We start from the raw sequence: 44,902 nt of genomic DNA on the forward strand, positions 1-44,902 counted from the left end.
TAATAAAGCGAACTCGTTTTTACTTCTTCTATATATTATCTAGTTTTGAGAGAACGAACTTCTTTCAATTAAATAGTCTGGCAATAATGGCGAGAAGGTCACACCCGTTCCCATATCGAACACGGAAGTTAAGCTTCTCAGCGCCGATGGTAGTTGGGACTTTGTCCCTGTGAGAGTAGGACGTTGCCAGGCTTTATATGGAGGATTAGCTCAGCTGGGAGAGCATCTGCCTTACAAGCAGAGGGTCGGCGGTTCGATCCCGTCATCCTCCACCATATACCTTGCCGGTGTAGCTCAATTGGTAGAGCACGACCGAATAAGCTTCCTGAATGAACTTCAGCATACTGACCGAGCTGCTACTTGAATAATCTTTCTGAGGTCAGGATGACGTTAACAAGACAGCGTATATGAATTTAATATTTTCCAAACTTTACGCCGGGGTAGCTCAATTGGTAGAGCAACTGACTTGTAATCAGTAGGTTGGGGGTTCAAGTCCTCTCGCCGGCACCATGCTTCTTACTTCTTCGAGTTACATCTGAGGATGCATACGCGAAATCCCGAAGGGAATTTAAGCATATTAAACTAGTTATTTTTTACTAAACTGAAAATGCGGGTGTGGCGGAATTGGCAGACGCACCAGACTTAGGATCTGGCGCCGCAAGGCGTGGGGGTTCGACTCCCTTCACCCGCACCAAGTTTTTTTACGAAGTAAAATAACTTATCATATATATGCGGAAGTAGTTCAGTGGTAGAACACCACCTTGCCAAGGTGGGGGTCGCGGGTTCGAATCCCGTCTTCCGCTCTCTTTTGCCGGGGTGGCGGAACTGGCAGACGCACAGGACTTAAAATCCTGCGGTAGGTGACTACCGTACCGGTTCGATTCCGGTCCTCGGCATCAAAGTTTTTTTGCGAAAGCAAAATAACTTTCATATTTCGGGAAGTAGCTCAGCTTGGTAGAGCACTTGGTTTGGGACCAAGGGGTCGCAGGTTCGAATCCTGTCTTCCCGACCATGAAGTTCTTATAGAAAATGGGGTCTTAGCTCAGCTGGGAGAGCGCCTGCTTTGCACGCAGGAGGTCAGGGGTTCGATCCCCCTAGACTCCACCAATTACTTCTTAAAATAATATAATGGCGGTGTAGCTCAGCTGGCTAGAGCGTACGGTTCATACCCGTAAGGTCGGGGGTTCGATCCCCTCCGCCGCTACCATTAGTATAAATATGGTTTACTAAAAATGGAGGAATACCCAAGTCCGGCTGAAGGGATCGGTCTTGAAAACCGACAGGCGGGTTAAACCGCGCGGGGGTTCGAATCCCTCTTCCTCCGCCATTTTTATATTCATTGGAGGGGTAGCGAAGTGGCTAAACGCGGCGGACTGTAAATCCGCTCCCTCAGGGTTCGGCGGTTCGAAACCGTCCCCCTCCACCACTTTAGGGGCATAGTTTAAAGGTAGAACTAAGGTCTCCAAAACCTTCAGTGTGGGTTCGATTCCTACTGCCCCTGCCATAATTTTTTTGATTATTAACACATGCCGATGTGGCGGAATTGGCAGACGCGCACGACTCAAAATCGTGTTCCGTGAGGAGTGTCGGTTCGACCCCGACCATCGGTACCAACTAGAATATTTATTCTGATGCGGGTGTAGTTTACTGGTAAAACCTCAGCCTTCCAAGCTGATGTAGTGGGTTCGATTCCCATCACCCGCTCCATAAGTTTTAAATTATGGGCCTATAGCTCAGCTGGTTAGAGCGCACGCCTGATAAGCGTGAGGTCGATGGTTCGAGTCCATTTAGGCCCATTAAAAAATGAATGAATCATACCGAACAGGATCCTGTTCGGTATTTTTTGTGTCTATAAACATTTATACTTCATTTTCTTTTTTGTTACGGGGAACGATACTAGGAAAATGGATTGTGGGAGGAGACCGATATGCCTGAGCTTCCGGAAATGGAGAACTATAAAAACCTGTTAAAAGACAAAATTGCGAATCAAGTTGTAACAGATGTTCAAATAAACCGTGATAAATCCATTAATATCAATCCTGACCTCTTCAAAAAAACGGTTCAGCACCAGCAAATCGTCGATATCAAACGTCGAGGAAAGCATCTCCTATTCCAGCTGAAAAATGAGCAAACACTTTTATTACACTTAATGCTGGGTGGATGGATGTTTTTCGGGACTGAATCGGAAAAACCAAACAGAACAATACAGGTCCGACTATCATTTGGACAAAATCATCTTTATTTTATAGGTCTACGGTTAGGATATTTGCATTTATATAATCAAACTCAAACAGAGGAAAAGCTGTCGGACTTAGGGCCAGAGCCATTGAATCCTGAATTTACCGTAAATGAATTTTTAAAAAGAATAGCTTCAAAACATGGCCGTTTAAAAACTACTTTACTCGATCAATCATTTATTGCTGGTATCGGGAATTGCTACTCTGCAGAGATATGCTTTCAGGCTGGGATCAAACCGACCAAGGATATTGACGACATTAATGATAGTGACCGAAGCAGACTTTATGATTCAATGAAAAATGTTCTTCAAGATGGGATTAAGCACGGTGGGTATATGGATAATCCAATCTTTAAGGGAGACACGTTAACCGGTGGGTTTAATAATCGTTGCCAGGTTTATAACCGCGAAGGTCAACCATGCTATCGGTGTGGCGCAACTATTGTTATCGAGGTGATTTCCTCTAGAAAAACTTATTATTGTCCTAATTGCCAGAGCTAAAAAACTCCTTACCGTATTAGGAATACACAAAAAAGGGCACAAACGATTTAACTTATAATCGCTTGTGCCTTTTTTATTTTGGCGTCAAAGGTGTAATTGTGTTTTTTTTAACAAATACCTATTTCCCTTTACACTTAAATGTTATATACTAAATAAAAATAAGTATAACACATTTAAAGTAATTACATATATTATATTATGTTAATAGGATAAAGGGGGTGGTGAAGATAAAACTTTCAAAGCGTCAGGACGAAATCTTGGAGATTGTAAAACAAAATGGACCAATCACAGGAAAAGAGATTGCAGACAAGTTGTCATTATCAAGAGCAGCATTAAGACCGGACTTAGCCATCTTGACCATGTCAGGCAATATCGATGCAAGGCCGCGTGTCGGTTATTTTTATAATGACAAATTTAAGGTTAAGCGCCAAGCGGAGAAAGTCCTGCATCATAGTGTCAATAATTATAAAGCGCACCCTATTGTAGTTGGTAAATCAACCTCCGTATACGATGCCATTGTCCAACTATTTTTAGAGGATGTCGGCACACTTTACGCGGTTGATTCTGATGGGCATCTAGCTGGGGTCATTTCTAGAAAGGATTTGCTCAGAGCATCATTAGGTAATCAAAATCTTTCGGAGTTACCAGTCAGCGTCATTATGACGAGAATGCCAAATATTATTACCATTTATCCGGAAGAAACCTTACTCGAGGCAGCAAAAAAAATGATCCAAAATCATATTGATTCGCTTCCTGTTGTACGAGAAGCCGACGAACAAAAGAATACATATTTGCTAGTGGGGCGAATTACGAAAACAACGATCACAAAGGCATATTTAGAAATGATGGATGAAAAATCAGACTAAGGGAGTGGCAGTAATTTTGGCAGAAAAAGAAGTGGTCTATGTGGTTTCCGACTCAGTTGGGGAAACGGCTGGGTTTGTTGTAAAAGCAGTTGCAACCCAATTTAATGGGGGCCAAGTTGATATTCGTCGTAATTCCTACGTGGAAGATTTTGAAGATATAGAGGATGTCATTCTATTAGCGATTAAGGCTAATTCAATAATTGCTTATACGATTGTTATACCAACCTTAAAAGATTATTTAGACCGCCGGGCAGCTGAAGAAGGCATCATGGCAGTTGATCTACTAAGTCCATTGATGAACGCTTTCGAAACCAAATTTAATAAGGAACCTCATCACCGGCCAGGACTAATGAGAAAACTTGATGAGGAATACTTTCGAAAAATAGAAGCGATTGAATTTGCCGTTAAGTATGATGATGGCCGTGACCCAAGAGGCATAACAAAGGCAGATATCGTTCTGATAGGTGTGTCGCGCACCTCCAAAACGCCGCTATCGATGTATTTGGCGCACAAGCGGTATAAGGTGGCCAATGTTCCGCTCGTCCCGGAAGTTCAGCCTCCGGAGGAGTTATTTCAAATACCAAGGAAGAATTGCATCGGGCTTATTATTTCACCTGATAAGTTAAATGAAATCCGCAAAGAACGTTTGAGAGCGTTGGGGTTAGCTTCACGTGCTAACTATGCCAGCTTTGAGAGAATACTAAAGGAACTAGACCATGCAGAAAAAATCATGAAGCGGGTAGGATGCCCTGTTATTGATGTCTCAAATAAAGCAGTAGAAGAAACAGCAGGCTTAATACTAGATATATTAAAAAAAGAGAGGAGCTTTTAGAGATGGAGAAATTTGTTTACTTATTTCATGAGGGAAAAGGAAATATGAGAGATTTACTTGGGGGTAAAGGGGCAAATCTTGCAGAAATGACTAGAATTGGCCTGCCAGTGCCATTTGGTTTTACCATAACGACTCAGGCTTGTAATGCTTACTATGAATCTAGCAAAACCATTCCACTAGAAGTGGAGCAACAAACACTGGAAGCACTTAGCCGCTTAGAGGAAAAAATGGGAAAAAAACTGGGTGACTCAGGAAACCCTTTATTAGTTTCAGTCCGATCTGGCTCTGTTTTTTCCATGCCAGGTATGATGGACACTATCTTAAACCTCGGAATGAACGACGAAACGGTAGCCGGTTTAGCAACATTAACCAATAATCCTCGTTTTGCTTATGATTCGTACCGCCGTTTCATTCAGATGTTTAGTAATGTAGTCTTAGAAATCGATACATTTTATTTCGAGCAATACCTAGAAGAAACACGTGAAGAGAAAGGGTATAGTACAGATCCAGAAATGTCTGCAGAAGATTGGCAGGAAGTAATTATTGGCTATAAGGCCATTGTCAAAAAGCATACAAGAAAAAATTTCCCACAGGACCCAAAACAACAGCTTTTTCTTGCGATTAACGCTGTCTTTAATTCATGGAACAATCAGCGCGCCATCGTCTATCGCCGCCTGAATAAAATCCCAGACCACCTTGGAACAGCCGTTAATATTCAAAGTATGGTGTTTGGCAATATGGGCAATGATTCTGGAACTGGTGTTGCTTTTACACGAAATCCTTCAACAGGCGAGCATGTACTGTACGGAGAATACTTAATAAACGCCCAAGGAGAAGATGTTGTTGCTGGTATTCGGACACCACAGCCCATCGCAACATTAAAGGAAGAAATGCCGGTAGTATTTAAGCAATTTACGGATACATGTAAAATTCTTGAACAGCATTATCAGGAAATGCAAGACATCGAATTCACGGTAGAACGCGGCAAGCTTTTCATCCTGCAAACCCGTAATGGGAAACGAACAGCGCAAGCAGCGATTCGAATTGCTGTTGAGATGGTTCAAGAAGGAATTATTGATAAAAAGACGGCCTTGTTGCGAGTAGACCCTGACCAATTGAATCAACTACTCCACCGCCGGATTGATGACAAATTTCAAAAAAATATTTTAGCTAAGGGATTGCCGGCATCACCGGGAGCAGCGACAGGTCAGGTAGTATTCGACGCAGATGAAGCCGAAAGTTTAGGAAATGATGGAAGAAAAGTGATCCTCGTTAGACCTGAAACAACGCCTGACGATATTCACGGTATCGTCGCCGCGCAAGCGATCTTAACTAGCCGCGGAGGAATGACCAGCCACGCTGCAGTTGTTGCACGCGGAATGGGGAAAGCTTGTATCTGTGGATGTGAGTCGTTAAAAATAGATTTACGAGCAAAACAATTTACCATAGGAGAAACGGTAGTAAATTATGGTGATATTATTACCATCGATGGTTCCACAGGGGAAATTATGCTTGGTGAAATACCAATGATTGACCCAGAACTTTCTGATGAATTCCAACTCCTTTTAGCTTGGGCTGACCAGGAGCGGAAAATTGGCGTTCGTGCGAATGCAGATAATCCGGAAGATGCAAAGAAATCCTTTGAATTTGGTGCTGGTGGTATTGGCCTATGCCGTACGGAGCATATGTTTATGGATTTGAAGCGGATTCCTATCGTCCAAAAAATGATTTTAGCGGAAAATTACAATGAAAGAATGGATGCATTAGGCCAATTGTTACCAATGCAGCAAGGCGATTTTGAAGGGATATTCGAAGCCATGCAAGGTTTCCCGGTAACCATTCGTTTACTAGATCCGCCCCTTCATGAATTTTTACCAGATAAAGAGGAACTGTTAGTAGAAGTGACAAAGCTTCAATTGACAGATCCTCAATCAGCAGACTTAAAGAAGAAAGAACAATTGCTTAAAAAGGTGCGTCAATTAGATGAATTTAATCCAATGCTCGGCCACCGCGGCTGCCGTCTTGGAATGATCTATCCTGAAATTTATGAAATGCAGGCAAAAGCCATCTTTTATGCTGCAGCAAAATTAGCTGAAAAAGGGCTGGAAGTGCAGCCTGAAATTATGATACCACTAGTTGGTCATGTAAACGAGTTAAAGCAAATGCGTCAATTAGTGATTGATGCTGCAGTTGTTGTTCAGCAAGAAACCGGTAAGTGTTTTAATTATACAATTGGTACGATGATTGAAATTCCACGTGCCGCCCTAACTGCGGATCAAATTGCAGAGGAAGCAGACTTCTTCTCTTTCGGAACCAATGATTTAACGCAAACCACGTTTGGATACAGCCGTGATGATGCAGAAGGCAAATTCCTGCAAGCGTATATTGAAACTAAAGTACTGCCGGATAATCCATTTGCTGTACTTGACCAAGATGGGGTTGGCAAATTGGTAGAAACAGGTGTGAAGCTTGGCCGTGCGACCAAACCGTCCTTAAAAACAGGGATATGCGGAGAGCATGGCGGAGAGAAAAGTTCGATTGATTTCTGTTACAGAACGGGTCTAGATTATGTCAGCTGCTCGCCATATCGTGTGCCGCTTGCCCGCTTAGCTGCCGCACAGGCAACCATTCGTCATGATCTAAATAAAAAAGAGGTATATACGACGGCTTAATAGAATAAGGAAGGGGATGTGTGTGTCGTGCACCATCCTCTTTCTTTTGCTCAAGGATGATATCATTGTTTTCAGCAAATACTATAAAAAAATGTAAAAGGGGATTAGTATGGGGGCAATTGAACGAAGTGGATACCGATTTGTACCAGAATATAGTGTCATCCAACAAAATGGAGCGATTCATGTGTATAATCGAGAGAGCTTTATTGAAGAAATCCAATTTCAGTTTTCCGGAAAATATCCTGAACTGGATCAAATCGAGGAATTAGTGGATGCATATTGTAATAAACATAATATTTAAAGAACGCTTGTTCGATAATTTGATTAATGCTATAATGAACATGCAATAGCATAGTTTTCTCAAGGGTGGACGGCACATCTCCTAATAGAAAGGGGGTGATGCTTTTGACAGTTTTTCAGGCATTGATGTTTAGCTTATCGTTTGCTAGTCTCATTGTCACGATTCTGTCCTTCCACAAAAAAAAATAATCCACCCTTGAGCCGGCAAGCAGAAGCGGTGGATTATGGTCCGTAACGCCGATCCCCAAAAAGGAAAGCAGCTATTGCATGACCGAGCCGTATTTGTCGTCATGCTCGGTCTTTTTTACTATACGATAATCTATACTCACATTATACATAACTTTGAGAAAAAAGGAAAATCAAATTTTCTAGGAGGGATGAGAATGAATAAATTAACATCTATTTACCCTCAAGCGATTGAACAGACAAAAGTCAAAATCTATGAAGATATCGATCGATACCTTGAAACCAAAGAGTCTCTGCCATCTTTCGAACAGTATTTAGTTGATCGTGGTCATTATAGTGAGCAAATATGGGTAAATGTCTGGTTGAACAAAGTAACAAACGATGTGCCTAAGAACGAAAAAAAGCAATTTTTAAGTGAACAAGGATTTGAAGTTCAAGGCATTGATCGGAAGCTCCTCAATAAACTTTTTCGTGATGAAATGAGAACCTATTTACCTTTTAATGCTATGGAATGGCTTCGAAAACAATTTGAAGCTCAGAAGGAAAAGTGGACTCACCGCTATCATGTTGCCAAGGAGAACTTCGTAAAGCGGGAGGAGCAGAAAAAACTAGAAGCTCGGAAGCACTCGATTCAGACGGAAATAGAAGATGTAGCTGTTGGTATCTTGGAAGATCAATACGAGCTCTTTTATTTATATGTTCGATACTTTGCAGCCAAACAGCTCGATGCTGACATAAAAAATAATGTAAAGTTCCAATCGGTTGATACCTTTGCCCTTGAAGAAAAATTGGTCGACCAGGGTGCATTTAATCCGTCTTCCTATACAACAGTTGCCACCTTTTTTGAGGAGCTAACAGGAGATATTCATAAAACCTTGCATTGGGGAAGGAGCTTCTATGAATATCAAACGTATTTTTTTGTCTATGAAAGCCTAATTTCCGATTATTTATCAGACCTAATACCACAGAAAGTACTGGAACAACTTCCGGAGGAACTTAAGGAAGATTTTTATGAAACCTTTCATGAAAAATTATCAGCATCCTTTGTTAAAGGAAGCATCGCACAGCCTTTATACGATGTAGAGAGTTATTTTATTGAAGATATTCAGCAGGAATATCTTATAGATTTATTAAAATTAGCAGAGATTCCGTTCGACGAGAAGATTCATTGGGAAATTTTTGAGAAGGATTACGAGGAACGGGAAGTAAAGAAAAAAGCGGAGCAGGAAGAATTGCAGCGCAAAAAAGAGGCAGAAGAACGGATGATGCGGGATATTTTTGGGGAAGAGTATGACCCTTCGTTAAGGATGAATGTCCGCTATGTTCTGCATATTGGCGAAACTAATACCGGAAAAACCCATCATGCGCTTGAAAAAATGAAGGAGGCGGCCAATGGTTTATATTTAGCACCGCTTCGCTTATTAGCGCTCGAGGTTTACGACAAATTAAATGCTGAAGGAATACCTTGTTCATTAAAAACAGGAGAAGAAGAAAAAATTGTTGCCGGTGCCGAGCATATCTCGTGTACCGTCGAAATGTTTCATGAAAAAGAGTATTACGAGGTTGTGGTTATTGACGAAGCACAAATGTTAACAGACAAGGACCGCGGTTTTGCCTGGTATAAAGCGATCACCAAGGCAAATGCAGCGGAGGTCCATATCATTGGCAGCCGTAATGCCAGAACCATGGTACTGCAATTATTAGGTGATGCTAATATTGAAATTCATGAATATAGCCGCGACACACCGCTGGAAGTGGAAAAGAAAGAGTTTAACATCAAACACGTTAAAAAAGGTGATGCCCTGATCTGTTTTTCAAGAAGACGCGTGCTTGAAACGGCCTCAAGGCTGCAAAATGATGGCCATTCCGTCAGCATGATTTACGGGAGTATGCCTCCAGAAACGAGGAAAAAACAGATTGAGCAGTTTAATACAGGAAAGACCAAGGTGATTGTCGCGACAGATGCCATAGGAATGGGATTAAATCTGCCAATCCGCCGAATTGTTTTTCTGGAAAATGACAAGTTTGATGGCACAAGAAGAAGGCTGTTAACTTCACAAGAAGTGAAGCAAATTGCCGGTCGTGCAGGTCGGAAAGGGATTTATGATGTCGGCAAAGTCGCTTTCACGAGTGATATTAAGAAAATGCGAAATTTATTGGAGCAGGAAGATGAACCGGTTCATACCTTTGCCATCGCTCCAACCAATTCTGTTTTTGAACGCTTTCAACGTTATTATCATGACTTGGGAACATTTTTTGAACTATGGGATAAATTTGAAAGTCCAAAGGGAACGAAAAAGGCCTCATTGTCAGAAGAAAAGTCTCTATATCATCTGGTTGCTGGGACTGAAGTGGAAGCTCGGCTTTCATTAATGGACTTATATGGATTTTTACACCTGCCTTTTTCAAAAAATGAATCATTGTTAACCAGACAATGGGAAGATACAATGTACGCCCTCATTGAAGGAAGAGAGCTCCCGGAGCCAGGTGTAAGGGAGAGAAGCTTGGAAGATTTGGAATTAAGCTATAAAGCAATTGGGTTGCACTTGTTATTTTTATATAGGTTAGGTCAGCGAACAGAAGCGATTTATTGGGAACGTCTTCGTGAGGAAGTGAGTGACCGGGTCCAAGATCGGCTTAAAACGGATATAAGAAAGTTTGTTAAAAAGTGCAAAACCTGCGGTAAAAAGCTGCCATGGGATCATAGCTTTCCAACCTGTGATGCTTGTCATGCAGCCAAGTATAAACGATATCGATATGGTGATGACTATTAAATCATGATAACGTAAATAGACTGTGAATTAATGAAATAACTAGACGCTAAATTAATCAGTACAGGGCGATGAACCTGAGTTCTTTTTGAGCTCGGGTTTAATTTGCAATAATCTGTAAAGAAAGGGATACACTCATAAAAAAAAGGAAGGCTGGAATTTGGTTTGATTAGATTAGTTAAAAATACTGTGATTATATTAACAACGATGGTTATTTCCATAACCCCCTACACACAGGTGAAGGCAATGTCTGGTTATGGAAATATGTCTCAGCAACTTAATCAAATCATTATGAAAGATCCGGTCTTACAAGGGGCCATTGCCGGAATAAGTGTCAGGTCTGCCGCAAACGGTACAATCCTATATGATTACCAAGGTGATGTCCGCCTACGGCCTGCTTCTAACATGAAACTATTGACAGCTGCCGCAGCTCTCAAGGTACTGGGTGAAAACTATACCTTTGCCACAGAAGTACAGACAGATGCAAAGGAAATCAAGAAAACCATTCATGGAAATCTATATTTAAAAGGAAATGGCGACCCGACATTACTTAAAGATGATTTTGACAATATGGCAATGGCGATTGAAAAACTCGGTGTAAAAAAAATAAAAGGAAATTTGGTAGCTGATGATTCCCGTTACGATCATGTTCGCTATTCACTCGATATGCCATGGAGTGACGAATCAACCTACTACGGTGCCCAAATTTCCGCTCTAACGGTCTCTCCAACAAAAGACTACGACTCAGGCTCCATTAAGATAAAGGTGAAACCCGGATCGAAAATCGGCGAAAAGGCTAAAGTAACGGTTACCCCGCAAAGTAATTACGTAAAAATTATTAACCGAACCGTAACACTAGCTGAAGATGGAAAAAAAAAGATGAAGATTGAACGGGAACATTCGAAAAATACAGTAACAATCGAAGGAACTCTTCCACTCAAAACTAAAGCAGTAAAGGAATGGATTGGGGTTTGGGAGCCAACCCGTTTTGCGGCAACACTTTTTAGACAAGCATTAGCTGATCATGGGATTACTGTTACAGGAAAAATTAAAACAGGTACAGTCCCAGAACAGGCAAAACTATTAACCAAACATCAATCTATGCCTTTATCGGAATTGCTTGTTCCATTTATGAAACTCAGTAATAATGTCCACGCCGAAATGTTAATCAAGGAAATGGGTATGGTGAAAGAAGGAGAAGGCAGCTGGGAAAAGGGGTTAGCGGTTTTGAAATCAGAAGTGGCAGAGTTAGGGATAAACCCGAATACGATGGTGATAAGGGATGGGTCCGGCATCTCACACGTTGATTGTATTCCCGCCAATCAACTTTCTTTAGCTTTATTTTCAGTCCAGAAGGAAAAATGGTTTCCAGTCTATTTACATGCACTTCCAGTCGCAGGTAATCCTGAAAAAATGGTTGGTGGTTCGTTAAGAAAACGCATGAAGGGTCCGAGTACGGCAGGAAAGGTAAAAGCAAAGACAGGTACCATTTCAACCGTTACTTCCTTATCTGGATATGTGAATACGAAAAGTGGGCAAACCATGATATTTTCCATCCTGCTAAATAACATGCTGGATGAAACAAAAGGGAAAAAAATTGAGGATACCCTAGTGACTATTTTAGCTAATCAATAATTTAAAAAATCAATAACCTTCTATCGTATAGAAAGCGCAGCTGGTGCAAAAAATATCCCTTATTATAGTGTACGGATGGGAAGGGAATAACTTATGATTTTCGGCAGTCATGTTAGCATTAAAGATGGATATTTAGGTGCTGCAAAAAGAGCGGTTGCTAATCAGGCATCCGCTTTTCAATATTTTCCGAAAAACCCAAGAAGCCTGACAATCAAGGATTTCGATCAAGAAGATGCGAAAAGCTGTAAGGATTTCTGTTTAGACCATCAGCTTTGTTCGGTTGCCCATACCCCGTATTCTACGAGTATCACCCCCTCAAAAGACAAACATGATCTAACGATTGCCTCTCTTCTTAATGATTTAGAAATAACGGACGCCTGCGGTTCGATTGGGGTAGTTGTCCATTATGGCAGTCAAATCAGTAAAATAGATCCGCTTGCTAGTTATCATTTAATGTTAGACATACTTAACAGTGTTCTTAGCCAGTGGAACGGCAGCTCTTTAATTCTAATAGAAAATAATGCAGGGACGAAGGGAGCACTTGGCACAACCATCGAAGAACTCGTCCAGATTCGAAATTTACTTGAGTATCCTGAGAAATTAGGCTTTTGCTTGGACACTTGTCATGCGTATGCAAGTAGTCTTTGGAATGGGGAAAATACCGAGGAGTTAATTGAAAAGGGTGAAGGCTTAGGGTATTGGGAACATTTAAAAGCAATTCACTTGAATAATTCCAAATATCCAACAGGCTCCAAGAAGGACCGTCATGCCAATATTTTTAATAACAGCAATGGATATATCAACGCGGAACAGTTGGAACAACTTGTTAAGTCACCTGTTTTGGCAGGAATCCCGTTAATCTTAGAAACACCTGATGATGAGGGGGTTAGCCACAAAGAGGAAATCAAAATGCTGAAACAAAAATGGGAAAAGTAGTTTCTTGAAAATTTTAAGTATTAATTTTACTATTAAAATAATGAATATATATAATAGCCTTTGTATTGAGGGAGTAGGGAAATATGTATAAAAAGCAGGGACAACTTTTGTCAGAGCGTTTTGAGGTAGCCTTCAATCAGGTTCATGATGCCTTAAGGGCTATCGTTCAAATAAATGATGAGAGATTCGTAGTATTAGTGAAAGTTGGGGCAAAAAAATATCAAATTATCGATACGTTTAAAAAAGATTTAGAGCAATATGCGAGGCTGAGAAATGCGATCGTCCATGAAAAAATGGAGGTGGGATTTTATATTGCTGAGCCGAATGCCAAGGATGTTCATCATATTGAAAAAATTGCCGATGTGTTAAACCGCCCTAATTACGCCCTAAGCATCGCTACCAAAAAGGTTGTTTATTTTGACCATCTGGACAGCATCTTACATGTGATGGATGCGATTAAGAAGTACGGTTATTCTAAATTCCCAATCTATAAAAATAATAATTGTATCGGCCTTTTGACTGCTGGCACCATCATGAAATGGATGGTGCAGAATATGGAAAACGGCATGGTAAATCTATCAAATATTCTTGTTGCTGACATCATGGAGTTTGAAAAAGAACATTCGCTTGAGATTGTTGCGAAAGATTTGAATATTTTTGAAATAGAAAATATTTTTGAAAAAGCCCATAAAAAGAAACGTAAAATCGAAGGCGTGATCATAACTGAAAACGGAAAAATGGATGAAGTTCCCTTAGGGATCATCACTGCCTGGGATCTGATTCAAATTGATTATACAATTGATTAAACTTGGGGAAGGCGGAAGTCCATTATTTAGACTCGACCAACCCCAAGCCCTTTCTATATGGTTTAACGATAAAAAAACGCATGGCAAATCACCATGCGTTTTAGGTTATTTAATTAAAAGTCAAACTCGCTTAATTGGTCCATGTGGCTGGCAATCATGGCAATTATGGTAGACGCTTCTTCTTTGCTAAAAATAAAGTGGGATTCGTCCTTGATCAATTCATCATCAGTGGTCCAAATACGGTTAACTCGTTTTAGCACACCATCACCAGTTTCCTGCACAACCCCAAACTGATAAGTTACCTCCACTTCGTCTTCGTGCTTGAAAGCAGTCACTTCAGGTGTGGACCAGTCAACGTCAATTTCCTCAAAAATATCATCTTCATTAATTTGTTCCGCTTCATAATATTCTTCGTCTATGTCGTCTTCAGTGGTCTCGCAGTCTTCCTCATCAAATACTTCTTCTGACTGAAGATAGACCCCATCATCAGTATAATGGTCATCGCCATTGATGTAGTCATGGAGGCTTGCATGCACTTCATCGATAATCTCCTCAATATCTGAAAGGATGATTTTCGCCGTGTGTCCGCTGTCAACATCGAAGCTATCGACGTAAAACTCTTCATTCTGCGGATCAAAGAAAAGTGTGCAGAAAAAATCACGATCGAGCTCTTCTGTATCAACATCTGCAGTGTCTACAAAGAACTCAATCCTTGGATGTTTGGCAGCTCTTTCAATGGTCATTTGACCAACTTGATCATATTCTTCACAAATTGACTCTAGGTGATCTTGCAATTCAGCACATACTCTGTCAAACCATTCTAACGACATCAAACATCCCATCCTCTCAAGGTTATCGGGGTTATTATTTCCAACCATCAACTATTTATGTTTATATTTACATTATTATGGAGGAAATCACTATCCAAGAGAAAAGAAATAAACCTTTAGTAAACTTCGATGAGCACATTGTATTGGTTTTTAACTTCTTTATGATACTATGTAGTAACTTACCAATGAATAACGAGGTGTAAATATGAAAATTGAAGTTTGGTCTGACTATGTTTGTCCGTTTTGTTATATTGGAAAACGCCGCTTAGAACTGGCGTTAGAACAATTTCCACATAAAGAGCAGGTTGAGGTAGAATTCAAGGCCTTCGAACTAGATCCTAATTCCCCTACATATAATGGGGAAAGTATTCATGAGGTATTGGCTAATAAGTATCGAATGAGTGTTGAACAGGCAAAACAAGCCAATCAAAATGTTGGAAACCAAGCCGCAACTGTCGGTTTAACGTATAATTTTGATGGTATGAAGCCAACCAATACATTTGATGCCCACCGCTTAGCGAAGTTTGCTAAAACGAAAGGGAAAGCTGCGGTCGTTTCTGAAAATTTATTGCAGGCTTATTTTACTGAGGCAAAAAATATTGGGGATTTTGACACATTGGCAGACATTGCTGAAGCCTCAGGATTAAACCGCCAAGAGGTATTAAATATCCTTCATGACAAAACCGCTTTTGCCAATGAAGTCCGTGCTGACGAGGCAATAGCCCAGCAATACCAAATTGGCGGGGTACCGTATTTTATCATTAACTCAAAGTATGCCATATCTGGCGCACAACCACTGGAAACATTCATGGGTGCCTTACACAAGGTTTGGGAGGAAGAAGCACCTAAACCGATGTTTCAGGATCTGTCAACCGAGCAGGATGTCAGCTGTACGGATGGAAACTGTATAATTCCTGAAAAAGACTAGATGGGGTATAAGGTTATAATAAAAATGGGAAAGGCCCATTAGATCCTTTCCCATTTTTATTGGATTACCACGTTTCTATGGGTCTTCTTCTAACTCGATATTCCCACATATTTCCACCATACCAACAGATTTTTGTCTGGGTTTTCCCATTTACAGAGTTTTGCCATTGGGAGTTTCGACAGTCATTTGCATGTTTTACTGATGAATGGTTTGATGGTAATTGGTCTGAGCCATGATCCCCCGAGGATAATTTACTTGAAGATGACTCTTGGGGGTGGTGAACATGGGACCCTAACATAAAATCCCAGAAGTTTCCTCCTCTTACCTCTTCTGCCTCATTTTGAAATCCTCCTGTCGAAGATTCACTCATACTTGTGCACCTCCTTACAAGCTAGAAAAGAGAATAACAATAACCTGCCTAACCTTCACTCTTCTTTTACCAATTTACGTATAAAAGGCTGTCCAAGTTTGGGACAAAAGCCTACCAATATGAAAAAAAGGTGACAATAGTGGAAATGGTGCCTGACACCAATTATAGAAAAGGTTCAAACTTGCCGACAATTTTAGCGAAATCTGCCAAGAATGCCAATGCACTTCTAGTAAAACACTAATGCTAAAAAGGGGTGCTTAACAGTGAAAGATACTCTCAATTCTAAAGTAATTTCGGTCTTAGAAGACAAAATTAAATTAATTAAAACGGATAAAGGCGCCATCTACTTGGTAGGCCCCATCCGTCTACCGGTAAATTTGTATGGGGAAACGGTTGTTTTTAAATGGTATTGTTGGCTAAATTGTGATGAAGTAACAGAGGATTTTCAAAAAATCATTGAAAAATTATCTTCGGCCAATTTAGCGGAATTCCAGCAATCCAGCGTCCTCGCTTACGGGGACTTTGAATATGGGGATGATGCGATTATCCGTTTTCACTCCATTTGCCATACAGGAGATATCTTTGGAAGTAAGCGGTGTGATTGCGGCTTTCAATTAAAGCAATCCATGAAGATGATTGCAGACCACGGAATTGGAGCATTATTTTACTTAGCGAACCATGAAGGAAGGGGAATTGGTTTATTCAGTAAGGCAATGGCCTATATTCTGCAAGAGAACGGCTACGACACAGTGGAGGCCAATGAAGCACTTGGATTTGTAGATGACTCCAGGAATTATGGAGATGCGATTCGTGTCCTTAAAGCATTACGGTCTAAACCAGTTACTCTAATCACGAACAATCCTAAAAAGCTCCAAGCATTAAAGAATGCTGGTTTAGAGGTTTCAGGCAGAGAATCTCTATGGGGGGATATATCAGAATACAATGAGAAGTATTTGAAAACTAAAATCAATAAGTCTGGTCATTTGAACGATGATGGGACTTGTTGTAATGATTAAAAGTTCACAATAAGAGCAATAAATGTGCAGGGCTAATCTTTAGATAAAGATTAGTCTTTTTGTTTTGAAAACGCTTACCAACAAAGGAAGGATATTATCATTTTTTATCGAATTATAAAAATGTAAGTTTATTCCACGTGAAAGAGGGCGAACGGATGTCTCTTGATCCACAAACGAAAATGTTACTTGATTATTTAGCTTCTTTGGGTACGCCGCCATTAGAAACTTTAACACCAGAGTTGGCAAGGAAAGCATTTCAGCTTCCTAAAAGTGAAATCGAGCCAGTCGGCAATTTAGAGGACCGGACTATCCCTGGACCAGAGGGTGATATTCCTATTCGAGTCTATTATCCAAAAGAGGCAGAAGCCAACTGCCCGGCACTTGTTTATTTCCACGGCGGCGGCTGGGTGGTCGGCAACCTAGAAACACATGATAATATTTGCAGGGCTTTAACAAACCTTGCAAACTGTGTAACGATTTCTGTTGATTATAGATTAGCACCCGAGCATAAATTCCCAGCGGCTGTTTATGATTGCTATGCTGCAGTCGAATATGTGTCTGCAAATCCAGAAGAGTTTCAAGTAGACCCTGGTAGAATTGCCGTTGGAGGGGATAGCGCAGGGGGGAATCTTGCGGCAGTAATATCAAATTTGGCAAAAGACAAGCAAAAACCAGCGATTTGCTTCCAATTACTCCTCTATCCAGCAACAAACATTTGGGGTGAACCAACTCCGTCGATGCTTGAAAATGCAGAAGGCTACTTTTTAACCCAAGGGACAATGGAATGGTTCCTTAACTGCTATTCGAACGGGGAAGAAGAGGATAAGGGTAATCCGCTCTTAGCTCCTATTCTCTATGAAAAATTCACCGGTTTGCACCCGGCACTTGTTATTACGGCTGAACATGATCCGCTCCGAGATGAAGGAGAGCTTTATGCAAGGAAACTTCAGGAGGCCGGGGTGAAGGCAGAATTGGTCCGCTACGATGGGACCATTCATGGTTTCATGAGCATGGCTTCTGTTATTGCACTTGGAAAAGAAGCACTGGAAAAATCAGGTCAAGCACTAAAAGAAGTGTTTTATCAAACAAAAAGCCCTATCAAATAACTCATCTTTTTGAAAATATATGCTTGGCTTGCATATGTTGTTTTGAAAGTGCTTCGAGGAAAAAAGGGAACGACGGTAAAATTATTATATGAATTTTCAAATCATAATAAGGAGTGGATTACATGTTTTCACCACTAACCCCACTTGATTGGAAACGGAGAGCGATCAAGTATTATCCGAAAAAGATCGCAGTAATTGATGGTGATAAAGAATTTACATACGAAGAATTTGGACAACGTGCCGACCAGCTTTCAACTGCCCTGCATCATGCAGGAATTCAAGAAGGAAATCATGTAGCAGTGATGCTGCCAAACACCCATTACATGTTGGAATGTTTCTATGGAATTTGTCAGCTTGGTGCAGTCATGGTGCCCTTGAATTATCGATTATCTGCAAAAGATTTGGAATATATTATCAAACACAGCGATGCAAAAATGTTAATTGTGGATGAGGAGTTCACGAAGCCAATTGAGGAAATCGTCCATAATCTAGCATTGGATGATATTATAATTGTCCGGGTTCCTGGACACGAGACTACATTAAAAGGTGTAGATTATGAAGATTTTCTTCATCATACAGCAGAAAAATCCGATTTTCCTGTGGTTGAAATCGATGAAAACCAGCTGCTAACGTTGAATTACACTAGCGGAACCACTTCACATCCGAAGGGTGTCATGCTGAGCCATCGTAGTAACTATATGAATGCGGCTAATTTTATGTATCACTTGGGAGTAAACTGTGATGATGTATATCTTCATACATTGCCAATGTTTCATGCTAATGGCTGGGGCGGGGTCTGGGCAATTACAGCAGCAGGTGGTACCCATGTTTGCTTACGCAAGGTTGATCCACCAGTAATCCTTGATTTATTTGAAAACAAGGAGATTTCATTGCTTTGCGGAGCACCAACCGTGGTAAATATGCTGGTAAATGAACCTAAAGCAAAAGAAATAAAAGTGAAGACGCACCCGCGTATGGCGACAGCCGGTGCACCGCCAGCAGCCGCATTAATTCAGAAAGCGCAGGAGATCTTGGGCTTAAAGATGATTCATGTTTACGGTTTGACAGAAACCTCACCATTTATCCTTTATTGTGAATGGAAAAAAGAGTTTGATGCAAAATCTGCTGATGATCAAGCAACGATTAAGGCAAGACAAGGGATTGAACTCGCTTTTAATGGGGAAACAAAGGTCGTTCGACAGAACGGAGAAGAAGTGGCCTGGAATGGAAGAGAGCTCGGTGAAATCGTGACCCGTGGAAATGTCGTCATGTCAGGTTATTATAAAGACCCCCAAAATACGGCAGCAGCGATTAAGGATGGCTGGTTTCATTCAGGAGATTTAGCGGTCACCCATCCGGATGGGTATATTGAAATCCAAGATCGTGCCAAGGATTTGATTATTTCTGGCGGGGAAAATATTTCTTCAACTGAGGTAGAAGGTGTGTTATATAAGCATCCTGCTGTATTGGAAACGGCAGTTATTTCCATTCCAGATCAAAGATGGGGCGAGGTGCCAAAGGCTATTATTGTACTGAAACCAGGAGAAGTGGTGACGGAAGATGAGATCATTCAATTTTGCCGAAGCAACATGGCCCACTTTAAAGCACCTAAAACAGTCGAATTTGTGGAGGCGCTGCCAAAAACAGCAACTGGTAAACTACAAAAATATCGTCTCCGTGAAATGTATTGGAAGGGGCCCAAGAAAGTAAATTAAGGATTAAAAAAAAGGCAATGATTTTACAAGAAAAATCACTGCCTTTTTTTAATTTATTCTTTTATGATTTCTTTCGTGCTTCTTACTGTATCAATTGGGCGCACCAATCTTTCAATTTGTTCGCGTTTAGGTTCAAGGAATGGTGGTAAGGATAACTTCTCTCCAAGTGTTTCATATGGTTCGTCACCCATAAATCCAGGTCCGTCAGTGGCAAACTCGAATAGAATTTGGGGCGCTACACGAACGTATAAGGAACCAAAGAAGTAACGGTCAACAAAACCTGAAGTTTGAAAACCAAAGCCTTCCATTCTTCGAATCCATTCTTCCAATACAGAGCGGTCCTCCACACGGAATGCAGCATGATGAACAGTACCAAATCCTTGTCGTACAGGAGGAAGAATCGCGTTATACTCGACTACAACCTGAGCCCCGTTGCCGCCTTCACCGACTTCAAATAAATGGAACGATCCTTCATGGGCAATTTCCTTAAACATGAGGACTTTTTCCATCATTTCCTTAAAATAATCAAAATTCGCCACCCTTACAAAAATCGGTCCTAGTGCTGTAATTGCAAATTCCAATGGAATCGGTCCTTTTTGCCATGGAGTTCCGGCAGCAACACCTTCGTTATTTTCATCTGAAATTAATTGATAATGTTGATCATCAAAATCTACAAATGACAATGTTTTTTTTCCAAACTGTTCTTTTATGCCAGTATGTTTGACTTCTAAACGGTCAAACCGCTTAACCCAGTATTCTAATGCCGTATTACTTGGCACACGGAAGGATGTTTTAAAAATTTCATTTGTACCATGAACACCTTTAGGAATCCCAGGAAAATCGAAAAAGGTCATATCAGTACCAGGATTACCGGTATCGTCGGCAAAAAATAAATGGTAAGTTTGAATATCATCTTGGTTAACGGTTTTCTTAACAAGCCTCATCCCTAATATATAAGTGAAAAAGTGATAGTTTTTTTCGGCACTGCTCGTAATCGCCGTAACATGGTGAATACCTTTTAGTTGATTCATCTATATACACTCCTATAAGTCTATTTAGTAATTCTTATTGTTCCAATTTTAGGATAAACCACTCAAGGATTATCTCAAGATAATTTATCTTTAATTCGAGATAAATATATCATGAATAGGATTGGTTGTCAAAAACGAAATCGCCAACGGTTCTTAAAGTTTTCACAATTAGAGGCTTATTAATGATGTAAATCACAATCTAATAAAATTTTAAGTGTTAAATTATTAATAAAGTTTCTCAATTAAACAGTTACATTAAGGAGAATATCACTATGAGTGAATTTATTAATAATCGTGAAAAACTGATTCCTATTTATACAGATCGCATAACAATCATAAAACAAACCTTTCAGGACCTCCATAATGGCAGAAACCTTGATGAGGTAAAGGCACATTTTGATGCTTTTGTTGGCAGTATAACCATCGCAGAGATCACGCAGCTTCAGCAGGATTTTGCTGAAGAAGGAAGCATTCCTGAAGGGGAGCTAATGCAAATCTACCATCAGCACTCCGACATTTTTAACGGCAAGATAGAAGAAGAGCCTCGAGCCGGAAGGCCGGAAGAGCAGCCGGGCCACCCTGTACACACATTTAAATTGGAAAATCGGGAAATCGAAAAATTACTTGAATCAAAGTTAGAGATACATTTAGAACAGTTTATAAAGGAAGATTCTACTGACCAAATTTATCAGCTGATCGAGGACATCAACCTGCTTCTAGATATTGATAAGCACTACAGCCGGAAAGAAAATTTAATTTTCCCTTATCTTGAGAGATACGGGATCCATGGGCCAACCACTAACATGTGGAGAATTAATGATTTTATCCGTGATGCCATTAAAGATGCTAAAAAAAATCTACTTCACTATAAAGGCGGCAAACAAGCAGTAATCGACGTCCTTCAGTTCGTCATTCGAGAAGTAACTGGGATGATCTATAAAGAGGAAAACATCCTCTTCCCAATGGCAATAAAAAATTTCACAGAAGATGAGTGGGTGAAAATTGCCCATGAGAGTGATGAAATTGGCTATTGCTTAATTGCTCCTGCTCAAGAATGGAAGCCTGAAAGAAAGGGACTAGATGAGAAGGCGTTGACAGAAGGATTTATTAAGATGGAAACCGGAATTTTATCATTAAAACAACTAGAGTTAATGTTGAACCATTTACCTATCGATATTACTTTCATAGATCATGATGATGTGGTTCGTTACTTTTCACATGGTAAAGAAAGAATCTTTGCCCGAACGAAAGCGATTATTGGCCGCACAGTCCAGAACTGTCATCCTCCACGGAGCGTCCATGTTGTTGAGGACCTTCTCAGAGACTTTAAAGCTGGAAAAAAAGACTCAGAAGAGTTCTGGATACAGTTTAAGGATAAATATGTTATATTCGCTACTTTGCTGTTCGTGATGAAGACGGTGCTTATATTGGTACCATGGAATTTACGCAAAATATTGCTCCTATCAAAATGATTGATGGAGAAAAAAGAATTCTATCATAAGAAAATTCGCCTTTTACACCGATTCAACAGGTGTGGAAGGCGTTTTTTATTTTTTGTGAAAATATGACAATAACAGCCATTTTCTAGTGGTTCACACTTTTTCTGTCGATAAAAAAGCCTCAATCCTTCACTAAACTGTAACAGGTTGACCGGGAAAAAGGAAAAAATCGGAGATAATAAAGGTATAAGTACTACAAAATTTACCTACACGTACTAATGGCTGAAAAAATGAAGAGGAGGAGGTAGACGATGAAAAAGCAAAAGTGGATTGCACTACTGTTGGCTGGTGGAAAAGGAACAAGATTAAATCTGCTTACCAAAACGCTGGTGAAACCTGCCGTACCGTTTAGGGGGAAGTATCGCATTATTGACTTTGCTTTAAGTAATTGCCGGAATTCAGGAATTGAGACGGTAGGGATTTTGACACAATACAGGCCGTATGAGCTGCATGCTCATCTTGGCCGCTGTAATGATGGGAATTATTATAACCGTTATGGCGGACTTACGATTCTCCCGCCCTATCAGCGTAGTGATTCAGGGGTAGAATGGTACGAAGGAACCGCACATGCTGTATATCAAAACATTGAATTTATTGAACAATATAATCCTGAAAATGTCTTAGTAGTTTCGGGTGATCAAATATACAAAATGGATTATTCAATCATGTTAAAGCAGCATATCGAGACAAATGCAAATTGCACAATTGCCGTGGTGGAAGTTCCTTGGGCGGATGCCAATCGTTTTGGGCTGATGAGGATGGATCCGACGACTTATAGAATAACAAGTTTTGAAGAAAAACCGAAAAAACCGACTTCGAATTTAGCGTCTATGGGCATTTATATATTTAAATGGCCGATTCTAAGAGAATATTTACGTCGTGAAGAATTGAAGGAATTTAGCAATAGGGATTTTGGGAAGGATATTATCCCTTCGATGTTAAGTGATGGTTTACAGCTTTATGCCTATTATTTCAATAATTACTGGAGGGATGTTGGCACTATTCATAGTTATTGGGAAGCAAACTTGGATCTATTAACAAGTGAAAAAAATATTTTTTTACAAGATCCAGAGTGGAGAATTCATACCGCCCATTATGACGAGCCTCCTTTATACTTTGATACGCAGGCAAAGATGTATCAAAGTATTGTGAGCGACGGCTGTGAAATTTACGGGACCATTGAACATTCCGTTTTATTTAGTGGCGTAAAGGTAGGTAAAGGGGCGCGGATTAAGAATTCCGTCATCCTGCCTCAGACCGTTATTGGAGAAAATGTTTGGATTGAAAATGCTGTTGTTGGAAGTCAAACACAAATTATGGACGGGGTCATCATCGTTTCTAAGAATGCCGATGCTCATTTAATGGTCGTCGGTCATAATGAAATGATTGATCCAGAATTGCAAGAATTTCCCCTTACAAACAAGGTAATCTCTGTGGTATCCTAATTTTAAAGAAGGTGTGTGAATCTTGGAATCACATACCTTCTTTATTTTTTGAAATAAAAGAAATATTTTGTTTTTAACTCGTAAAATGGTAAACTATTAAAAATAATCTTACTAGAGGAGTTTGCAAAATGATAAAAGCGATTTTTTTTGATTTAGATGATACACTTCTATGGGACCAGAAGAGTGTGAAGGAGGCCTTTGCTGCTACGTGTAAGGTGGCCGAGGAGCGTTATGGTGTAGATTCAGAGCAATTTGAAGAGGCTGTACGTGAGGCGGCAAGAACCATTTATTCGGCCTATGAATTTTATCCCTTTACACAAATGATAGGGATTAATCCGTTTGAGGGACTATGGGGTAATTTTTCTGATGAAAATCTTGAGGATTTTAAAAAAATGAAGGTGACCGTACCAAATTACAGAAGAGATGCTTGGACTGCTGGGTTAAAGAAGATGGGTATCGATGATCCTGAGTTTGGTTATGAGTTAGCAGAGCGTTTCCCTGCGGAGCGCAGAAAGAGCCCGTTTGTATACGAAGAAACGTTTGAAATTCTCGATTCTTTAAAAGGAAACTACAAGCTTCTCCTTTTAACAAATGGTTCACCAGAACTGCAAAACACGAAATTAGAAATCACTCCAGAGCTTGTTCCTTATTTTGACCAAATTGTTATTTCTGGTGATTTTGGTAGAGGAAAACCTGATCCGTCTATATTTGAACATGCTTTATCCCTCATGGAATTACAAAAAGATGAAGTGATTATGGTAGGGGATAATTTGATGACCGATGTACTTGGGGCAAATCGCGCCGGCATCAAAACCGTATGGATTAACCGTCATGACAAGGAGCGCAATGAAGTGATTCCTACTTATGAAATTAAGCATTTGGAAGAACTTTTTCCTATCTTAGCTGAATTAAAGGGAAAATAAACCAGTTATTTTTTGTAACTTTCCCCCCTTTTTCTACGACTATTTAGCTGATACTAAAAATAAATCGTAGAAAAAGGGGATTAATATAAATGAAAAAGAAATTGCTACTTGTCATCGGTTCGGTGCTGCTCGCAAGTTTTTTGTCCGGGTGTGGTGCAGGTGATAAAACTAATGCAAGTTGGGAAGTCAGCAAAAGTGTACCTCCTAAACAAAATGAAATTGCTGCTGCGTTCCTTCCGCAAATAGTCCTAAGAGACGATAATGGAAAAATATTAGTCCGCTATACCGTGAAAAATATCTCTGGAGAACCTAAGAAACTAACGTTTCGTACGGGGTTAGAGGCCGATTTTATTGTCTATGATGCTTCGGGGAAAAAGGTTAAACAATATTCCGATGAAGTGATGTCCACTCAAGTGATTAAAGAGATGACGATAGAAAATAATCAAACCATCACCAAGAATTTTACCATTACCGATTTGCCTAATGGGAAGTATAGGCTTGAGGTGTTCTTGACCGCTAAGGAAGAAGAAGCAAAGGCTGTTACGGATTTAATCATTAAGAATTCTTCTCCAAATGGGCAGCAGGCAAGTCAGTAAATTATCAACTCCACTCCGGTGGAGTTTTTTTGTGACCTATTCATTTATTTAGTTGTAATCCGTTATAATTATGATTATTTAGTTCATTGACATGAGGTGTTGGCTATTGGAATTAAGACAACTGAAATTATTTTCTGAAGTGGCAAAACATAAAAGTATTACCAAAGCTGCCGAAGCGATGCATTTGTCGCAGCCTGCTTTAAGTAAGTCGATTATGGCGCTTGAAGAGGAACTCGGCATGACCTTAATCATTCGCACCAATAAAACGAGTGATTTAACCGATGCAGGCAGAGTGGTGCTTGACTATGCACAAAAGATGAATGGTCTGTTAGATGAAATGAAAACCACCCTAAACGATATGACCAATTTAACAAGAGGGCAGATTAATATTGGACTTCCTCCGTTTATTGGCAGCTTGTTTTTCCCAAGAGTAATGGCAAAGTTTCACCATACCTACCCTAATATTGAACTCAATATCACCGAATATGGCGGTGCAAGGGTCGTAAAGAGTGTAGAAGAAGGGGAATTTGAACTCGGTGTTGCCGTCTTGCCAATTGATGAACAACTCTTCGATATTTACCCCATTGTGGAAGAGGAAATGAAGCTGTTAGTTTACAAAGACCACCGATTGGCGAAGCGAAAAGTAGTCGATATAGAGGAATTGAAGGATGAGGAATTCATCTTTTATCACGAGGAGTTTGCCCTCAATCAAATAATGAGGAACCATTGTATCGCGGCAGGTTTTGAACCTAAAATTTTGTTTAAAAGCTCTCAATGGGATCTTATGACAGAGATGGTGGCGGCAAACCTTGGAATTACCATCCTTCCACATTCTATCTGTAACCGGGTTTTTAATAGCGAGATTGAGGTGATTGACCTCAAACAAAAAATTCTATGGCGGTTGGCAGTGCTTACAAAAAAAACTCGGTATATCTCGAAAGCAGGCAAGACCTTTATTGATTTTATTTTAAAAGATCCATTATAACTTTTGGTTATGGAATTAATTCGTAATATGTATTTTACGAATGATAAGAATGAGCGTAGGATTACTCTATAGTTAATTTCGTGAAGCAAAAAGGAGAAAATGACTCCTTTTTTCATATAGAAAGGATCATGACGATGAGACTAGGAGTAATCGTGCTACAAGTACTATTTTTGCATGTGTTTTTATTTTTAGGAGCTGCACTTAAAGAAGTGATTCCACTTCCGATTCCAGCTTCAATGTTTGGCCTATTCCTTCTGTTTCTTGCGCTTTTCTTTAAAATGATCAAGCTTGAGTGGGTAGAAAAAGGGGCCAATTGGTTATTAGCTGAGCTGTTGCTTTTCTTTATCCCGTCAGCAGTCGGGATTGTAAATTATGATGAAATTTTAAGCTTACAAGGAGCCGAGATTGTCGGGTTAATAGGGATTAGTACGATTATAGTCATGGGTATGACGGCCATAACGGCTGAGAAAATGAGTGGACGAAAAAGGAGTGAGCAGCATTGATGATGTTTGTATATACCATAGCGACATATCTTATCTATCGTTTTTCAAAAATAGCCTATGGAAAATGGAGCATGCCGTTTTTTCATCCATTATTGCTATCACCGATTTTGTTGATTGTTCTTATTTCCGTTACACATGTGTCTGCAAATCAATATCTGCATGCCTCAAAATGGCTGACTCATTTACTTGGTCCTGCGACCGTTGCCTTTGCGGTGCCCATTTATAAAAACTTAGCAGTTATTAAAAAATATATTGGGACCATCCTTATTAGTATCACTTGTGGATCACTTGTGGCGATTTTTTCTACCTATGGTTTGTCAAAATTGTTCCATTTGAAGTCTGATTTTATTATTTCAATTTTGCCAAGGTCGATCACAACTCCAATTGCGATCGAGGTTTCAAAGGAAATTGGCGGTCTGCCAACGTTAACAACAGTGTTTGTCATTATTACAGGGATCGTTGGGGGTATGGTTGGCCCATCGGTAATTAAAGGACTGTCGATTAAAACACCAATTGCCAGAGGACTTGCATTAGGCATGGGGGCACATGGTGTTGGAACCAATAAGGCGATGGAATACGGAAAGCAGGAAGCTACTTTTTCTTCGTTAGCGATGATTTTTGCAGCATTGATTACCTTAGTTTGGGGAGCATTATTGATCCCTTCTTTAATGAATTTTCATCATATCTTTTAGAAATTTTGGCTGTCATTTTATAATGGCGGCCATTTTGTTTTTTATAGCATATAGTGGATATCATCATATTTATTTTGAAAAAATGGTATTTTTAATGGGCTAAATGAAAAGTTGAAAACATAAAATGAAGGGGTTGTTCAGAAAATCGATTTGCTTGGAAACAAGGAGGAAGATTAATGATCCGAAATGTCATAGTGGTCAGGGATAATGAGGAAAGTGTCAAGAAGGCAATCCGAGAGATATTACGTTCAAAGCATAAGGGGCATGAATACGCCCTTGATTTGACAAGGATAACGGATAGAGAGAGAAAAAGAGAGATTATGAAACAACTAACAAGGTTTTAATACTTGAGTCTCAAGAAGTTTATTGCATTAAAAAAGGGAAACAAGATTGATGAATTCTTCATTTCCCTCAAAGTAAGTATTAGTCTAGCAGCCCTAAGAGATGACGGACTGCATAGGCAAACCCGTCTTCATCATTGGTCTTCGTAACTATATCTGCTGCCTGTTGAACCTGCATTGGGGCATTTTCCATTGCTACAGCGGTTGTTGCTACCTCAAATTGAGCAATATCGTTTCCTCCATCACCAAAGGCGATAATCTCGTCAAATGTGAGGTTCATTATGTCTTGGTAGCGTAGAAGGGCCTTACCTTTATGGGCCTCATTTGAGGTGATCTCCACATTATTTGGATGGGAAGACGCCATCGAGATAGGGAATTTCCCCCCTAGTGCTCTTTTAACCTCGTCAATTATTTCTAGTTGATCTGGGTGAACAAGCGCAATTAGTTTGTAAATTTTTAAGTCCTCAAGTTCAAGTATTTCATCATAGTTGAATTCATTAAATAGTCTGTCGAGTTCCTGCTTACTTTTTTCATGTAACGGTGGCAGTGTTGAAGGCAATCCGCCATGATTTGTGTAAACGAGGATTCCTACATCCATTTTTCTTAAAATTGAAAAAATGTCCTTATACACATCAGTAGTCAAGGTTGCTTCGAAAAGCAGTTCTCTCTCGGCTGAGAACAATACAGACCCATTGATGCAAAAGATAGGCATCTTCATCTTTTGGACTGCCTCTAATTTAATCACATCTGCATAAGCACGACCAGTGTTTAATATTAAACAGTGTCCTTGAGCCTCAAGCTCGTTTAAGACTTTCACACTTTCCTCTGTAATCTCATGCTCAGAATTTAACAACGTACCATCTAAATCAATTGAAATACATTTCATAGGTATCTATTATTCCTTTCCATTATACATAAAATTACTATATCAGATTAAAATAGGACTGCCAATTGATACCTTATAAAGATGTTCCTTAACACAAGGAAATTACTACCATTATATGTGTGTTATAGTGAATAATGGTGACAGGCACGTTTGAAGGAAAAAAGGCAAGCCTTTTTACAGGCTTGCCTTTTGATTTATATGGAGATTTATTAACAGGTGCGGATATTAACCGCGTCTGCCGCCTCGGCCACCGCGTTTTGTTTCGGTGTTCCGTTTGAGGCTTGATAAATTCTCTTCACTAGACTTTAAGAACTTAGCCATTTTATCTTCGAAGCTTTCCTTTGGTTTGAAGTTCCCTTTTGAACGGAAGTCTTTCGAACGGCTATCTCCTCTACCTTGACGCTGTGGGCGCTGTGAATAAGAAGAAGTTTGTCCTTCAGGCTTATCGATTGCTTTTTTGATGGATAGGGCAGTTTTTCCGTCTTTCTCACTAATTACTTTTACCTCAACTACATCGCCAATCTTAAGATGATCATTAACATCCTTTACGTAGCTATCTGCAACCTCACTAATATGCACTAAGCCGGTTGTCCCGCCTGGCAATTCCACAAATGCTCCAAAATTAGTAATTCCGGTTACTTTACCTTGTACTTTACTGCCTACTTCAACTGACATAAAAATATGTTTCCCCCTCATAAATGTTAAAGACACTTTATTATAACAAAAACTTTAGAAAAATAACATATAGTCTATTTCTTCTATTTTGCCAATTCATACCTAGTTTCGACAACAGCTTTTTAAATATAAATTGGAACCTCATACACGCTGCTCCCAGCCTGACATAAAAGGTTCACAGGAATGTAACATCTATACTGAAACACATGGAAAGGGGGGGAAATAATAGTAGTGTAATGAGATGCAATAAAAGTAAAAAATTCCGATTGGAGTTTACTACTCTAGAAGGAGATGGATTCGGTTCTCTCAAGAAAGTTTGGATATATTGCCGGTAGAAAGGAGGTACATTTTTCTATAAAAAATCCGGTAAACAACATAAATGAATCGGAATTTAAGGGTCTAGGCTGATTGTTTTGCATTTCATTCAACATTATGGCGGGGGTTTATGTATAGTTGGTCATTTGAGCTTTCGTCATAATCGCAAAACCTTATGTCTAAAATAGTTGCTTGCCATAGTAACGACACGATAACGGAGCAATAACAACTTAATAAAATTTTCGGTCAATCCAATAAAATGCCTCTACTATAACAACATCTGAAAACTAGGGAAATGAGGGATGATGCCAGGGGAATGAACATTTTTTGTAGCGAGTCAGCCAAAATGGCCGACTCGCTTTTTAAAAAGGTTATGAATTATAGAAAAGTCACGTATAAGTAGTATGAATATGGAATGACCTATATTGAAAGGGGAAAATGATTTTGACCAATCAATCAGGACCATATAATATTTATAGCTACTTCGTGGGATACAATCCTCCAACCTCCATAAATCCCAATCCTATTTTTCCAAAAATAAAAAGAACTGCTTTTCTTAGTCCCTTCACCTTTGTGGTCGGAGATGTGACGATCCGCGATCATACCTATGTGGGGCCTTTCGTGAGCATTCGCGCGGACGAGGGAACTCCGTTTTATATTGACAGAGATTGTAATCTCCAAGATGGTGTCATCCTGCATGGCCTGAAAAATAAGCATATGGATGTTAATGGGAAAAAATATTCAATCCATATAGGACCAAGAGTTTCTTGTGCCCATGGTTCATTGATTCATGGTCCCTGTAAGATTCATCAAGATGTGTTTGTTGGTTTTAAGGCAATCGTTTATAACGCTCAGGTTGGAGAAGGAAGCTTTATTTCCACAGATGCAGTTGTTACAGGAGGTGTCACACTGAAGCCACACAGCTTTGTACCGCCTGGTGCTCATATCGATTCACAAGCAAAAGCGGATTCTTTATCCCCTGTTCCAATAACTGAAGAAGAGTTTGCTAAGGAAGTACAAAGGGTGAATCAGGAATTTCCATCTTCCTATTCCTTATTGTTCGGGAAAACTAAATGTTCTTGTGGGTTATCGTATTGATTTTTTTTTAAGAGGAATAAGATACTTTTCCCTCGGTGAAACTACCTTTTGTTTACTATTTGATGAAATGGGGACTAACTATGAAGGAAGTTTTACAACAGGTAAAAGAAGAATTAGAAAAGGCGTATGACCATCCGCAATCGACTGACCTGGATCGTTGTATTGTCCAGCTTCAGCAAGCTTTGAAACAGAATGGCGATAAAGGAACAATGATTGAGGATTGCATCCGTTCTTTAACGCAAGCGAGAAATGCAGTGGGGGCATTGGAAAATGCAGGAGATGTCTCGTCTGCTGCAGCCTTTGGGGAAGCCTATAATGCCTTGGATCAGGCAATCGAGTCCTATACCGATTAAAAAATGTGATTAAACCTCTAAAAATAGCTAGAGGTTTTTTTGGGGAAATTATTATAAAATTTTCGCTTGTGGATAACTGTTAATAAAAGGACTGTTGAAGTCCAGCTCCAGCGCCTAGCCCCTCGATGGTCTACAGCTACTCAGGGAATGAAGGCAAAGAACGCCTTCTTTCCCTGAGCGTCTTATGCTTGTCGGGGCTGTTCAAGGCGCTTGCGCTTTTGTATGTATAAAAGAATGAGCAGGTTGAAAAGGTCCATAATAAAACGTAAAGGAGGCGTGAGCTATGGATGGAAAATATAATACTAACGATGACGCGAATGTTGAGTTGAAAAAGGCTCTTAGAAATAGCCCACCGAAGAAAAATCCAAATATGAGTGAAGCAGAATATAAATTAAAGATTTTAGGATTAGGGAAGAAAAGTTAATTAAGCCAAGTGTTCCATGGAGGTGATATTATGCCGCGAAATAATCCGGTTGAGTATACAGGCAGAGTCCTAGACCAAAGAAATGATCTTACCGGTCCTAATGATCGTGACGGGAAGGCAACATATCCTGAACGTCCAAAAACTGTGCCGATCCAGGATCCGAATAATAAAAATAAATAACTTCAACGAGGCTGCCAATTGGCAGTCTTTTATTTTTTCAAAAAAGGGCTGTCACAGTTCATTTAGCACAACCTAAGCATATGAGTTTGTTTCCTTTATTTCAATTGATACTATAGTAGTAAATCTTCAACATGAAAGGATATTTATAATATGGCAACCATTCATATACCTGTTTCGGTTTTAAATCTTGCCCCCATCCGCGAGGGACAGGACTCCAAACAAGCGATTGAGGCAATGGTAGACCTTGCTCAATCCGTAGAAAAAATGGGCTATCAGCGCTATTGGATTGCGGAGCATCATAATACTTCAACACTGGTCAGTTCAGCGACATCTATTTTAATACAACATACATTGGAACATACGAGTCAAATTCGAGTGGGATCGGGAGGAATCATGCTTCCAAACCATGCGCCCCTAGTGGTTGCCGAACAGTTCGGCACAATGGCCACGATGTTTCCAAACCGTGTCGATCTGGGCCTAGGCCGCGCACCAGGTACCGATATGATGACAGCAAGTGCTCTAAGACGCTCGAAAAATGATTCTGTCTACACCTTCCCTGAGGACGTACAGGCATTGCTTACTTATTTCGGACCAATCGAGCAGCAAAGTTACGTCAAAGCATATCCTGGGGTCGGGACCAATATTCCAATTTATATTCTCGGGTCCTCAACGGATTCTGCTTATTTGGCAGCAAGTTTGGGTTTACCATATGTATTTGCCTCCCATTTTGCTCCGAGATTTATGGAAGAGGCAATATCAATTTATCGGGAACGTTTCCAACCGTCCGAGTATTTGGAAAAACCATATATGATGGTTTGCTTAAATGTGATTGCGGCTGAAACAGATGAGGAAGCGAAATGGCTGTCAACAACCAAGGAGCAATTCTTCCTAAATGTTGTCCGCGGGACACAAAATCCGTTACGCCCTCCTGTCGAAAATATAGATGAGCTATGGAGTCCGGTGGAAAAAGAAATGGCTTCTTCGATGTCGAGTGTGACGTTGTTGGGAAGCAAGGAAACCGTCCGTCAGCAATTAACGAATTTCCAAGATAGATACCACGTTGATGAAATTATGGCTGTATCTTATATCTTTGATGAAGAAAAACAAAAACGTTCTTATGAAATCTTTAAAGAGATCGTGGATGGCAAATAAACCTTGTTAAAAAAATCACCCTCTAAAAATTTAGAGGGTGATTTTTTTTAGTTATTTTCTTTTTGAAATTTAGTCATAAATTCACTGAAAGCTTGGCAAGCTTCAACAGGAACGGCATTGTAGGCAGAAACGCGGCATCCGCCAATAGAACGATGTCCATTAACCCCTACGAAACCTTCTTGTTTTGCCAGCTCTAAGAATTTCTTCTCCAATTCAGGAGTTTTTATGTTAAAGGTAAGGTTCATTAGTGAACGGCTGTCCTGGTCCGCATGGCCAATGTAAAAACCATTGCTATTGTCAATAACTGAGTAGATGAAGTTTGCTTTTTCTTCATTTCGCTTAGCGATTGTCTCCAAACCACCTAAACCACGTGCCCAGTTAAGAACTTCTCCAAGCATATAAATGCCAAAGGTTGGCGGTGTATTGTAGAGTGAATTATTTTTCGCATGTGTGCTGTATTTTAACATTGTCGGAATGTTCGTGTTCGCACGCTCAAGCAAATCTTTGCGAATAATCACAACTGTTACACCTGATGGACCGAGGTTCTTTTGCGCACCCGCATAAATTAGGGCAAATTTGCTGACATCAATCGGCTTAGAAAGGATATCGCTCGACATGTCAGCAATCAAAGGCACATCTCCAGTATCAGGGAAGTCTTTCCACTGGGTCCCATAAATCGTGTTATTGGAGGTAATATGCACATAAGCATCTTCCTGGTTGTACTGTAATTCATCAAGTTTAGGAATGCTGCGGTAGTTTCCTTCTTTTGTTGAAGCAGCCTGGTAAACATCTCCAAATAATTTAGCTTCGGAAAAAGCCTTCTCTGACCAGGAACCTGTCATAACATAACTTGCTTTTTTTCCTGACTGTAAAAAATTCATCGGGATCATCGAAAATTGAAGGCTGGCTCCGCCTTGTAGAAATAGAACTTCATGAGTATCCGGTATGGCTAATAGTTCTCGTAAGCTGCTAATCGCCTGATTATGTACTTCCTCATACGGGCGGCTGCGGTGGCTGAGTTCCATAACTGACATTCCAGTACCACGGAAATCGATTAACTCTTCTTGAGCTTTCTCTAGAACTGAAAGAGGTAAAGCAGAAGGACCGGCATTAAAATTGTAGGCGCGTTGAACTTGTAATTTCACTTTTCTCACTCCATCTGTTTTTGTTTATTTGACTATAACATAGATTCAATTTTCGGAAAATAAATTTTACCCCGCGAAGGAAAGATATTTTAAAAAAATTAAATGAAAGCGTTTCATCTTACAGGTTATGTAAAAATGAACTTCATTATTTAGGATTTACATTTGTTCTGTCTAAATCCAGCCATTATGGTAACTATACATAAAGAGTAAAATGTTTATTCATTACACTATTGTTAGGAGGACACAACATGGAAGCATCCCTGAAAGTGGGGGAAATAGCCCCGGACTTTTCACTGCCGGCTACCACAAAGGAGAAAATTTCCTTATCGGACTATCGCGGCCAGAAAAATATTGTCGTCGCTTTTTATGGAATGGATTTTACCCCAGGCTGAATTAAAGAAATAGCCTCTTGGAAAGAGGATTATAAACAGTTTGATCAAACGGATTCAGAGGTTTTATCGATTAGCGTTGATCATATTCATTCGCATCGGGTTTTTGCAGCAAGCATGGGGACTTTACCATATCCATTATTATCGGATTGGCATAAACAAACGGTAAAAGACTATTTTGTTTTTAACGAAAAAGGAGGGACTGCCATTAGGTCCGTGTTTGTTGTTAATAAAGATGGAATCATTACATATTTAAATACTACATTTAAGGCAGATAAAAGAGAGGATTATGAAGCCGTATTTCATGAACTCGAAAAATTAAATGTTCATTAGAAAACCAAACAATAAAATTAACTAAAATAAAAGACCATTGAGAAGTGGTCTTTTATTATTTCATATCCAAAAATTTTCTAGATTAATAAAACATAAGGAATATTTAATAAAATTTGTCAAAAATTATAAATCAGGTGGTGATGTAGATGTCATTATTTCGGAAAATGAAGAAAGCCAAGATCAGTGTCAAAAATAGACCATTTACTATCCCTGATCAGGTTTTAGATGGAAAAAGTAAATTATCTGCGTCTCTAAAAGAAACGGAGTCATTAATAAAAAATGTTTTAGGTGAAAATGATGATTTTCAGGTAAAACATTTTAAAATTTTTGGACAGTACCATGCGGCCATGTTTTATTTTTCTAATTTAGTTAACCAGGACCATGTTAATAAAGATATTTTAAGACCTCTTATGTATGTTCCTGAGCATTTAATTTCAAAAGAGAAGCCACTTAATCAATTAATCGACATCATCATGCATGAAACCCTTTATCATGGTCAAGCCATGGTAGAAGAAAGTTTAGATAAACTAATTGCTGTTCTTTTACGCGGTGAAACCGTTATTTTTGTTGATGGCATCACAGAAGCTATCCATGTATCTACAAGGGAAGTGGAACATCGTTCTGTCACTCAGCCGGAAACAGAGCAGGTTATTTTAGGTCCACGCGAAGGATTTATTGAAAATATTGATACCAATATTGCGATGCTGAGATACCGCCTTCCAACAGCCGATTTTCAAGTTAGAACGATGGAAATTGGAAGATTGACGAAATCCACTGTTTGTTATTGTTATATAAAAGGTATTACAAACGAGACCGTTATAACCGAGGTCGAAAATAGACTTTCGGCCATTGATATTGATGCCATAATGGATGCTGGGTATTTAGAACAATTTATTGAAGATAATCACTTTACACCGTTTCCCCAAATACAGACAACAGAACGCCCTGACAAAACAGTTGCCAATTTAGTGGAAGGCCGGGTTGCTATCCTTGTAGATGGCTCCCCTTTTGCGCTGTTAGTCCCGGTTGTTTTTAACCAATTCTACCAAACGGCAGAGGATTATGCTTCAAGGTTTTTGATGGGTACTTTTGCGAGGTTTGCTCGCGTGTTGGCACTTGTCTTTTCACTGATCTTTCCTTCACTTTATGTGTCGTTGATTGCGTTTAATCCTGAATTGCTACCGACCGAATTTGCTGTAGCCGTAGCGGGCGGGAGGGCAGGTGTCCCATATCCTGCTGTAGTTGAGGTACTTATAATTGAGATATCTATGGAAATCTTGAGGGAAGCAACGGTACGGCTGCCGAGGCAAGTGGGTGGCGCCCTATCCATTGTAGGGGTGTTAGTTGTCGGGCAGGCTGCGGTGGAAGCCGGTTTGGCAAGTCCAATTACAGTGGTTGTTATTGCTTTAACGACTATAGGCTCATTTGCAACACCAGCATATACAGCCGCCTTTGCCCTAAGAATGTTAAGGTTCCCAATCATGATTTTAGCGGGAATATTTGGTCTTTACGGAGTCATGATCGGAATTATCCTTACTTTCAATCATTTACTGAATCTTAAATCCTTTGGAGTACCATATATGGCACCAGTTTCTCCAGGAAGTACACAGGGAATGAAAGATGTTGTCACACGGAGCCCTCTTTGGTCGATGTCGAAAAGACCTAGTTTCCTTCAACCTGCGAATCGTAAAAGACATGAACAAAATGATAATGAACAGTAGGAACTAATCAATGGGAGGGTACTTGCAATGGAAAACCATAGGGAAATCACCACCGTACAAGCCTCGACGATCCTAATAAGTACCATCATTGGTGTGGGAGTACTTCCATTGCCGTTGTTTGCTGTTCGAGGCGGGGGATCAGGGGCTCCGCTTGTCACGTTAGCCGGAATCATCCTAGCAGCAATAGGGTTATTTATTATTACAATATTAGGAACCCGCCATCCGCAAAAAACAATTATCACCTACGGCGAGGATATTGTCGGAAAATGGATTGGGAAAATGTGCAGTATGATTGTGATTTTCTTTTTTGTCATATTATCGGCTTTGGCTGCTCGTGAATTTGGAGAGGTTGTTGTTTCGGCTGTTTTGAGAGAAACACCATTGGAAGTAACGGTGTTTGTTATGCTGCTGATTGCATGCCTGAGTGTAAGGTACAATATAAACACTTTTGCTTATATTCACAATTTTTATGTACCAGCTATTTTGGGGCCAGTCTTAATTATTGTTGCATTTTCGTTAAAAAATGCAAATCCCTTATACCTGCGTCCTCTAATTGAAAATGATTTCTATTCCATGGCCAAAGGAATGTTAACGATTGCTGCTTTGTTTCAAGGTTCCTTTATCGTTACGATGATTATACCTTTTATGAAAAATCCAAAAAAGGCAATAAAGGCAAGCTTTTGGGGCATTTTTATATCAGGAGGGGTTTACCTTTTAATAGTGATCGCTACCATAGCTGTATTTGGAACGGAAGAGATTAAACAGATATTCTGGCCAACACTCGAATTAGCACGTACCACTGCATTGCCGGGAAATATCCTGCAGCGATTAGATGTCATCTTTTTAGCTGTTTGGGTGACAGCTGTATTTACTACTCTTTTTTCAAGCTATTATTTTACAATTTATTCTATAAAACAAATTGCTAAGTTAAAAGACCACCGGATGTTGTCGTTTTTTATAATGCCTTTTGTGTTTTTTTTAGCTATGCTGCCGCAAAACATTTTGCAATTGTACGATGTTATTCAAATCGCTGGAAGAGCAGGATTATTAATAACCATTCTTTACCCCGCAATGTTATTAGCCATGGATCTCTTTAGGAGTAGAAGAAGGAGGAAAAAAAGTGACGTACAAGAATCATAGCTTACGATTAGTCATCATTTTTTTTCTCCTTTTTCCTCTCCTTTCAGGGTGTTGGGACTCACAAGAGATCGAACAGCGTGCAACTGTATTAGCAATAGGTATTGACCAGGCTTCCAATAAAGAAGAAAATCAGCAATCTGAAGGCGGTATAACCCATTTAGACAAGAATTCCTCAGAACCAAATGAAGAGTTGATTAGGGTGACTGCTCAAATTGCAGTCCCTGGCCGCATTCCACTCGGACCGACACAAGGCCAAAGTTCGCATAATTCGGTGTTGATTGTCCGAGTTGTAGGCCACACCATTCAGGACGCCATGCTCAATCTTCAACAGCAGGTGGCTTACGAAACGTTCCTCGGACATTTACGGATTATTGTTCTGAATGAAAAGATAGCGAAAAAGGGGACGCAACGATTTAATGACTTTTTAAGGCGTAATCCGCAGATCCGCAGAACAGCTTCACTAGCTGTTTCAAAAGAGCCAGCAGAAGATTATATGAGGCTTGTCCCAGAACTGCAACGAATACCATCATTGTATTTAGCGGACATGGTCGATAATTTATCGGCATTAGGCAGATTTCCCCCCAGTTTTATTGGTTTGTTCTGGACCATACTTTCTAGTAAGGGACAAGACCCGTATCTTCCCTATCTTACCATCAAAGATAAGAAGTCCATTCAATTAAGTGGACTAGCTTATTTTAGAGGAGATAGGATGGCAGGAAAGACATCACCCCTTGAAATAGGATTTTATATGGCTATCAGAGGGATTGGGAGAGGCGGATATAGCGCTTTTATTAAAGTGCCGGGAAAAGAGGAATTTGTAATGGTTAAGGCCATCTCTCGAAAAACAAAAGTTAAGGTAAAATTAAAAGATGGGAAACCACATGTGGATATCAAGGTTCGTTATGAGAGTGAAATAGAAGAAAAGACAAGTCAAAGTATTTATATTAACGATTCAACTATTATCGGGAAAATACAAAAAGAAACTTCAAAAGAAGTAGAAAAATCTCTAAAGAAGTTTATTGCCAAAACACAAAAAGCTGAAAGTGATATTTTTGGTTTTGGAGAACATGTCCGAGCAAAATATCCGAAATATTGGACCAAGGAGATTGGAACGAAAGAAAATTGGAAAAGAGTATATAAAGACATTACTTATGATGTTCATGTTGATACCCGTATTCATCGGGTAGGAATGAAAGCAAAGTAAATGTGGAGGACTAGATAGGATGTTTATTGGTTTTTTACCATATGTCATTGTTATCTTCATCGCAACAGGGCTTTTCATTCTACTGGTCGATGCCAAAATGTACAAAAAAGAAAAACAGAAAAAAGAACATAAAGCATCATTAATTTTCGGATGGATGAATATAGCCCTCGGTCTTGGATTGTTTTTGGTTAATTGGATTTACAACAATTTTATTTGGTAAGGAATGTATTCAAAACAGATATTGGAGGAGTTAATACATGGAACATAATGAAAAAATGGAACAATTACTTCGCGATTACGGTTATCCTGAGCAGTCTATTCCAAGACTAGTCCAAGAAATAAGCTCAATGAGCTTTGATAAGGTAAAAAAGCTGATTCTTCCATATAACGATATTACAGCAGACAAATCATCAAGAACTTAATGAAAAACTAAACAGGACAACAAATAAGACCCGGTTTATTCTGGGTCTTTTTCATTTGCTTAAAGGGAAAGTATGAATATTTTCAATTATACATCTGTATAATGTTTTATGAACAAAAATTATGCCCAAAATACTTTAATGGTCTACTGTACGAAAGGGAATGAGTAAATATCAACAATATATTATAAAAATAAGATTTAGAATATTTTTATAATATATTGACATAAAAAAGACAAGCATTTATATTAATAGAATATTATACATAAATATACATGAATTTAGAGGGTGATTGATATGTTCGTAACGGTTGGCCCCGGGCAATATCACAGAAATGCTGGTATAATATCTGATTCTGGTTTATACATAAAGAGGTTTGGATCCACCGCCGTTCTAGTCGGAGGAAATACAAGTCGCCAAGTTATCGATGGACCGCTCCGGCAAAGTTTATCCGAACATGGAATGACTTTGAAACATTCACTTTGGTTTGGGGGAGAATCCTCGCAAACGAATATTGATAGATTGGTAGAACAATTAAAGAATGAAACATTTGACGTACTTATTGCAACTGGTGGAGGAAAGGCGCTAGATACAGCGAAAGCTGCAGCCTATTATCTGAATAAACCGTTAGTGGCCATCCCAACGATTGCCGCTACCTGTGCTGCTGCAACCCCGATTTGTATTCTCTACAGTGATGAAGGAGAATTCCTAGAAATCAGCCGAAATTCCAAAGTACCAGAATTAGTCTTGGTAGATACAAATGTTATTTTGAATGCACCTGTCCGCTATTTAATTGCTGGGATAGGCGATACATTGGCGAAATGGTTTGAAACCAAATGTTCGATCAAAAAAGCAGTGCCAAATGCGATTAATCAAACGGCCATTGCAATTGCTGGCCAATTATATCAAACCTTAATTCAAAAAGGAACAACGGCAGTAAGCTCGATTCATGAGCAAAATATAACGGATGCACTTAATGACATCATTGATGCAATTATTTTAGTCAGTGGCAGCGTAAGCGGCTATGGCGGAGATGATTGCCGGACAGCAGCAGCTCATGCAATTTACTCAGGATTGACCATCTTCCCTGAAATTCACGATACCTACCATGGTGAGATTGTCGCATTTGGGATTTTAGCGCAGTTATGTATGGAAGGCACGGAAGAGCAAGAAGTAAGAACGTTAATTAATTATTATCAACAAGTAGGTTTGCCTTACACATTAGAACAGATGGCAATCAAAAGTTTAACCGAAAATCAATGGAAAGCGTTAGGTGAAATTACCGTTACGATTGAAGATATGGCGAATATGCCATTTGAGGTGACACCTGATATGGTCATAACATCCGTCAAAAAGGCAAATGAGATTGGAACAGACATGTTAGTAGCAACTAAATAAATTAATAGATAAAATAGGGGGATTTATTCATGAAAAAGTGGTTAGGTTTATTATGTTCAATCATGTTGTTAGTTGCATTAGCGGCTTGCGGGAAAGACGAAGCATCCAGCACTAGTGCGGATGGAAAGAAATCATCGGAACCTTTAAAGGTAACACTGCCTACATGGACAGGCTATGGTCCATTATTTTTAGCAAAAGAAAAAGGATTCTTTAAGAAAAACGGAATTGATGTGGATCTTTCTATCGTAGAAGGTTTAGCGGAGCGTAAACAAGCATTAGCTAGTGGGAAAATTGATGGTATGGCAACAGCCCTCGATGTTCAAGTCACACTTGCTGCATCAAAGATTCCTGTTCAAGTTGTTTGGGTATTAGATGATTCCCACGGCGGCGACGGAATTCTTGTTAAAAAAGGCATCAATAGTGTTAAAGACTTAAAAGGTAAAAAAGTAGCATTTGAAGTAGGCTCAACAAGTCATATGCTGGCATTAACAGCATTAAAGCAAGGCGGATTAACAGAAAAAGATGTTGAGGTTGTCCAAATGTCTGCAGGCGACGCCGGAGCAGCATTTGCTGCAGGTAAAGTAGATGCAGCCGTAACTTGGGAGCCGTGGCTATCTAAAGGTTCTGAAGCAAATGGAAAGGTGTTATTATCGACAAAAGATTTACCTGGTATCATTGTTGACACCGTTAGCTTTAAGGAAGATGTCATTAAAAACCGCCCGGATGATGTAAAAGCATTTGTTAAAGCTATGGGTGAAGCAATGCAATATTGGAAAGATCATAAAGATGAAGCAGATGAAATTATGGCCAAGGGCTTAAAAATTGATACAAAAGAATTCGTTGGAACTGAATCAGGTTTGAAGTTCTTTACAAAAGAGGAGAACAAAGAACTTTTTGGTACTGAAAGCAGCAATGGTTCAATCTATAAATCAACCGAAAATGCGATTCAGTTTTATAAAGAGCAGGGTATTATAAAAACTGAACCTAAAACGGATGAGATTATTAACCCAAGTTTTCAGTAATAAGTGGAATCCAGTACAGCCTAATATATGAGCTTCTCATATGTTAGGCTTTTTAAACAGATTGATAGAATGGGTGAGTATGATGTTGGAAAAATTGTTTACGCCTAATAAGGAGATTCCCAAAGGGTTTTATTCAACCGCGGGGTTTGTTACCTTTGTTATATTTTTAGCGGTTTGGTGTGTACTAACATATGGTGGAATTGTTAATCCGCTGTTTTTACCGACACCAACTGCAGTATTATCAACTGGTATTGATTTATTTGTGAATGGAGATCTTCTTTCTGATATTGGGATAAGTTTTTCAAGGGTATTGGTGGGATTTCTTGTTGCTGCTGTTATCGGCATACCTCTCGGGATATTAATGGGATCTTTAAAAATCATGGAAGGCGCCTTTGAACCAATTATTGGATTCATTCGCTATATGCCGGCCTCTGCCTTTATTCCATTATTAATCTTATGGATCGGACTTGGAGAACCGGAGAAAATGAGCGTTATTTTTCTAGGAACCTTTTTCCAGTTAACCCTTATGATTATGGACGTGACGAAAAATGTTCAAAATGACTTAATTGAAGTTTCTTATACGTTAGGTGCCAAAAAAGGCCAAATGTTTACCAAGGTTATCTTACCGGCAGCACTCCCAGGGATTGTTGATACCTTAAGAATTACCTTTGGATGGGCATGGACTTATTTAGTCGTCGCGGAAATCGTCGGTGCTTCCAGTGGATTAGGATATATGATCATGCAGGCATCCCGTTTCCTGCAGCCGGATAAAATTATTGTTGGTATTTTAATTATTGGTTTACTGGGGCTGTTAACAGATATGGTCTTTAAAGCCATTTATCGCGCTTCGTTTTCATGGATGAGAAAGGATGGTTTGTAAGATGGTCATATCAGCTGCGAAAAATGTGGGATTTGATAAAAATCAACCAAAACTGGCTACACCAAAGTTAGAAATTAAAGAGGTAGGTAAAGTTTTTAAGACAAAAAGCGGTGAAACTACGGCCTTAGAGAAAACATCCTTTACTATAAGTGAAGGTGAGTTTGTTACGATTTTGGGACCTTCAGGATGTGGTAAATCTACCGTTTTACGGATAGTAGCTGGTTTGGAGGAAGCTACATCCGGAGAGGTATTACTCGATGGTCAAAAAATCAATGGTCCCGGACCTGACCGTGGGATGGTGTTTCAATCCTATACGTTATATCCATGGCTAACGGTAAAGGAAAACATTACATTTGGCTTAAAATTACAAGGCGTTTCGCAAAAGGAACGTGACGATGTTGCTCGTCATTATCTTCAGTTAATTGGGTTAGAAGGATTTGAGAAGCATTACCCCATTCAATTGTCAGGCGGTATGAAGCAACGGGTTGCTATTGCGCGTGCCTTGGCGAATGATCCTAAAATTCTCTTAATGGATGAACCATTTGGTGCACTAGATGCGCAAACGAGAAATATCATGCAGGAAGTCCTTTTAAAAGCCTGGGAAGAGTCGAAGAAAACGATATTGTTTATTACCCATGATGTAGAGGAATCGATTTTCCTTGCTGATTCTGTCTATGTGATGACTGCTAGACCAGGCCGTTTAAAGAAAAAGGTACCAATTACATTGGATAGACCAAGGGATTTCAGTGTCAAAGGATCTGTAGAATTTGCAGGTTATAAGGAAGAATTGCTGTCGTTGATTAGGGAAGAGAGTCTGAAGGCAATCCATTAGGCAGTTTGACAATTTAATACTGTCAAAACTAAGGTGGATTCTACAAAGCAAGGATGGAATTCTACAAATGTATGAGGAATTCTACTAAGACTGCTAGGAATTCTACAAATCAAGAAAGTAATTCTACAAAAATTGGAGTATTTTTCAAAATAATTTCTTTAAGGATTAGCGGAAGGTGTTTATCAGGTGAAAATTGATTCATTTTTTTCGAATAACATAAAAAAGGCACTTAAGAACAATCCGCCAGGTGAATGGATGCCTGCGCTTCCAGAGGAATGTATCCGTTTGAGTTCGGGCTATCCGGATCCCGTACTAGTCCCTTCACAGCAAATTAAGGAAGCAGTAGCTAAACTAATTGAAGAAGAACAGGATTTACCTCTTCATTATCTTGGAAGTCCACGGATTGATTTGCTCAAGCAGCAAATCCAGAAGCGATTACACCAGCGTGGAATGAAGGTATATGAGCGAGAACTATTAATAACTTCAGGAGCTTGTCAAGCGCTTGATTTAATTGCCCGTGTCATTATTGACGAGGAATCGGTTGTGGCGGTAGAAGCTCCAACATATATGGAAGCATTAGAGATATTTCAAAACTATACGAAGCAGATTATTAATATACCTGTAGATGAAAACGGACTTCAAACTAGCTTATTAGAAGAAGTATTAAAGGAAAGAACGCAAAAAGGTCTACCGTTGCCCCGGATTATGTATACAATCCCTACTGCGCAAAATCCGACAGGGACAACAATGGATTTGGAACGCCGGAAGCATTTGTTAAAATTGGCCGGCGAATATGATTTCCTCATTTTAGAAGATGATGCATATGGGGAACTTTCATTTGGAGATAGTCCAATCCCGTTAAAAGCAAACGACACTGAAGGAAGAGTCCTTCACGTCGGCTCTTTATCCAAGGTGGTTGCTCCAGGGATGCGGATAGGCTGGGTAGCTGGCAGTGAGGAATTCATTACTGCATTTGCTTGGTTTAAAAAAGACTTAGATCACCCATTTGCACAGGCATCAGTGGCCTCGTATTTAGAGGAAATTGATTTTGAAGAACGGCTTAACATGTTAAAAGAAATATATAGTAAGAAATGTGATACGTTAATCGATGCCCTGCAGATTTATTTTCCTGAATCTGTTACTTGGTATATGCCAAGCGGGGGTTATTTTGTTTGGGTTCATATTCCTGGACTAGATACTTCGGAATTGTTAGTACGGTCCTTGGTAAAGGGCGTTTCTTTCATTCCAGGGGAGTATTTCTTCTTAAAGCCACAGGATGGGACTGAGTATTTCCGTCTCTCGTTTTGTTATGAAAGTGAAGCTGAAATTACTGAGGGTATAAAACGCCTAGGACAGCTGCTTACGGAACGGTTAAAAGTTAATTCTTCATTATTAAAATGAGCAAGGGGATGTTCCTTCTGTTAAGGAATGTTCCCTTCTTTATTTGAGATAATAAATCTGCCTGAGATTAATAAAATGGAAATAATTTCTGATTGTATACAATTTATATAGGTGGTATTATATAAAGATCGCCTCTGAAAGAGGAATAAAAACATAGTCTGGCAATTCTGGCGAGAAGGTCACACCCGTTCCCATACCGAACACGGAAGTTAAG

The 44,902-nt window shown here is 39.6% G+C and carries 42 protein-coding genes, 14 tRNA genes, 2 rRNA genes and 1 pseudogene; 53 read left to right on the top strand and 6 right to left on the bottom strand.

Annotated elements, in window-relative coordinates; genetic code table 11:
* Positions 1-76: 76 nt before the first annotated feature.
* The 24 genes from rrf (AAHB15_RS27165) (at position 77) to AAHB15_RS27280 (ending at position 13,741) form a co-directional block, all read left to right on the top strand.
* Positions 77-192: ribosomal RNA gene (rrf, locus tag AAHB15_RS27165) — 5S ribosomal RNA — on the top strand.
* 7 nt (positions 193-199) lie between these two features.
* Positions 200-275: transfer RNA gene (locus AAHB15_RS27170), tRNA-Val, on the top strand.
* A gap of 159 nt (positions 276-434) precedes the next feature.
* Positions 435-510, top strand: a tRNA-Thr gene (locus AAHB15_RS27175).
* Between the two features lie 99 nt (positions 511-609).
* Positions 610-694 (top strand) — tRNA-Leu (locus AAHB15_RS27180).
* Between the two features lie 37 nt (positions 695-731).
* Positions 732-803 (top strand) — tRNA-Gly (locus tag AAHB15_RS27185).
* A gap of 7 nt (positions 804-810) precedes the next feature.
* A tRNA-Leu gene (locus AAHB15_RS27190) sits at positions 811-896 on the top strand.
* 39 nt (positions 897-935) lie between these two features.
* Positions 936-1,012: transfer RNA gene (locus AAHB15_RS27195), tRNA-Pro, on the top strand.
* 19 nt (positions 1,013-1,031) lie between these two features.
* A tRNA-Ala gene (locus tag AAHB15_RS27200) sits at positions 1,032-1,107 on the top strand.
* Between the two features lie 23 nt (positions 1,108-1,130).
* Positions 1,131-1,207 (top strand) — tRNA-Met (locus AAHB15_RS27205).
* 27 nt (positions 1,208-1,234) lie between these two features.
* A tRNA-Ser gene (locus AAHB15_RS27210) sits at positions 1,235-1,327 on the top strand.
* A gap of 14 nt (positions 1,328-1,341) precedes the next feature.
* Positions 1,342-1,426, top strand: a tRNA-Tyr gene (locus AAHB15_RS27215).
* Between the two features lie 4 nt (positions 1,427-1,430).
* A tRNA-Trp gene (locus AAHB15_RS27220) sits at positions 1,431-1,504 on the top strand.
* Positions 1,505-1,528: 24 nt separating this feature from the next.
* Positions 1,529-1,613 (top strand) — tRNA-Leu (locus tag AAHB15_RS27225).
* A gap of 20 nt (positions 1,614-1,633) precedes the next feature.
* A tRNA-Gly gene (locus AAHB15_RS27230) sits at positions 1,634-1,707 on the top strand.
* Positions 1,708-1,722: 15 nt separating this feature from the next.
* Positions 1,723-1,796: transfer RNA gene (locus tag AAHB15_RS27235), tRNA-Ile, on the top strand.
* Between the two features lie 131 nt (positions 1,797-1,927).
* A complete protein-coding gene (gene mutM, locus AAHB15_RS27240; RefSeq protein ID WP_342043698.1) occupies positions 1,928-2,737 on the top strand; it encodes a bifunctional DNA-formamidopyrimidine glycosylase/DNA-(apurinic or apyrimidinic site) lyase in 810 nt (269 codons plus the stop codon).
* A gap of 218 nt (positions 2,738-2,955) precedes the next feature.
* Positions 2,956-3,603 carry a helix-turn-helix transcriptional regulator gene (locus AAHB15_RS27245; RefSeq protein WP_186446674.1) on the top strand — a complete coding sequence of 216 codons (648 nt, stop codon included), beginning with the start codon at positions 2,956-2,958 and terminating at the stop codon, positions 3,601-3,603.
* Between the two features lie 16 nt (positions 3,604-3,619).
* Positions 3,620-4,435, top strand: coding sequence for a pyruvate, water dikinase regulatory protein (locus AAHB15_RS27250; protein WP_335574583.1), 816 nt, complete (start codon positions 3,620-3,622; stop codon positions 4,433-4,435).
* Between the two features lie 2 nt (positions 4,436-4,437).
* The gene (gene ppdK, locus AAHB15_RS27255; RefSeq protein ID WP_342043699.1) at positions 4,438-7,107 is read left to right on the top strand and encodes a pyruvate, phosphate dikinase; all 2,670 of its coding nucleotides are present in this window, start codon (positions 4,438-4,440) and stop codon (positions 7,105-7,107) included.
* Between the two features lie 109 nt (positions 7,108-7,216).
* Positions 7,217-7,408: a YbxH family protein gene (locus tag AAHB15_RS27260; protein ID WP_098531889.1), complete on the top strand. Its 192-nt coding sequence runs from the start codon at positions 7,217-7,219 to the stop codon at positions 7,406-7,408.
* Between the two features lie 382 nt (positions 7,409-7,790).
* Positions 7,791-10,367 (top strand): DEAD/DEAH box helicase, encoded by a 2,577-nt coding sequence (locus AAHB15_RS27265; protein WP_335574553.1) that lies wholly within the window; start codon positions 7,791-7,793, stop codon positions 10,365-10,367.
* 162 nt (positions 10,368-10,529) lie between these two features.
* Positions 10,530-11,999 carry a D-alanyl-D-alanine carboxypeptidase/D-alanyl-D-alanine endopeptidase gene (gene dacB / locus AAHB15_RS27270; RefSeq protein ID WP_342043700.1) on the top strand — a complete coding sequence of 490 codons (1,470 nt, stop codon included), beginning with the start codon at positions 10,530-10,532 and terminating at the stop codon, positions 11,997-11,999.
* Between the two features lie 93 nt (positions 12,000-12,092).
* Positions 12,093-12,935 (top strand): deoxyribonuclease IV, encoded by an 843-nt coding sequence (locus AAHB15_RS27275; RefSeq protein ID WP_335574555.1) that lies wholly within the window; start codon positions 12,093-12,095, stop codon positions 12,933-12,935.
* A gap of 83 nt (positions 12,936-13,018) precedes the next feature.
* Positions 13,019-13,741 (top strand): CBS domain-containing protein, encoded by a 723-nt coding sequence (locus AAHB15_RS27280; RefSeq protein ID WP_342043701.1) that lies wholly within the window; start codon positions 13,019-13,021, stop codon positions 13,739-13,741.
* A gap of 113 nt (positions 13,742-13,854) precedes the next feature.
* Here AAHB15_RS27280 and AAHB15_RS27285 read toward each other — a convergent pair whose 3' ends face one another.
* Positions 13,855-14,571, bottom strand: coding sequence for a hypothetical protein (locus AAHB15_RS27285; RefSeq protein WP_335574557.1), 717 nt, complete (start codon positions 14,569-14,571; stop codon positions 13,855-13,857).
* Positions 14,572-14,776: 205 nt separating this feature from the next.
* On the opposite strand from AAHB15_RS27285, the gene AAHB15_RS27290 reads away from it, so the two are divergent.
* The gene (locus tag AAHB15_RS27290; RefSeq protein ID WP_335574558.1) at positions 14,777-15,499 is read left to right on the top strand and encodes a DsbA family oxidoreductase; all 723 of its coding nucleotides are present in this window, start codon (positions 14,777-14,779) and stop codon (positions 15,497-15,499) included.
* A 64-nt stretch (positions 15,500-15,563) separates the two neighbouring features.
* Here the strand turns inward: AAHB15_RS27290 and AAHB15_RS27295 are convergent, their stop codons facing one another.
* Positions 15,564-15,869, bottom strand: a complete 306-nt coding sequence (locus AAHB15_RS27295) for a hypothetical protein (protein WP_342043702.1) — start codon at positions 15,867-15,869, stop codon at positions 15,564-15,566.
* Between the two features lie 263 nt (positions 15,870-16,132).
* Between AAHB15_RS27295 and AAHB15_RS27300 the strand changes: the two genes are divergently transcribed.
* The 3 genes from AAHB15_RS27300 (at position 16,133) to AAHB15_RS27310 (ending at position 19,706) form a co-directional block, all read left to right on the top strand.
* Positions 16,133-16,885, top strand: a complete 753-nt coding sequence (locus tag AAHB15_RS27300; protein WP_335574560.1) for a GTP cyclohydrolase II — start codon at positions 16,133-16,135, stop codon at positions 16,883-16,885.
* Positions 16,886-17,040: 155 nt separating this feature from the next.
* Positions 17,041-17,991, top strand: coding sequence for an alpha/beta hydrolase (locus tag AAHB15_RS27305; protein ID WP_335574561.1), 951 nt, complete (start codon positions 17,041-17,043; stop codon positions 17,989-17,991).
* Positions 17,992-18,113: 122 nt separating this feature from the next.
* Positions 18,114-19,706 carry a long-chain-fatty-acid--CoA ligase gene (locus AAHB15_RS27310; protein WP_335574562.1) on the top strand — a complete coding sequence of 531 codons (1,593 nt, stop codon included), beginning with the start codon at positions 18,114-18,116 and terminating at the stop codon, positions 19,704-19,706.
* Between the two features lie 53 nt (positions 19,707-19,759).
* Here the strand turns inward: AAHB15_RS27310 and AAHB15_RS27315 are convergent, their stop codons facing one another.
* Positions 19,760-20,737, bottom strand: coding sequence for a ring-cleaving dioxygenase (locus AAHB15_RS27315; RefSeq protein WP_342043703.1), 978 nt, complete (start codon positions 20,735-20,737; stop codon positions 19,760-19,762).
* A 272-nt stretch (positions 20,738-21,009) separates the two neighbouring features.
* Between AAHB15_RS27315 and AAHB15_RS27320 the strand changes: the two are divergent.
* The 8 genes and pseudogenes from AAHB15_RS27320 to AAHB15_RS27355 all read left to right on the top strand — a co-directional run bounded on the left by AAHB15_RS27320 (position 21,010) and on the right by AAHB15_RS27355 (position 27,724).
* Positions 21,010-22,238: pseudogene (locus tag AAHB15_RS27320) on the top strand (DUF438 domain-containing protein).
* Between the two features lie 249 nt (positions 22,239-22,487).
* Positions 22,488-23,681, top strand: coding sequence for a glucose-1-phosphate adenylyltransferase (locus AAHB15_RS27325; RefSeq protein WP_342043704.1), 1,194 nt, complete (start codon positions 22,488-22,490; stop codon positions 23,679-23,681).
* 128 nt (positions 23,682-23,809) lie between these two features.
* On the top strand, positions 23,810-24,604 hold the full coding sequence (locus AAHB15_RS27330) for an HAD family hydrolase (protein WP_144568640.1): 795 nt from the start codon (positions 23,810-23,812) through the stop codon (positions 24,602-24,604).
* Positions 24,605-24,693: 89 nt separating this feature from the next.
* The gene (locus AAHB15_RS27335) at positions 24,694-25,200 is read left to right on the top strand and encodes a BsuPI-related putative proteinase inhibitor (RefSeq protein WP_335574566.1); all 507 of its coding nucleotides are present in this window, start codon (positions 24,694-24,696) and stop codon (positions 25,198-25,200) included.
* 106 nt (positions 25,201-25,306) lie between these two features.
* The gene (locus AAHB15_RS27340) at positions 25,307-26,185 is read left to right on the top strand and encodes a LysR family transcriptional regulator (RefSeq protein WP_335574567.1); all 879 of its coding nucleotides are present in this window, start codon (positions 25,307-25,309) and stop codon (positions 26,183-26,185) included.
* A 134-nt stretch (positions 26,186-26,319) separates the two neighbouring features.
* Positions 26,320-26,688 carry a CidA/LrgA family protein gene (locus tag AAHB15_RS27345; RefSeq protein WP_342043705.1) on the top strand — a complete coding sequence of 123 codons (369 nt, stop codon included), beginning with the start codon at positions 26,320-26,322 and terminating at the stop codon, positions 26,686-26,688.
* Positions 26,688-27,380, top strand: a complete 693-nt coding sequence (locus AAHB15_RS27350; RefSeq protein ID WP_335574584.1) for an LrgB family protein — start codon at positions 26,688-26,690, stop codon at positions 27,378-27,380. The genes AAHB15_RS27345 and AAHB15_RS27350 overlap by 1 nt, the downstream gene beginning before the upstream one ends.
* 176 nt (positions 27,381-27,556) lie before the next feature.
* Positions 27,557-27,724 carry a hypothetical protein gene (locus AAHB15_RS27355; RefSeq protein WP_186446677.1) on the top strand — a complete coding sequence of 56 codons (168 nt, stop codon included), beginning with the start codon at positions 27,557-27,559 and terminating at the stop codon, positions 27,722-27,724.
* Between the two features lie 79 nt (positions 27,725-27,803).
* Here the strand turns inward: AAHB15_RS27355 and AAHB15_RS27360 are convergent, their stop codons facing one another.
* On the bottom strand, positions 27,804-28,607 hold the full coding sequence (locus AAHB15_RS27360) for an HAD family hydrolase (RefSeq protein WP_098531870.1): 804 nt from the start codon (positions 28,605-28,607) through the stop codon (positions 27,804-27,806).
* Positions 28,608-28,832: 225 nt separating this feature from the next.
* Positions 28,833-29,282 carry a S1 domain-containing RNA-binding protein gene (locus tag AAHB15_RS27365; protein WP_098531869.1) on the bottom strand — a complete coding sequence of 150 codons (450 nt, stop codon included), beginning with the start codon at positions 29,280-29,282 and terminating at the stop codon, positions 28,833-28,835.
* A 759-nt stretch (positions 29,283-30,041) separates the two neighbouring features.
* Here AAHB15_RS27365 and AAHB15_RS27370 point away from each other — a divergent pair.
* The 5 genes from AAHB15_RS27370 (at position 30,042) to AAHB15_RS27390 (ending at position 32,804) form a co-directional block, all read left to right on the top strand.
* Positions 30,042-30,695 (top strand): carbonate dehydratase, encoded by a 654-nt coding sequence (locus AAHB15_RS27370; RefSeq protein ID WP_335574569.1) that lies wholly within the window; start codon positions 30,042-30,044, stop codon positions 30,693-30,695.
* Between the two features lie 80 nt (positions 30,696-30,775).
* Entirely contained in the window at positions 30,776-31,048 is a 273-nt protein-coding gene (locus AAHB15_RS27375) for a hypothetical protein (RefSeq protein WP_335574570.1), read from the top strand.
* A 283-nt stretch (positions 31,049-31,331) separates the two neighbouring features.
* Entirely contained in the window at positions 31,332-31,472 is a 141-nt protein-coding gene (locus AAHB15_RS27380) for a hypothetical protein (protein ID WP_335574571.1), read from the top strand.
* Between the two features lie 30 nt (positions 31,473-31,502).
* A complete protein-coding gene (locus tag AAHB15_RS27385) occupies positions 31,503-31,652 on the top strand; it encodes a hypothetical protein (protein WP_335574572.1) in 150 nt (49 codons plus the stop codon).
* A 150-nt stretch (positions 31,653-31,802) separates the two neighbouring features.
* Positions 31,803-32,804, top strand: a complete 1,002-nt coding sequence (locus tag AAHB15_RS27390) for an LLM class flavin-dependent oxidoreductase (protein WP_342043708.1) — start codon at positions 31,803-31,805, stop codon at positions 32,802-32,804.
* 47 nt (positions 32,805-32,851) lie between these two features.
* On the opposite strand, the gene serC is transcribed toward AAHB15_RS27390, so the two are convergent.
* Positions 32,852-33,949, bottom strand: a complete 1,098-nt coding sequence (gene serC / locus AAHB15_RS27395; RefSeq protein ID WP_335574574.1) for a 3-phosphoserine/phosphohydroxythreonine transaminase — start codon at positions 33,947-33,949, stop codon at positions 32,852-32,854.
* A gap of 248 nt (positions 33,950-34,197) precedes the next feature.
* On the opposite strand from serC, the gene AAHB15_RS27400 reads away from it, so the two are divergent.
* The 12 genes from AAHB15_RS27400 to rrf (AAHB15_RS30340) form a co-directional block, all read left to right on the top strand.
* Positions 34,198-34,671 carry a redoxin domain-containing protein gene (locus AAHB15_RS27400; protein ID WP_261380843.1) on the top strand — a complete coding sequence of 158 codons (474 nt, stop codon included), beginning with the start codon at positions 34,198-34,200 and terminating at the stop codon, positions 34,669-34,671.
* Positions 34,672-34,817: 146 nt separating this feature from the next.
* Entirely contained in the window at positions 34,818-36,392 is a 1,575-nt protein-coding gene (locus AAHB15_RS27405) for a spore germination protein (protein ID WP_144568665.1), read from the top strand.
* Between the two features lie 27 nt (positions 36,393-36,419).
* Entirely contained in the window at positions 36,420-37,532 is a 1,113-nt protein-coding gene (locus AAHB15_RS27410; RefSeq protein ID WP_335574575.1) for a GerAB/ArcD/ProY family transporter, read from the top strand.
* A complete protein-coding gene (locus AAHB15_RS27415) occupies positions 37,513-38,736 on the top strand; it encodes a Ger(x)C family spore germination protein (RefSeq protein WP_335574576.1) in 1,224 nt (407 codons plus the stop codon). The genes AAHB15_RS27410 and AAHB15_RS27415 overlap by 20 nt, the downstream gene beginning before the upstream one ends.
* Positions 38,737-38,755: 19 nt before the next feature.
* On the top strand, positions 38,756-38,956 hold the full coding sequence (locus AAHB15_RS27420; protein WP_098531859.1) for a CLC_0170 family protein: 201 nt from the start codon (positions 38,756-38,758) through the stop codon (positions 38,954-38,956).
* Positions 38,957-38,993: 37 nt separating this feature from the next.
* A complete protein-coding gene (locus tag AAHB15_RS27425) occupies positions 38,994-39,158 on the top strand; it encodes a hypothetical protein (RefSeq protein ID WP_176541301.1) in 165 nt (54 codons plus the stop codon).
* A gap of 294 nt (positions 39,159-39,452) precedes the next feature.
* On the top strand, positions 39,453-40,553 hold the full coding sequence (locus AAHB15_RS27430) for an iron-containing alcohol dehydrogenase family protein (protein WP_342043710.1): 1,101 nt from the start codon (positions 39,453-39,455) through the stop codon (positions 40,551-40,553).
* Between the two features lie 29 nt (positions 40,554-40,582).
* Entirely contained in the window at positions 40,583-41,575 is a 993-nt protein-coding gene (locus tag AAHB15_RS27435) for an ABC transporter substrate-binding protein (protein ID WP_335574579.1), read from the top strand.
* Between the two features lie 79 nt (positions 41,576-41,654).
* Positions 41,655-42,455 carry an ABC transporter permease gene (locus AAHB15_RS27440; RefSeq protein ID WP_342043711.1) on the top strand — a complete coding sequence of 267 codons (801 nt, stop codon included), beginning with the start codon at positions 41,655-41,657 and terminating at the stop codon, positions 42,453-42,455.
* Between the two features lies 1 nt (position 42,456).
* On the top strand, positions 42,457-43,287 hold the full coding sequence (locus tag AAHB15_RS27445; protein ID WP_335574581.1) for an ABC transporter ATP-binding protein: 831 nt from the start codon (positions 42,457-42,459) through the stop codon (positions 43,285-43,287).
* A gap of 186 nt (positions 43,288-43,473) precedes the next feature.
* Positions 43,474-44,688, top strand: coding sequence for an aminotransferase-like domain-containing protein (locus tag AAHB15_RS27450; protein WP_342043714.1), 1,215 nt, complete (start codon positions 43,474-43,476; stop codon positions 44,686-44,688).
* Between the two features lie 157 nt (positions 44,689-44,845).
* Positions 44,846-44,902, top strand: a 5S ribosomal RNA gene (gene rrf / locus AAHB15_RS30340); the annotation flags it as partial.

The sequence above is a fragment of the Bacillus sp. OTU2372 genome, assembly GCF_038440275.1.
GTDB classification, from domain to species: domain Bacteria; phylum Bacillota; class Bacilli; order Bacillales; family Cytobacillaceae; genus Neobacillus; species Neobacillus bataviensis_B.

Coding starts and splice junctions, on each gene's coding strand:
- mutM (WP_342043698.1), top strand. CDS start 1,928: ATGCCTGAGCTTCCGGAAATGGAGAACTATAAAAACCTGTTAAAAGAC.
- ppdK (WP_342043699.1), top strand. CDS start 4,438: ATGGAGAAATTTGTTTACTTATTTCATGAGGGAAAAGGAAATATGAGA.
- AAHB15_RS27260 (WP_098531889.1), top strand. CDS start 7,217: ATGGGGGCAATTGAACGAAGTGGATACCGATTTGTACCAGAATATAGT.
- AAHB15_RS27265 (WP_335574553.1), top strand. CDS start 7,791: ATGAATAAATTAACATCTATTTACCCTCAAGCGATTGAACAGACAAAA.
- AAHB15_RS27275 (WP_335574555.1), top strand. CDS start 12,093: ATGATTTTCGGCAGTCATGTTAGCATTAAAGATGGATATTTAGGTGCT.
- AAHB15_RS27280 (WP_342043701.1), top strand. CDS start 13,019: ATGTATAAAAAGCAGGGACAACTTTTGTCAGAGCGTTTTGAGGTAGCC.
- AAHB15_RS27285 (WP_335574557.1), bottom strand. CDS start 14,571: ATGTCGTTAGAATGGTTTGACAGAGTATGTGCTGAATTGCAAGATCAC.
- AAHB15_RS27290 (WP_335574558.1), top strand. CDS start 14,777: ATGAAAATTGAAGTTTGGTCTGACTATGTTTGTCCGTTTTGTTATATT.
- AAHB15_RS27295 (WP_342043702.1), bottom strand. CDS start 15,869: ATGAGTGAATCTTCGACAGGAGGATTTCAAAATGAGGCAGAAGAGGTA.
- AAHB15_RS27305 (WP_335574561.1), top strand. CDS start 17,041: ATGTCTCTTGATCCACAAACGAAAATGTTACTTGATTATTTAGCTTCT.
- AAHB15_RS27310 (WP_335574562.1), top strand. CDS start 18,114: ATGTTTTCACCACTAACCCCACTTGATTGGAAACGGAGAGCGATCAAG.
- AAHB15_RS27315 (WP_342043703.1), bottom strand. CDS start 20,737: ATGAATCAACTAAAAGGTATTCACCATGTTACGGCGATTACGAGCAGT.
- AAHB15_RS27325 (WP_342043704.1), top strand. CDS start 22,488: ATGAAAAAGCAAAAGTGGATTGCACTACTGTTGGCTGGTGGAAAAGGA.
- AAHB15_RS27330 (WP_144568640.1), top strand. CDS start 23,810: ATGATAAAAGCGATTTTTTTTGATTTAGATGATACACTTCTATGGGAC.
- AAHB15_RS27335 (WP_335574566.1), top strand. CDS start 24,694: ATGAAAAAGAAATTGCTACTTGTCATCGGTTCGGTGCTGCTCGCAAGT.
- AAHB15_RS27345 (WP_342043705.1), top strand. CDS start 26,320: ATGAGACTAGGAGTAATCGTGCTACAAGTACTATTTTTGCATGTGTTT.
- AAHB15_RS27350 (WP_335574584.1), top strand. CDS start 26,688: ATGATGTTTGTATATACCATAGCGACATATCTTATCTATCGTTTTTCA.
- AAHB15_RS27355 (WP_186446677.1), top strand. CDS start 27,557: ATGATCCGAAATGTCATAGTGGTCAGGGATAATGAGGAAAGTGTCAAG.
- AAHB15_RS27360 (WP_098531870.1), bottom strand. CDS start 28,607: ATGAAATGTATTTCAATTGATTTAGATGGTACGTTGTTAAATTCTGAG.
- AAHB15_RS27365 (WP_098531869.1), bottom strand. CDS start 29,282: ATGTCAGTTGAAGTAGGCAGTAAAGTACAAGGTAAAGTAACCGGAATT.
- AAHB15_RS27375 (WP_335574570.1), top strand. CDS start 30,776: ATGAAGGAAGTTTTACAACAGGTAAAAGAAGAATTAGAAAAGGCGTAT.
- AAHB15_RS27380 (WP_335574571.1), top strand. CDS start 31,332: ATGGATGGAAAATATAATACTAACGATGACGCGAATGTTGAGTTGAAA.
- AAHB15_RS27385 (WP_335574572.1), top strand. CDS start 31,503: ATGCCGCGAAATAATCCGGTTGAGTATACAGGCAGAGTCCTAGACCAA.
- AAHB15_RS27390 (WP_342043708.1), top strand. CDS start 31,803: ATGGCAACCATTCATATACCTGTTTCGGTTTTAAATCTTGCCCCCATC.
- AAHB15_RS27405 (WP_144568665.1), top strand. CDS start 34,818: ATGTCATTATTTCGGAAAATGAAGAAAGCCAAGATCAGTGTCAAAAAT.
- AAHB15_RS27410 (WP_335574575.1), top strand. CDS start 36,420: ATGGAAAACCATAGGGAAATCACCACCGTACAAGCCTCGACGATCCTA.
- AAHB15_RS27420 (WP_098531859.1), top strand. CDS start 38,756: ATGTTTATTGGTTTTTTACCATATGTCATTGTTATCTTCATCGCAACA.
- AAHB15_RS27425 (WP_176541301.1), top strand. CDS start 38,994: ATGGAACATAATGAAAAAATGGAACAATTACTTCGCGATTACGGTTAT.
- AAHB15_RS27430 (WP_342043710.1), top strand. CDS start 39,453: ATGTTCGTAACGGTTGGCCCCGGGCAATATCACAGAAATGCTGGTATA.
- AAHB15_RS27435 (WP_335574579.1), top strand. CDS start 40,583: ATGAAAAAGTGGTTAGGTTTATTATGTTCAATCATGTTGTTAGTTGCA.
- AAHB15_RS27440 (WP_342043711.1), top strand. CDS start 41,655: ATGATGTTGGAAAAATTGTTTACGCCTAATAAGGAGATTCCCAAAGGG.
- AAHB15_RS27445 (WP_335574581.1), top strand. CDS start 42,457: ATGGTCATATCAGCTGCGAAAAATGTGGGATTTGATAAAAATCAACCA.